At 66.3% G+C, this 57671-nt stretch carries 45 protein-coding genes and 1 pseudogene (2 of these 46 only partly in view); 17 read left to right on the forward strand and 29 right to left on the reverse strand.

Annotation, left to right across the window (positions count from 1 at the left end; genetic code table 11):
* The 3 genes from AC1POX_RS14385 to AC1POX_RS14395 form a co-directional block, all read right to left on the reverse strand.
* A protein-coding gene (locus AC1POX_RS14385; RefSeq protein WP_372356305.1) for a YhdP family protein crosses the window boundary here: on the reverse strand, positions 1 to 3467 show its 5' portion. 454 nt of this gene lie to the left of the window's left edge; the window shows 3467 of its 3921 coding nt (coding positions 1-3467); it begins with the start codon at positions 3465 to 3467; its stop codon lies off the left edge, out of view.
* Between the two features lie 140 nt (positions 3468 to 3607).
* Positions 3608 to 5107, reverse strand: coding sequence for a ribonuclease G (gene rng / locus AC1POX_RS14390; RefSeq protein WP_011347997.1), 1500 nt, complete (start codon positions 5105 to 5107; stop codon positions 3608 to 3610).
* Positions 5107 to 5679: a Maf-like protein gene (locus AC1POX_RS14395; RefSeq protein WP_011347998.1), complete on the reverse strand. Its 573-nt coding sequence runs from the start codon at positions 5677 to 5679 to the stop codon at positions 5107 to 5109. Before AC1POX_RS14395 ends, rng begins: the two co-directional genes overlap by 1 nt.
* A gap of 138 nt (positions 5680 to 5817) precedes the next feature.
* Here AC1POX_RS14395 and AC1POX_RS14400 point away from each other — a divergent pair, with 138 nt between their 5' ends.
* Together AC1POX_RS14400 and AC1POX_RS14405 are read left to right on the forward strand one after the other, a co-directional pair.
* Positions 5818 to 6552, forward strand: a complete 735-nt coding sequence (locus AC1POX_RS14400) for an SIMPL domain-containing protein (protein WP_008573166.1) — start codon at positions 5818 to 5820, stop codon at positions 6550 to 6552.
* Positions 6553 to 6849: 297 nt separating this feature from the next.
* Positions 6850 to 7524 (forward strand): energy transducer TonB, encoded by a 675-nt coding sequence (locus AC1POX_RS14405; protein WP_071118012.1) that lies wholly within the window; start codon positions 6850 to 6852, stop codon positions 7522 to 7524.
* A gap of 78 nt (positions 7525 to 7602) precedes the next feature.
* Here the strand turns inward: AC1POX_RS14405 and rlmH are convergent, their stop codons facing one another.
* On the reverse strand, positions 7603 to 8073 hold the full coding sequence (gene rlmH / locus AC1POX_RS14410; protein WP_372356306.1) for a 23S rRNA (pseudouridine(1915)-N(3))-methyltransferase RlmH: 471 nt from the start codon (positions 8071 to 8073) through the stop codon (positions 7603 to 7605).
* A 121-nt stretch (positions 8074 to 8194) separates the two neighbouring features.
* On the opposite strand from rlmH, the gene AC1POX_RS14415 reads away from it, so the two are divergent.
* A complete protein-coding gene (locus AC1POX_RS14415) occupies positions 8195 to 9730 on the forward strand; it encodes a PhoX family protein (protein WP_372356307.1) in 1536 nt (511 codons plus the stop codon).
* 157 nt (positions 9731 to 9887) lie between these two features.
* Here the strand turns inward: AC1POX_RS14415 and rsfS are convergent, their stop codons facing one another.
* The 6 genes from rsfS to AC1POX_RS14445 all read right to left on the reverse strand — a co-directional run bounded on the left by rsfS (position 9888) and on the right by AC1POX_RS14445 (position 16801).
* Positions 9888 to 10301, reverse strand: a complete 414-nt coding sequence (gene rsfS / locus AC1POX_RS14420; protein ID WP_005912943.1) for a ribosome silencing factor — start codon at positions 10299 to 10301, stop codon at positions 9888 to 9890.
* Positions 10302 to 10357: 56 nt separating this feature from the next.
* Positions 10358 to 11227, reverse strand: a complete 870-nt coding sequence (gene nadD, locus AC1POX_RS14425; protein WP_338334144.1) for a nicotinate-nucleotide adenylyltransferase — start codon at positions 11225 to 11227, stop codon at positions 10358 to 10360.
* Positions 11224 to 12252, reverse strand: coding sequence for a DNA polymerase III subunit delta (holA, locus tag AC1POX_RS14430; protein ID WP_014090574.1), 1029 nt, complete (start codon positions 12250 to 12252; stop codon positions 11224 to 11226). Before holA ends, nadD begins: the two co-directional genes overlap by 4 nt.
* A gap of 22 nt (positions 12253 to 12274) precedes the next feature.
* Positions 12275 to 12919 (reverse strand): LPS-assembly lipoprotein LptE, encoded by a 645-nt coding sequence (locus AC1POX_RS14435; protein ID WP_008573172.1) that lies wholly within the window; start codon positions 12917 to 12919, stop codon positions 12275 to 12277.
* 554 nt (positions 12920 to 13473) lie between these two features.
* A complete protein-coding gene (gene leuS, locus AC1POX_RS14440) occupies positions 13474 to 16116 on the reverse strand; it encodes a leucine--tRNA ligase (RefSeq protein WP_122272569.1) in 2643 nt (880 codons plus the stop codon).
* Positions 16117 to 16183: 67 nt separating this feature from the next.
* The gene (locus AC1POX_RS14445; protein ID WP_008573173.1) at positions 16184 to 16801 is read right to left on the reverse strand and encodes a DUF998 domain-containing protein; all 618 of its coding nucleotides are present in this window, start codon (positions 16799 to 16801) and stop codon (positions 16184 to 16186) included.
* 206 nt (positions 16802 to 17007) lie between these two features.
* Here AC1POX_RS14445 and trxA point away from each other — a divergent pair, with 206 nt between their 5' ends.
* Together trxA and AC1POX_RS14455 are read left to right on the forward strand one after the other, a co-directional pair.
* A complete protein-coding gene (trxA, locus tag AC1POX_RS14450) occupies positions 17008 to 17865 on the forward strand; it encodes a thioredoxin (protein WP_014090577.1) in 858 nt (285 codons plus the stop codon).
* Positions 17866 to 18132: 267 nt separating this feature from the next.
* Positions 18133 to 18582 (forward strand): DUF4442 domain-containing protein, encoded by a 450-nt coding sequence (locus tag AC1POX_RS14455; RefSeq protein WP_122272567.1) that lies wholly within the window; start codon positions 18133 to 18135, stop codon positions 18580 to 18582.
* Between the two features lie 404 nt (positions 18583 to 18986).
* On the opposite strand, the gene xopF1 is transcribed toward AC1POX_RS14455, so the two are convergent.
* Positions 18987 to 20990 carry a type III secretion system effector XopF1 gene (gene xopF1, locus AC1POX_RS14460; protein WP_338334146.1) on the reverse strand — a complete coding sequence of 668 codons (2004 nt, stop codon included), beginning with the start codon at positions 20988 to 20990 and terminating at the stop codon, positions 18987 to 18989.
* Positions 20987 to 21433 carry an Hpa3 family type III secretion system protein gene (gene hap3, locus AC1POX_RS14465; RefSeq protein WP_372356308.1) on the reverse strand — a complete coding sequence of 149 codons (447 nt, stop codon included), beginning with the start codon at positions 21431 to 21433 and terminating at the stop codon, positions 20987 to 20989. The genes xopF1 and hap3 overlap by 4 nt, the downstream gene beginning before the upstream one ends.
* Positions 21434 to 22124: 691 nt before the next feature.
* Between hap3 and xopN the strand changes: the two genes are divergently transcribed.
* A complete protein-coding gene (gene xopN / locus AC1POX_RS14470) occupies positions 22125 to 24326 on the forward strand; it encodes a type III secretion system effector XopN (protein ID WP_008573180.1) in 2202 nt (733 codons plus the stop codon).
* A gap of 146 nt (positions 24327 to 24472) precedes the next feature.
* On the opposite strand, the gene AC1POX_RS14475 is transcribed toward xopN, so the two are convergent.
* Positions 24473 to 24676 carry a hypothetical protein gene (locus tag AC1POX_RS14475; RefSeq protein ID WP_338334148.1) on the reverse strand — a complete coding sequence of 68 codons (204 nt, stop codon included), beginning with the start codon at positions 24674 to 24676 and terminating at the stop codon, positions 24473 to 24475.
* A 93-nt stretch (positions 24677 to 24769) separates the two neighbouring features.
* Between AC1POX_RS14475 and AC1POX_RS14480 the strand changes: the two genes are divergently transcribed.
* Both AC1POX_RS14480 and AC1POX_RS14485 read left to right on the forward strand, forming a co-directional pair.
* On the forward strand, positions 24770 to 25012 hold the full coding sequence (locus AC1POX_RS14480; RefSeq protein WP_011348011.1) for a DUF378 domain-containing protein: 243 nt from the start codon (positions 24770 to 24772) through the stop codon (positions 25010 to 25012).
* Positions 25013 to 25081: 69 nt separating this feature from the next.
* The gene (locus AC1POX_RS14485; protein ID WP_008573185.1) at positions 25082 to 26053 is read left to right on the forward strand and encodes a peptidylprolyl isomerase; all 972 of its coding nucleotides are present in this window, start codon (positions 25082 to 25084) and stop codon (positions 26051 to 26053) included.
* 45 nt (positions 26054 to 26098) lie between these two features.
* Here AC1POX_RS14485 and AC1POX_RS14490 read toward each other — a convergent pair whose 3' ends face one another.
* On the reverse strand, positions 26099 to 26986 hold the full coding sequence (locus AC1POX_RS14490; protein ID WP_029819802.1) for a DMT family transporter: 888 nt from the start codon (positions 26984 to 26986) through the stop codon (positions 26099 to 26101).
* Positions 26987 to 27156: 170 nt separating this feature from the next.
* Here AC1POX_RS14490 and AC1POX_RS14495 point away from each other — a divergent pair, with 170 nt between their 5' ends.
* The 3 genes from AC1POX_RS14495 to AC1POX_RS14505 all read left to right on the forward strand — a co-directional run bounded on the left by AC1POX_RS14495 (position 27157) and on the right by AC1POX_RS14505 (position 28839).
* Positions 27157 to 28149, forward strand: a complete 993-nt coding sequence (locus AC1POX_RS14495) for a LysR substrate-binding domain-containing protein (RefSeq protein WP_011348013.1) — start codon at positions 27157 to 27159, stop codon at positions 28147 to 28149.
* Between the two features lie 56 nt (positions 28150 to 28205).
* A complete protein-coding gene (locus AC1POX_RS14500) occupies positions 28206 to 28469 on the forward strand; it encodes a DUF2867 domain-containing protein (protein WP_057681463.1) in 264 nt (87 codons plus the stop codon).
* A gap of 76 nt (positions 28470 to 28545) precedes the next feature.
* The gene (locus AC1POX_RS14505) at positions 28546 to 28839 is read left to right on the forward strand and encodes a hypothetical protein (protein WP_005912915.1); all 294 of its coding nucleotides are present in this window, start codon (positions 28546 to 28548) and stop codon (positions 28837 to 28839) included.
* A gap of 196 nt (positions 28840 to 29035) precedes the next feature.
* On the opposite strand, the gene AC1POX_RS14510 is transcribed toward AC1POX_RS14505, so the two are convergent.
* Together AC1POX_RS14510 and AC1POX_RS14515 are read right to left on the reverse strand one after the other, a co-directional pair.
* Complete coding sequence (locus tag AC1POX_RS14510; RefSeq protein ID WP_372356309.1) at positions 29036 to 29839, reverse strand: DUF4349 domain-containing protein; 804 nt, start codon at positions 29837 to 29839, stop codon at positions 29036 to 29038.
* Complete coding sequence (locus AC1POX_RS14515) at positions 29836 to 30234, reverse strand: GFA family protein (protein WP_372356310.1); 399 nt, start codon at positions 30232 to 30234, stop codon at positions 29836 to 29838. Before AC1POX_RS14515 ends, AC1POX_RS14510 begins: the two co-directional genes overlap by 4 nt.
* A gap of 340 nt (positions 30235 to 30574) precedes the next feature.
* On the opposite strand from AC1POX_RS14515, the gene AC1POX_RS14520 reads away from it, so the two are divergent.
* The gene (locus AC1POX_RS14520) at positions 30575 to 32380 is read left to right on the forward strand and encodes a DUF885 domain-containing protein (protein ID WP_218496191.1); all 1806 of its coding nucleotides are present in this window, start codon (positions 30575 to 30577) and stop codon (positions 32378 to 32380) included.
* 273 nt (positions 32381 to 32653) lie between these two features.
* Here AC1POX_RS14520 and AC1POX_RS14525 read toward each other — a convergent pair whose 3' ends face one another.
* From AC1POX_RS14525 to AC1POX_RS14550, 6 genes are all read right to left on the reverse strand, one after another.
* The gene (locus AC1POX_RS14525; RefSeq protein WP_029819808.1) at positions 32654 to 34486 is read right to left on the reverse strand and encodes an ABC transporter ATP-binding protein; all 1833 of its coding nucleotides are present in this window, start codon (positions 34484 to 34486) and stop codon (positions 32654 to 32656) included.
* Positions 34487 to 34656: 170 nt separating this feature from the next.
* On the reverse strand, positions 34657 to 35256 hold the full coding sequence (locus tag AC1POX_RS14530) for a plasmid pRiA4b ORF-3 family protein (protein ID WP_057681418.1): 600 nt from the start codon (positions 35254 to 35256) through the stop codon (positions 34657 to 34659).
* A 203-nt stretch (positions 35257 to 35459) separates the two neighbouring features.
* On the reverse strand, positions 35460 to 38519 hold the full coding sequence (locus AC1POX_RS14535; RefSeq protein WP_029819809.1) for an efflux RND transporter permease subunit: 3060 nt from the start codon (positions 38517 to 38519) through the stop codon (positions 35460 to 35462).
* Complete coding sequence (locus AC1POX_RS14540) at positions 38516 to 39622, reverse strand: efflux RND transporter periplasmic adaptor subunit (RefSeq protein WP_046931890.1); 1107 nt, start codon at positions 39620 to 39622, stop codon at positions 38516 to 38518. Before AC1POX_RS14540 ends, AC1POX_RS14535 begins: the two co-directional genes overlap by 4 nt.
* A 22-nt stretch (positions 39623 to 39644) precedes the next feature.
* The gene (locus tag AC1POX_RS14545) at positions 39645 to 40481 is read right to left on the reverse strand and encodes a MipA/OmpV family protein (protein WP_372356311.1); all 837 of its coding nucleotides are present in this window, start codon (positions 40479 to 40481) and stop codon (positions 39645 to 39647) included.
* Positions 40482 to 40500: 19 nt separating this feature from the next.
* Positions 40501 to 41970, reverse strand: a complete 1470-nt coding sequence (locus AC1POX_RS14550) for an efflux transporter outer membrane subunit (RefSeq protein ID WP_372357181.1) — start codon at positions 41968 to 41970, stop codon at positions 40501 to 40503.
* A gap of 105 nt (positions 41971 to 42075) precedes the next feature.
* Here AC1POX_RS14550 and AC1POX_RS14555 point away from each other — a divergent pair, with 105 nt between their 5' ends.
* Together AC1POX_RS14555 and AC1POX_RS14560 are read left to right on the forward strand one after the other, a co-directional pair.
* Positions 42076 to 42765 (forward strand): response regulator, encoded by a 690-nt coding sequence (locus tag AC1POX_RS14555; protein WP_005912893.1) that lies wholly within the window; start codon positions 42076 to 42078, stop codon positions 42763 to 42765.
* Complete coding sequence (locus AC1POX_RS14560) at positions 42762 to 43955, forward strand: sensor histidine kinase (RefSeq protein WP_008573491.1); 1194 nt, start codon at positions 42762 to 42764, stop codon at positions 43953 to 43955. The genes AC1POX_RS14555 and AC1POX_RS14560 overlap by 4 nt, the downstream gene beginning before the upstream one ends.
* A 63-nt stretch (positions 43956 to 44018) precedes the next feature.
* Here the strand turns inward: AC1POX_RS14560 and AC1POX_RS14565 are convergent, their stop codons facing one another.
* From AC1POX_RS14565 to rraA, 3 genes are all read right to left on the reverse strand, one after another.
* Entirely contained in the window at positions 44019 to 45284 is a 1266-nt protein-coding gene (locus tag AC1POX_RS14565; protein ID WP_008573493.1) for a cation:proton antiporter, read from the reverse strand.
* Positions 45285 to 45429: 145 nt separating this feature from the next.
* Positions 45430 to 47025, reverse strand: a complete 1596-nt coding sequence (locus AC1POX_RS14570; RefSeq protein ID WP_481108585.1) for a serine hydrolase — start codon at positions 47023 to 47025, stop codon at positions 45430 to 45432.
* 22 nt (positions 47026 to 47047) lie between these two features.
* The gene (gene rraA, locus AC1POX_RS14575; RefSeq protein ID WP_071118636.1) at positions 47048 to 47548 is read right to left on the reverse strand and encodes a ribonuclease E activity regulator RraA; all 501 of its coding nucleotides are present in this window, start codon (positions 47546 to 47548) and stop codon (positions 47048 to 47050) included.
* A gap of 532 nt (positions 47549 to 48080) precedes the next feature.
* On the opposite strand from rraA, the pseudogene AC1POX_RS14580 reads away from it, so the two are divergent.
* Positions 48081 to 48924 (forward strand): annotated as a pseudogene (locus AC1POX_RS14580) (DUF72 domain-containing protein).
* Between the two features lie 376 nt (positions 48925 to 49300).
* Positions 49301 to 50248, forward strand: a complete 948-nt coding sequence (locus AC1POX_RS14585; RefSeq protein WP_277574001.1) for a DMT family transporter — start codon at positions 49301 to 49303, stop codon at positions 50246 to 50248.
* A gap of 164 nt (positions 50249 to 50412) precedes the next feature.
* On the opposite strand, the gene AC1POX_RS14590 is transcribed toward AC1POX_RS14585, so the two are convergent.
* The 4 genes from AC1POX_RS14590 to AC1POX_RS14605 form a co-directional block, all read right to left on the reverse strand.
* Entirely contained in the window at positions 50413 to 51540 is a 1128-nt protein-coding gene (locus AC1POX_RS14590) for a GGDEF domain-containing protein (protein ID WP_011348033.1), read from the reverse strand.
* A 206-nt stretch (positions 51541 to 51746) separates the two neighbouring features.
* A complete protein-coding gene (locus AC1POX_RS14595; protein ID WP_014090599.1) occupies positions 51747 to 52469 on the reverse strand; it encodes a pseudouridine synthase in 723 nt (240 codons plus the stop codon).
* Between the two features lie 139 nt (positions 52470 to 52608).
* The gene (locus AC1POX_RS14600) at positions 52609 to 55014 is read right to left on the reverse strand and encodes a putative bifunctional diguanylate cyclase/phosphodiesterase (protein ID WP_145589940.1); all 2406 of its coding nucleotides are present in this window, start codon (positions 55012 to 55014) and stop codon (positions 52609 to 52611) included.
* 261 nt (positions 55015 to 55275) lie between these two features.
* Positions 55276 to 57174, reverse strand: a complete 1899-nt coding sequence (locus AC1POX_RS14605; RefSeq protein WP_338339094.1) for a DEAD/DEAH box helicase — start codon at positions 57172 to 57174, stop codon at positions 55276 to 55278.
* Between the two features lie 148 nt (positions 57175 to 57322).
* Here AC1POX_RS14605 and AC1POX_RS14610 point away from each other — a divergent pair, with 148 nt between their 5' ends.
* Positions 57323 to 57671: the 5' portion of a sigma-70 family RNA polymerase sigma factor gene (locus AC1POX_RS14610; RefSeq protein ID WP_372356313.1), read on the forward strand. The gene runs 170 nt beyond the window's last position; only the first 349 of its 519 coding nucleotides appear in the window; its start codon is at positions 57323 to 57325; its stop codon lies off the right edge, out of view.

Genomic DNA, 57671 nt, shown 5'->3' on the forward strand with positions numbered 1-57671 from the left:
TGCGCCACGCTCAGCAGACCGAGCACGCGGCCGGCGCCCGGGTCCACTTCCAGCAATTGGCCATTGCGCACATCGACCTTGAGGTTGCCGTCCAGCGAGCCGAGCGCGAAACCGGTTGGTGAGCCCTGCCAGCCGGCATTGAGCTCCAGTTGCCCTTCGCCGCCGCGCAATTGGCCGCCCAGGGTGAGGTTCTGCAGCAGATTGCCCAGGTTGCGGCTGTCCACGCGCGCCGACAACCGCGTGCTGGCCGCCTCGCCCTTGCCGCGCCAGGCCCCGGTGAGGCCGATGTTCTGATCGTCCGAGCGCAGTTGCAGCTGATCCACCTGCATGCCATCGGTGAGCCGGCTGCTGCGCAGGGTGGCCGCACCGAAGGTCATCTTGCCGATCTGCAGATCGTCGATATCCAGCGCCAGCGGCGGGATCGACACCGGGTCGAATTCGGCCACGGCACGACGCGCGGGCTCCGGCAACGCGCCTGCCAATGGGTCGCCGGGCTCGGGCGCGGCCGGCTCGGCAGGCGCCTCCACCGGCTGCCAGTGCACGGTCTTCAACGTGCCCTGCACCGTTGCGCCGTCGGCATTGGGCACGGTGAGCTGGCCGGCCAGCGAGGGGCCGTCCAGCGTCACCGCCACCGTATCGCGGGTGGGGCGCAGACGCAGACGCGTCTGCGGGAACACCCCACCGATCATCAGCAACCGGTCTGCCTGCACATCCACCTGCTGCAACGGCATCGGGTCTTTGACGGGCACGGCCGGCTGGCCGGGCAACGGTGGCATGTCGGCGTCGCCGCTGCTGCCGCGCGCCAGGCTGATCCAGTCGATCGCATCCAGCGAGGCGGCGCGGCCGGTCACCACCAGCCCGTTGGCGGGTGGCCGTTCGGTGACGGTATCGGTGCCCATCACCACACGCACGCCGGTCTGCGCGCCATGGCTGCTGGCCTTGAGCGCCACCAGCTTGCCGAACCCCACATCGATGTCGCCATCGCCCAGCGGCAGCGCGACCCTGACCCGGGTGTCCAATGGCTCGCTGGCTGCCTTGTCCAACGGCGCGGGCAGATCCAGCGTGGTGCCGACCAGATTGGAGCGCAGCGTCAGCACCGCATTCGCATCGGTCTGCCCCGGCGGCGGCAGCGGCACATCCACGCCCACCTGCCAGGGCGCACTGCCATGCACGTACGGGCGCAGCCATTCCATCTGGGGTGCACGGTCGAACAGTTCCCTGGCATCCAGGGTGGCGCCCAGACGTGCTTCGAAAGCTTGCCTGGGGTCCTGCACCAACCCGCCGGCGCGCAACGATAATTCGCCGCTGCGGCCTTCGTGCTGCACGCTCAGCCGCTCGGCGGCAAAGCCGGTGTCGCGATACTCGGCCTGCCCGCTGACCTGGTCGAAGGCCAGGTCCCAACGCGCGTCGGCCAGCTTGGCGCCCTGCAGGGCCACCGTGCCCTGCAGATGGCCACCGGCACCATGCGTCCGCAAGGGGCGCAGCAGGTCGAAGGTCACGGCGGCCGGCCCGGACACGGTGAGATTGCGCAAGGTGTCGCCATAGCGCCGCTCCAGCGGACTCTTGCGCAACATGCCGAGCAGTTGCGCCGCATCGGCCTGCGTGGATGCGCGCACGTACAGTTCGGAGGTGGCAAAGCTGGGAATACCCGCTTCCAGCTGCGCGACCGGGGTACCGGCCAGATCGCCCTGCCCTTGCAGCGAGAAGCCGTTGCCGATGAAGCTCAGGTTGGCCTGGACCTGCTCCATCGCCGGCCAGTCCGGCTGGAAGCGGATCACGCCATCGCGGATCTGCCCGAACGCTTCGAAGCGCCCGTCGTTGTTGTCGAACGGCCAATCGTCCAGATCGCCGCTGACCAGGCCAGTGCCGCCGGTGACGGTGCCGCCGGCCACGGCCATGTCGAGCCAGTCGATGGCGGCCTCGCTCATCTTGGAGCGGATCCAGAACTTGCGCGCCACCGGCAGCGCCACATCGTCCAGTTGGGCCGCCAGCTGCATGCGCGGGCGGCTGCCATCGCCCTGGAACCACAGCCCGCCACGCACGTTGGCGCCGTAATCCTTGCCCTGCACGCGCAACGCCGGAGTGGCGACCTGCCAGCCCGCGCCTTCGCGCCAACCGACGATCTTGCCGGCCAGCTGGATCTCGTGCACCACGCCGAAGCCGGTCGGCCAATCGAAACGCAGCGTGGCGTCGGGCGCGGGGTCCAGCTCGACGCCCTGCGCATCGCCATCGAGGGTGCCGCGCAGGCCACTGATGCCGGGCGCATTGCCCACCGGCAGAAATCCCAACGCTTCGATCTGGCCCCGCGCGCGCAGCGCGCCGCCTGGCTCGCCGGCGACCTGCAGGTCGGCCACGCGCAGCTGCGGTTTGGACAGGCTCAGCCAACGCCGCAAAGCGGGCGACAACTGCTCGCTCAAGGCGGCAGCTGCGATCAGGCCCGAGACATCCACATGCTTGCCCACCACCGCATAGCGGCGCCCGCCGGCAATGCTCAGCCCGTCCAGGTGCTGCAGTTGCGCTGCCGGGCCCAGGCGCAGCAGCGGCGCGTCCACGCGCCAGCCGCCATCGATGGTCTGCCAGCGCGCACGCGCCTGCAGCCGTTCCCAGGTGAGCGTGCGCCGCGCGGTCTCGTCCGGCAGCGCGGCCCCGGACAGGCGGAGCTGCTGCAGGTCGACATCCACGCTCACTGCAGCGATCCGGCGTGCGCGCAATTGCGCCCAGGCCTGCAAGCGCCCACCACCGCCCTCCACGCGCATTCCGCCGAACTGCAGCAACGACGCCCATGCGGACAGGTCGGCCGGATCGGCTTGCACATAAGCGCTGCCGTCGCCGCTGTCGCGATCGAATTCCAGCACCGCCGTCAGCGGCGCGCGCTTGAGATCGATCCAGCTACGGCTGCCCACCTTCACCGTCGAGCCGCTGACGCGCAGGCGCAGGTCGATGCGCGGCAGCGTGGTGTCCAGGCCGATCGAAGGCGCGGCCACGTGCAGTCGGGCTTCGGCCAGCTGGATCTCGCCCAGCCGGCGCAGCGCATCCAACGGATCGGAGTTTCCGCCGCTGGGCATGCCCTGGACCGACCACACACCGTCGTCGCTGCGCTGCAAGGTCAGCGCCAGGCCGCGCAGGCGTATTTCGGTCAGCGAATGGCCCGGCAGCAACCCGGCGTACATCGCCAACAGCACCTCGGCCTGGCCGACGCGCACCTCGCCGTGCGGACCGATACGCAGCCCATCCAGCCGCAGCAGCGGACCGCGCCGGGTCCATTCGGTCTGCAGCCGGTCGAACGCAATCGGCTGACCGGCACGCTGGCTCAGCCACTGCGCAATCTGCTGCGGGTGTTCCTCGGCCAACGGCAGCGCCTGGCTGGCCGCGCCCACCAACAACGCGACCGCCACCAGCGCAAGCGCGCAGGCGGTGATCGCATAGCGGCGAAACAGACGAAGACGGCGGCGCAGCGGGGTGGGCATCAGGAGCGGGGATTGGGCATTGGGCATTCGGGATTGGTTACAGCGTGTCCAAGCACGGTAACGTCAACGCTCCTGCTGGCCGCACATCATGACGGGGCCGGCTTTTACAAATCCCGAATCCCGGATCCCCAATCCCGAACTCACAGCAGCACCACATCGAACTGCTCCTGCAGGTACTGGTCGTCGGACTGAAAGCGGATGCTCTTGCCGAGGAACTCTTCCAGTTCGGCCACGGCGGCGGACTCTTCCTCGGTGATGCGGGCGACCACTTTCGACGAGGCGATCACCAACAGGCGCGCGGCATCGAACTGGCGCACGGCGCGGGTGATCTCGCGGAAAATTTCGTAGGTCACCGTTTCGGCGGTCTTGATGGTGCCGCGCCCGCCGCACTGGCCGCAGGTTTCCGAGAGCTGGCGCTCCAGGCTTTCGACGGTGCGCTTGCGGGTCATCTCCACCAGGCCCAACGGCGAGAACTCGTACACGGTGGTCTTGGCATGATCGCGCGCCAGCGCTTTTTCCAGGGTGCGCAGCACCTGCCGGCGGTGCTCCGCATCGTCCATGTCGATGAAGTCGATGATGATGATGCCGCCCAGGTTGCGCAGGCGCAGTTGCCGCGCCACCGCCTGCGCGGCTTCCAGGTTGGTGCGGAAGACGGTTTCTTCGAGGTTGCGCTGACCGACGAACGAGCCGGTATTGACGTCGATGGTGGTCATCGCCTCGGTCTGGTCGATCACCAGATAGCCGCCGGATTTGAGCGGCACCTGCTTGTTCAGCGCGCGCCCGATCTCGTCTTCGACCCCGTACAGGTCGAAGATCGGGCGGTCGCCGGTGTACAGCTCCAGCCGCTCGGCCAGCACCGGCATGTACTTGGCCACGAATGCCTGCAGCTGCACGAAGGTCTCGTTGGAGTCGACCTTGACTTTTTCCACGTCGCGGCGGATCAGGTCGCGCACCGCGCGCAGCGGCAGGCTCAGGTCTTCGTAGATGATGCTGCACGGCGGCGCTTCGCGGCCGCGGCGCTCGACCACGTTCCAGACCCGCGACAGGTAGGCGATGTCCTCGGCCAGCGCCTCGGCCGGCTGGCCTTCGGCATTGGTGCGGATGATGTAGCCGAAGCCGCCATGCTGGGCCGAGACCTCGCTGACGATGGTCTTCAGGCGCAGCCGCTCGGCTTCGTCTTCGATGCGCGCCGACACCCCAACCACCTTGGACTGCGGCAGCAGCACCAGATAGCGCGAAGGGATGCTGATCTGCGTGGTCAACCGCGCACCCTTGGTGCCGATCGGATCCTTGACCACCTGCACCACGATCTCCTGGCCGTCGCGCAGCAGCTCCACGATCGGCACCGAGGCCGGCGGCGGCGGCGGGATCGGGGTTTCTTCGGTATCGACCACGCTGGCTGGTGCCGGTGCCAGACGGACCACGTCGTTGGCGTGCAGGAACGCGGCACGCTCCAGCCCCACTTCGACGAAGGCAGCCTGCATGCCCGGCATCACCCGCTGCACCTTGCCCTTGTAGATATTGCCCACCACGCCCCGGCGCCAGCCGCGCTCGATGTGCAGTTCCTGCAGCATGCCGTTCTCGATCACCGCCACACGGGTCTCGCGCGGGGTGACGTTGACCAAAATCTCTTCCGACATCAATGCGCTCCGAAGGCTGTGAGCAACTGCGAGGTGTGGTACAGCGGCAATCCCATCACGCCGGAATAGCTTCCGGACAGATGGCGGATGAAGCGTTCGGCGCGGCCCTGGATCGCATAGGCGCCAGCCTTGCCCATCGGCTCCCCGCAGGCGGCGTAAGCGGCGATCTGCGCATCATCGAGCGTGTCGAAGGTAACCTCCGACACCACCAATGCCTGGGCCGGCGCCCGCTGTGCGCAGACTAGAACCACCGCCGTGAGCACCTGGTGGGTGCGCCCGGACAACGCGCGCAGCATGGCAACGGCATCGTCCACATCGACCGGTTTGCCGAACACCCGCTCGCCCAGCACCACCTCGGTATCGGAGCCCAGCACGATGGCGTCGGGGTCGGCGGCCTGTACCAGCGCCAGCCCGGCATGCGCCTTCTCCAACGCAACGCGCTGCACGTACTGGTCGGGCGATTCATCGGCTGCGCGCAGCTCGGGCACATCCAGTTGCAGCGTCTGGAACGGCACATCCAGGCGTTGCAGGAGTTCTTGTCGGCGCGGCGAACGGGAAGCGAGATAGAGCATCCGTCCAGCATACCTGTTGCCCGCACTCGCCCGCTTGCCTGGTGAACGCACACACCGTTGCCGACGGCGCTGTCGTGCTCGACTCACAACATATTCATCGAGCTGCCAACACGCTCGCCACACAGACAAGGAGATCTCATGCGTACCCATCTCAAGCCGTTGTTGCTGGCCCTGTCCATCGCTGCCGGAACCGCCATGACTGCCCACGCCCAACCTGCGTCCAGCTACACCATTCCCAGCGACGGCACCCTGCTCAACGTCTCGGCCGAGGCCGAAGCCAAGCGTGTGCCGGACATCGCCACGCTGTCTGCCGGGGTGGTCACCCAGGCCGCCGACGGCAACGCCGCCATGCGCCAGAACGCCGAACAGATGAGCAAGGTCATGGCCGCGGTCAAAGCTGCCGGCATCGCCGACAAAGACGTACAGACCAGCGGCATCAATCTGAGCCCGCAGTACACCTACAAGGAAAACGAAGCGCCCAAGATCAACGGCTACCAGGCCAGCAACACGGTCAGCCTCAAGGTGCGCGACATCACCCGCCTGGGCAAGGTGCTCGACGCCCTGGTCGCGCAAGGCGCCAACGACATCAACGGCCCCAGCTTTTCGATCGACCAGCCCGAGCCGGTCTACGACGAAGCCCGCGTTGCCGCACTGAAGAAGGCCCAGGCGCGCGCCGAAACTTACGCCAAGTCGCTGGGGCTGAAGGTGCGCCGCATCGTCAGCATTTCCGAAGGCCGCAGCGGCGGCGCAGTCCGCCCGATGATGATGGCCGCCTCGATGCGCTCGGCAAAGGCCGAGATGGACACCCCGGTCGCCCCCGGCGAGAGCACCTTGTCGATCAACCTGGATGTGACGTTCGAGCTGGGGCGTTGACCTGACCGCAACCGCGTTCGGTTTGCTTTGCAGACTGCCCTCCTCGAGGGCAGTTTTTTTTATGGCCAAGCCAAAATTTTTGTTGCCTCCTCTTGCGATGGCAACGCCCCGTTTCCGACACGAGTCAGGCGCGCCAAATGTGTGCGGATCGATGCGATCGGGGCGAATCGACCAGCCGACCTCCAGCGCTTCGAAATCGCTTGTGCCCGCGCAGAGGTCGCGGTAAACCTACGCCACCGGATGGTGATGTGCGTCCGGCTCGCGCTGGTCCTTTCCGCAGTTCCGTTCTGGAGGTGGATGATGGTTCGCACGCAATCGCAGGTTTCTTCCCGTCCCCTTGGCATCGACCCCTCGCGCGTTCTGGCGATGAGCACGGCCGTGGCATTGCACCTGCTGGCCGGCGGGTTGTTGCTGATTCCGCTCTCGCACCGGGCCATTCCGCAGCAGACCGCGCCAAAAGAGCGCTGGCTCATGCCGGTCAGCATCCCGACGCCGCCACCGCCGCTGGTGTTTCCAGTCGAAGTAAAGTTCACGCCGAAAACGCATTCACCGACCAAGACGCTGCCGGTGCCGGTACAGACCCCGGTGATCAGTGAACCCTCCGTTGTCGACAGCGCACCGGCTGCCGTTGCCGCAACGGTCTCCGACGCTGTTGCAGACAGCGCTCCGACAACCACCCCACCCAGCGGCCCGGTCGAAGCAGGGCAATTGCAGTATCTGAGTTCGCCCGCGCCGAGCTATCCGGCGGCTGCACTGCGTGCAGGGCAGCAAGGCACGGTGGTGCTGCGCGTACTGGTTGGCACCGATGGGCGTCCGGCCGAAGTGAGCGTGCAGACCAGCAGCGGCCATCGCGTGCTCGACCTGGCCGCGCGTAGCCAGGTGCTGCGCAGCTGGCGCTTCCAGCCGGCGATGCAGAACGGCCAGGCCGTGCAGGCCTATGGTCTGGTGCCGGTGAGCTTCTCGCTGAACTAAGTGGCGACTGGATGCGGCGGCCTGCAACCGCAGCCGCCGCATCGATGTGGCTCTGCGCACCAGTTCCGTTAGGCGCTCTTATGCGCGGTGATACGGATGGTTGGCCAGCATCGCCGCGGCGCGATACAGCTGCTCGGCGACGATCAGGCGCACCAGCATGTGCGGCAGGGTGAGCGGGCCGATCGACCAGCTTTCGCTGGCGCTCTTGAACACCTCCGCCGCGTGGCCTTCCGGCCCGCCGATGAGAAACGCCAGGTCGCGGCCCTGTCCGCGCCAATGCTCCATGCGTTGGGCGAGCTGTTCGGAACTGAGCGGGCGCCCGGGGACATCAAGCGCCACCACGTAGGCATTTTTTGGCAGCGCCGCGAGCACGCGACGGCCTTCGTCGTCGGTCGCGCGCTGCGCATCGCGGCCCTTGCCGCGCAGGCCGGGCTCGATCTCGACCAGCTCCAGCGGCATCCAGTGCGAAAGACGTTTTTGATATTCGGCAAAACCTTGCGCCACCCAGCTTGGTGCGCGCTCGCCGGTAGCGATGAGTCGGCATTTCATGGCCACATGATATCCGCGTCACAGCCCGGGCAGCCCGCGGCGATTTGTCACCGCGTGTCATGGTGTGGTTACAGCTGGCAATTAGTGTCGCTCGACCACCCAGCCACGCAGGAGTCGTTCGATGCCGATTTTCGATCCCGCCCGCCGCCAGGTTCTCAAGGGCAGTGCTGCCGTCATGGCCGGCGGCGCCCTTGGCAGCTTGAGCGCGCTGCAGTCGCGCCAAGCCCAGGCCGCCACCTCGCCTTCCACGCAGCTTGCACCGGTCCCGAGCCGGTACGGCCCGCTCGCCCCGGTCGCCGACCAGAGCACCGGTTTGCCGCTGCTGCAGCTGCCACAGGGTTTCAGCTATCGCTCGTTCGGCTGGAGCGGCGACCGCATGGACGACGGCCAGCCCTGCCCCGACCGCCACGACGGCATGGCCGTGGTCGGCCTGCGCCGACCCGACTGGCGCCCCGGTAGCGACCCGCTACGCGGTCTGGAATATGTGCTGATCCGCAACCACGAACGCGGCGCAGGCAACCCGTTCCGCGCACCGGCGATGTACGACACCGGCATCGTCAGCGGCACCCAGCAGGCCGGCGGCGGCACCACCACGCTCAGCTACGGCCGGCGCGGCTGGGGCAGCCTGGAGCCCAGCCTGGGCGGCACGCTGGTCAACTGCGCCGGCGGCCCCACGCCTTGGGGCACCTGGCTGAGCTGCGAAGAGATCAAGACCAATACGGTCTCCAGCACCGGCCGCAAGCATGGGTACGTGTTCGAGGTGGACCCGGACAGCCACCGCACCACCGGCCGCCCGCTGGTGGGCCTGGGCCGTTTCAGCCATGAAGCGGTGGCGATCGATCCGCGCACCGGCATCGTCTATCTCACCGAAGACGACCGCAACAAGGCCGGCCTGTACCGCTTCATCCCCAACGACCGCCGCGGCCGCAATGGCTCGCTGGAAAACGGCGGGCGATTGCAAGCCGCGCGCGTGCGCGGGCGCCGCAATGCCGATCTCACCGTGGCCAGCATCGGCCAGCAATTCCAGCTGGAATGGGTGGATATCTCCGAGCCCGACCTGGACAGCATCGCTGCGCCGGCCGGCTTTGCCGATATCGGCGCCAACGACACCCTGAGCGGCCCGTTCGCGCAGGCCTGGGCCGATGGCGCGCTGCGCATGAGCCGCGGCGAAGGCATCTGGTACAGCTACGGCAAGATGTTCATCGTCGACACCAGCACCGGCGTGGATGCGCAGGGGCGCCGTGGGTACGGCAACGGTGCGGTGTGGGTACTGGACCTGTTTACCCAACGCCTGAGCGCGCTGTTCGTCAGCGGCAATCAGCTGGCTGCGCACAACCCGGATAACGTGACGGTGAGTGCGCGCGGCGGCGTGGTGTTGTGCGAAGACGGCGGCGAAAGCCCGGACCAATACGGCCCCGGCGCGCGTCTGCTCGGGCTGACGCGCAACGGCGCCTCGTTCTATCTGGCCAAGAACAACGTGCAGCTGACCTCGCAGCAGATTGCCGATGCCGGCAAGACGATCGCCGAAGGCGACTACCGCGACACCGAGTTCTGCGGCGCGTGCTGGGACCCGTTGGCGCGCACCTTGTTCGTCAACATCCAGACGCCGGGCATTACCCTGGCCATCACCGGGCCGTGGGAACGCGGACCGCTGTAAGCGCGTGGCGCTGCGCACCTGCGGTATGCATGTCCCGAACAGCGCGTGGCCAAGGAATGCACGACGCCGACCGATTGCGCAGCGAACGCCCCACACAACAACGGCGCCCAAGGGCGCCGTTGTTGTCTCTGCGCGCCTGCGGCGCACCTGCGCAGACTCAGCGCAGTTCGTCGGACTCGTCTTCGTCGGACGGGCGTTGATCGCCCACGGTCCACAGACGCTCCAGTGCATAGAACTCGCGCACGCGCGGCAGCATCACATGCACCACCACATCGCCCAGATCGACCAGCACCCATTCGGCTTCGCGCTCGCCTTCCACGCCCAGCGGCATCACGTCCAGACGCTTGGCGAACTTGACCACTTCGTCGGCGATCGATTTGACGTGGCGGGTCGAGGTGCCGGAGACCACCACCATGTAGTCGCAGACGCTGGACTTGCCGCGCACATCGATCTCGACCACGTCCTTGGCCTTGAGTTCTTCGACAGCCTCGCGCACGGTAGCCAACAGGGCCGGCACGGACGGCGGCGGGTTCGGAAGGGAGGTCTTGATGACTTGGGCTTGGCTGGTCAAAGCGGCAACTCGATGGAATTGGCGTGAATTATAGGCCGGTCCGGCAGCACGCGTGTTCAGGTAGCCGGGCGGACGCTGCGGTACAGGCCTTCACGCTGGATCATTGCGGCCACCGGGGGCGGCACCAGACGCTGCCATTGCGCGCCGGTGGCGATGCGTGACCGCACCGCACTGGCCGATTCGCCGCGCAGTGGCTGATGCAGCAGATACAGGCGGCCGGCCGGCGCACTGACCAGCTCGTCCGCGCGTGCGACCCAGCGGCCCTGCACCATCGCGGCCAGCTGCGGTGCGTCGGCCAACGCCAAGGGTGTGCCCGGACGGGCGGCAACCACGAAATGCGCCAGCCCGAACAACGCCTCCCACCGATGCCAATGGTGCAGCCCCACGAAGGCATCGGCGCCGAGCAACCAGGCGATCGGCGCTGCAGGGCCAAGTTCGGCACGCAGCTCGCGCAAGGTATCGACCGTATAGGACGGCGCATCGCACTGCGCAGCGCGCTGCAGTTCGCGGGTATCCAGTTGCAGGCCTGGAGAGTTGGCCAGCGCCAGTTGCAGCATCTGCGCACGCTGCGCAGCGGTGGCACCGGGTGCAGGGCGATGCGGCGGGTCGGCCGCCGGCACCAGTTGCACGCACGCGCCCAGTTCGTCGCGCGCCGCGCAGGCGATGGCCAGATGGCCCAGGTGGATCGGGTCGAAGGTACCGCCGTAGTAAAGATGGAGCTGGGAATCGGGGTTCGGGATTCGGGAATCGGAAGAGCCGGGGTCTGCAACGTGGTCGGGATGGGAGTGTTGCTGTTCCTGCGATCCGGAAGAGCCGATTGCACGGCTGGCCTGCGCAAGCTGGTCGGAATGGGCTCGCTGCCGGTCACCCTGCCCTTCCCGGCTCCCAAGTCCCGGGTCCCGGGTCCCGGCGTCCCTGGCCTTCACGCCAACAATCTCACCGCGCGGGCTTCGGCCACGGCCACCAGCAGGCGTTCCAGACCAACCCAGGCATCGCCGTCGGCGCGGCCCTTGGCCATGCGATCGACCAGCCCGGCTTCGGCGACGAAGCGTTCCCAGCGGTGCGGTTCGGGGTGACGCTGCAGCGCGCGCTTGAAGGGCGCCTGGCGCGATTCCCACAGCCCTTGCGCCTTCATTTCGGCGGCCAGGTTGCCGCCGTTGGCCTGCACCTTCGCCAGCGACGCGGTGCGCAGCAGTTCCTTGATCAGGATCGGCATCAGCGCGGCGACCGCCTCGCCTTCGCCGCGCAGGCCGGCAAGCATGCGGATCACCGCGGCCGGCTGCCCGGACAACGTGGTTTCGGCCAGCCGGAACACGTCGTAGCGCGCGGCATCGGCCACCAGCGATTCCATCGCCTCCAGATCCAGCGTCTTGCCGTCGGCCAACAGGGCGAGCTTGTCGATTTCCTGCGCGGCGGCGAGCAGGTTGCCTTCCACCCGCTCGCTCAGGCGCTGCACGGCAGCGGCATCGGCGCGCAGGCCGTGCGCGCGCAGGCGGCGCTCGATCCAGTCGGACAGTTCGTGCGGTTTGATCGCCCAGGCCACCGCGATGGTGCCGATGCGACCGACCGCCTCCGCCCACTTGCCGTGATGCGCCTTGCTCCAGTCGTTGGCGGTGATCAGCAGCACCACGTCCGGCGGCGGGTTGGCGCAGAAGCGGGTGATGACCTCGGCCCCGTCCTTGCCAGGCTTGCCGCTGGGCAGGCGCACTTCGACCAGGCGGCGCGGACTGAACAGGCTGGGCGCATTGAAGCTGGCGTCAAGCTGGTTCCAGTCGAACTCGCGGCCATCGGCATCGAATACTTCGCGTTCGCCGATGCCTTCGGCGCGCGCGCGTGCGCGCACCGCATCGGCGGCCTCAAGCACACGCAAGGTCTCGGGGCCGGCGATCAGATACACCGGCTGCAAGGGCTGGCTGGACTGGCCGGCCAGCTGCTCTGGGCGAAGTTCCATCACCGAAAACGCGGGGCGCGGCTCAGTTGCCCGACGTGGGCGCGGGCGGCAACGAGGCCGGCACGCTGGATTCGGGTGTCGTGGTCGGCTGCGCTGGCGCCGTCGGGGCCGGCGGCAATGGCGCGGTCGGCGTGCTCTCCAGACCTTCGCCGCGCTGCAGGCGTGCCCGCACCACGCTGTCGATACGACGCAGGATCGAGGCCGACATGTCCTTGCGCAGTTCGTCGGCAAGGATTTCGCGCTCGGTTGCCGTACCGGTGGCATCCACCGGTGGCGACACGTAGTCGCGCGAGAGCTCGATCACCTGCTGCGGCACCAGCACCGAGCCATTGGCGGTGGTGACGGTGAAAATGGCCGCGTAGCGCAGGCTGTATTCCTGTGCACGGCCCTGGCTGTCGATGGCGATCGGCAGATCGCCCCAACGCTCGGACAACACCTGCAACTGCGCAAAGCCGGTCTTGGCATCCTCGTCGGCCAGCGTGGCGCCGGAGGCCTTGAGACCCCGCCGCAACAGCTTGGCCAACTCGCTGTACTGCACGGCGGACTGCACCTTCACCGCCGGTGTGTCGGGCGGCAACGCCAGCGAATTGCGCAAATGGAAGCCGCAGGCGGTGAGGCTCGAGACGAGCACGAGGGACGCAGCGAAGGCAGTAGGAAATCGAATCATGGGCACAGTCTGGATGAGCGCCCCGGCGGCGGCAACAGGCGGCTAGCCTGCCCGAGACCGCGTGAACGGGGCTTGAGAGGGCGCCGCGAAAAACTGCGGCGCCCCAGGAATGAAAAAACGCGTCGCCACGCGCCAGTGAAACGCATCGTCGGCAACCACTGCCAAAACTCTACCCACGCGTCGTGCGCGCCAGTGAAATGCGGTGTCGAAAACGAAAGCAGTGCCCACGTAAGCCACGCCACGCGCCGACGCGGTGATTTGCCTGAAAACCCAGCAGCACGTCGTCACGCACCGATGGAATGGTCGCCCAAGACACCTGGCGCTTCTCGCCGATCGGCCTCGCCTTTTCGTGTTGCCGCGCGCCCATGCCATGCATCGCAAGATCCATCGCAGCACCACATCCGCACATCGCACGCCGGTGCAGTGAGCGGCAGCTGCAACGTTACCCACGCGCCTGACCGCATTGGACGTCCCCGCCACCGTGCAAGCGCGTTGCCACGCCGATCCGGCGCACTGCCCGGACCGGCGAGGGCAACCCGCCGGACCAGCACGGCTTAGCCGGCGACGATGTTCACGATCTTGCCCGGCACGATGATGATCTTGCGCACGCTCAGGCCTTCGAGGAACTTGGCGGCGTTCGGCTCGGCCTGCGCCAGCGCTTCGATCTGTTCGCGGGTCGCATCGGCAGCGACGTCGATCGTGCCGCGCAACTTGCCGTTGATCTGCACTGCCAGTGTCAACGCATCGCGCACCAGCGCGCTGGCATCGGCCTGCGGGAACGCCACGTTTTCCAGCAGCGTCTCGCCGCGGCCCAGGACCTGCCACAACGCGTGGCTGGCGTGCGGGGTGATCGGATTGAGCAGCAGCACCATCGCCTCCAGCGCTTCCTGGCGCACCGCGCGGCCCTGTTCGCTGGCGTCGTCGAACTTGGCCAGCGCGTTGGACAATTCCATCACTGCGGCAATGGCGGTGTTGAAGCTGTGGCGGCGGCCGTAGTCGTCGCTGACCTTGCCGATTGTCTCGTGGGTCTTGCGGCGGATCGCTTTCTGCTCGGCGCTCAACGCGGCGACATCCAGCGCGGCCGCCGCGCCCTCACCCACGTGCCTATGCACCTGCACCCACAGCCGGCGCATGAAGCGCGCCATGCCGTCCACGCCGGCCTCGTTCCACTCCAGCGACTGCTCCGGCGGCGCGGCGAACATCGAGAACAGCCGCACGGTGTCGGCGCCGTACTTGGCCACCATCGACTGCGGATCCACGCCGTTGTTCTTGGACTTGGACATCTTCTCGGTGCCGCCGATCTGCACCGGCTGACCGTCGGCGATCAGCACCGCGCCGGTGACGCGGCCCCGCTCGTCGCGCTGGATTTCCACGTCGGCCGGGTTGATCCAGTCCTTGCCGCCGTTGTCGGCATCGCGATAGAAGGTCTCGGCGATGACCATGCCCTGGGTGAGCAGGTTGGTCACCGGCTCGTCGCTGTCCACCAGCCGCGCGTCGCGCATGAGCTTGTGATAGAAGCGGAAGTACATCAGGTGCAGGATCGCGTGCTCGATGCCGCCCACGTACAGGTCGGCCGGCATCCAGTAATTGGCGCGGCGGTCGACCATGTCGCGTGCGTTGGGGCTGGTGTAGCGCGCCACGTACCAGCTCGATTCCATGAAGGTGTCGAAGGTATCGGTCTCGCGCTCGGCCGGGCCGCCGCAGTCCGGGCAGGTGGTCTGGCGCCAGCTCGGGTCGGTCTTGATCGGCGAACCGGTGCCGGAAAATTCCACGTTCTCCGGCAGCACCACCGGCAGTTGGTCTTCCGGCACCGGCACCGCGCCGCACTTGGCGCAATAGATCACCGGAATCGGGCAGCCCCAATAACGCTGACGGCTCACGCCCCAGTCGCGCAGGCGGTAATTGACCCGACGCTGGCCCTGGCCCTTGCGCTCGAAGCGCTCGGCCAGTGCTTCGAAGGCACCGCCGAAATCCAGGCCATCGAACTCGGCCGAATTGATCAGCTCCAGCTCGCGGCTCTTGTCGGTGTACCAATCGCGCCAGTGGGTGGCGTCCCAGGTCTGCTCTTCTTCGTTGCGCGGCTCGCGCAGCTTGACCACCTGCACGATCGGCAGGCCGTACTTGTTGGCGAACTCGAAATCGCGCTGGTCGTGGCCCGGAACGGCCATCACCGCGCCGGTGCCGTAGCCCATCAGCACGAAGTTGGCCACCCACACCGGCACCTGCTCGCCGCTGATCGGGTGGACCGCGGTCAGGCCAGTGGCCATGCCGCGTTTTTCCTGGGTTTCCAGCTCGGCTTCGGAGACGCCGCCATGCTTGAGCGTTTCCAGCAGCGCGGCCAGTTCCGGGTTGGACTTGGCGGCATGCAACGCCAGCGGATGCTCGGCGGCGATCGACACGAAGGTCACGCCCATCAGCGTGTCCGGGCGGGTGGTGAACACGCGCAGCGGGTCCAGCGGTGCGCCGTCGATGTCGCGCACGTCGAACTGGATTTCCAGCCCTTCCGAGCGGCCGATCCAGTTGCGCTGCATGGTCTTGACCGAATCCGGCCAACCATCCAGTTGATCCAGGCCGTCCAGCAGCTCCTGGGCGTAATCGGTGATGCGCAGGAACCACTGCGGGATCTCGCGCTTTTCCACCAGCGCGCCGGAGCGCCAGCCGCGGCCGTCGATGACCTGCTCGTTGGCCAGCACGGTCTGGTCGATCGGGTCCCAGTTCACCACCGCGTTGCGGCGGTAGGCCAGGCCCTTGCGCATCAACCGGGTGAACATGCGCTGCTCGTGCACGTAATAGTCCGGCGTGCAGGTGGCGAACTCGCGCGACCAGTCGATGGCGTAGCCCAGCGATTTCAGCTGCGCGCGCATGTGCTCGATGTTGGCGTAGGTCCACTTGGCCGGCGCGGTCTTGTTCTTGATGGCGGCGTTTTCGGCCGGCAACCCGAACGCATCCCAGCCCATCGGCTGCAGCACGTTATGGCCGGTCATGCGCTTGTAGCGGCTGACCACGTCGGAGATGGTGTAGTTGCGCACATGGCCCATGTGCAGCGCCCCGGACGGGTACGGCAGCATCGACAGGCAATAGAACTTGGGTTTCTCCGAGCTCTCGTCGACCTGGAAGGCGCGGGTGGCATCCCAGAACTGCTGGGCGGAGGTTTCGACCTGCTGCGGGTCGTAGACGTTCGGTTCGACGGTGGACATTGGGAGCGGATGCTCGGGCGGTGCAAAGCGGTACAGGGTACCGCAGTGCAGCAGGTGGACCAAACCGTTACCGCAGCGCGGCCGGCTTCGGCGGCCAGATCCAGCCCGCGACCGCCAGCCAGCCGACCCAGGCCAGGAACGCCAGCCGTTGCGCAATGGCCTGGCGCACCAGGCCCGGCGGGCCGAACGCCAGCACTGCCACCAGCAATCCGGCCGCCAGGCTCAACCAGGCCAGCCTGCGGGTCGTGGCATCGTTGAGCAGCGCGGCGGCAATCAACAACATGCCGGGCACGAACGCCACGGCCCACAACAACCAGGCGGTGGCATGGGCCTGGCTGGCACGGCCATCCAGATCGGTGGGATCCAGCGGCAGCATGCCCATGCCCAGGAAGGCCAGGCCGGCCAGCACGATCAACTGTCCGCCCACGCGCAGACTCCAGCTGGCCTTGGGCGGCATGCGCGCCAGCAGGCTGACCCCGGTGGCCATGCCCAGCGCGCCCACCAGCACGAAGGCGACCAGATTGAAGCCCAGCGCATGCGGCACGCCCTGCGCGCCCAACAGCGCCACCGGATGGCTGGCCTGCAGATAGCCCGGCAGCGTGACGCCGAAACCGGCCAGCGCCAGTACGAAAACCGTTGCCGCGATCAGGCCCATGTAGCGCTGCGCGCGCTCGGTGGTTGCCATTGGCTTGCTCCAACACGGGGCGCGACGCGCCGCCAGAACGCGGCATTGTCGTGCCGGTCGGGCGCGGCGTGAACCCCTGACGCTGCCACGGCCATGCGGAAGGCGCCCGAACCGGGCACGTGAGCGCCTCATTGCGGCTGGGCTTGTGTCAGCCGCGTTTGCCACCATTACCTCCCACTGTTGCCGCACTTAACTTCTGGAAGCCCATGTCCGACAAGCCGCATGTATTCGATGCCACCACTGACACCTTCGAGACCGAGGTCCTGCAGAAATCGTTGACGACACCGGTCCTGGTGGACTTCTGGGCCACCTGGTGCGGCCCCTGCAAGTCGCTGACGCCGATCCTGGAAAAGCTGGCCGGCGAGTACAACGGTGCGTTCGAGCTGGGCAAGGTCGACGTGGACAAGGAACAGCAGATCGCTGCGGCGTTCCAGATCCGCTCGGTGCCGACGGTCTTCCTGGTCAAGGGCGGGGAGATCGTCGACGGCTTCCCCGGCGCGATGCCGGAAGGCCAGGTGCGCGAATTCCTGACCCAGCACGGCGTGCTGCCGGCCGAGCCGCAGGTGGCAGAAGACGTGCCGCCGGCGCCGCTCGACCCACAGGCGCAGGCCGCGGCGCTGCGTGAAGCGGTCGCCGCCGAACCGGACAAGGACGAACTCAAGCTGGACCTGGCGCTGGCGCTGCTCAAGACTGGCGACACCGCCGAGGCCGAGCAGTTGATCGATGCCCTGCCCGCCAACCTGGCCACCGACGACCGCGCGGTGCGCGCCAAGGCGCGGCTGAGCTTTGCCAACGTTCTCAAGGACGCCCCGGACGCCGGCACCCTGCAGGCCGCCGTGGATGCCAACAGCGCCGACCTGCGCGCACGGCACCTGCTCGGCGTGCGCCATCTGCTCGACGGCAACGACGAAGCGGCGCTGGAGCAGTTCCTGGAAATGCTGCGGCAGGACCGCAGCTTCGACGACAACCTGCCGCGCCGTAGCCTGATCGATGCCTTCCGCGTGATCGAGGACGAAGATCTGGTCGGCCGCTATCGTCGCAAGATGTCGGCGCTGGTGTTTTAAGCCCCAGCGTTGACGTGCGACACCTGCGCTGAGTTGAGGCGGTCACCCGATCGCCCTGCTCACCGCAGGATGCGCGCCGGGCCTGTGCCCGGCGTGTTGCGTTCGGGGGCCTGCATGGCTTTTTGACCCGGGCCAACGACCATGACGACACCAGCTCGCGGTCGGCAGCAACGGACGGACGCCGTGCCGACCACGCGCAGCCGGCCTACTCCATACGCATGCGAATGTTATGCTGCGCACTTTCCCTCGCCAAGGAAACAGGCCCGTATGCGCGCATCGCTGTTCAAGTTAGGCATCAACCTGTGGCCGCCATTTTTGTTTGCCGGCATCCACGTCACCGTGCTCTCGGCCGACTACCGTTTTGCGCGGGTGGAGCTGCGCCAGCGCCCATGGAATCGCAACTATGTCGGCACCCATTTCGGCGGCAGCCTGTTTGCGATGACCGACCCGTTCTGGATGCTGCTGACCATGCACAACCTGGGCCGCGAATATTACGTGTGGGACAAGGCCGGTAGCATCGAATTCGTCAAGCCCGGGCGCGGCACGGTAACGGCGGATTTCGTCATCGACGACGGCGTGCTGGCGCAATTGCGCCAGGCCACTGCAAACGGCGAGAAACATCTGCGCTGGTTCGAGAACACGGTCTACAACCGCGACGGCGAAGTGGTCGCACATGTCCGCAAGCAGCTCTACGTCAAACGCAAGCCGGTACGCTGAGGATGACGGCAGTGACGCTGCCACGCCAGCCGATACGGCGATGCATGTTTCGCTCGACTCGCCGCCCACGCAACGGATGATGGCAGAGCGAAACAGCTGCACGCCCTCCTGACCAGGTGCTAATGCCGCAGCAGCAAACGCGCAGGCGCTTTGCTATGGGCGCAACGCGAGTGTGGCCACCGCAGCCGCAAGCGTGCCGCCCGTTGCTGCAGTTGTCGCGCAACGCGCATCTGTTTTGTATCAGGCCATGGGCGCATTGACTTGGAACCCGTTGCTCACTGACAAGCCTGCGTTCTGGCATGCAGGTAACGCCGGGCTGACGCAAGCGCCACGGGCCGCAGCCCTGGCTGCAACTCGTAGCGCGTGCGTTTGGTTATGGCCAGGCGCCGGCGTCTGGGCGGCGCTCAAGGCCTACCCTGTTGCCACTGCTGCAGCGCCTGCTTCTGACGCAAGGCCGCGCCAAGCGCGTGCAATTGCGCAGACAACTCTGCGATCACCGCGCGGCCTTCGCCTTCACCCGCGACGGGGAGATCGGCCAGCCGACCAAGCGCATCGTCGATGGTCGCGATCGAGACCGCTTGCGCAGCCACCTGGTTCCTTAGCTGCTGCAACGCATTGCGCAATCGGTCGACGTCAGCGCTGAGCGGCACGGGCACGCCCGTGCCTTCTTCCATGGCACGCGCCACTTCGCCCTGGGCTGGCGGGGGAAGCAAGCCAAGCGCTGTGTCCAGGGGCTGGGCGAGCGTCTGCAAGGTGCGTGAAATCGTTCTATCCTGCTCGGCCGCTACAATGGCGCGCTCGTGATCCAATCGCGTGGCCTGGGTGGTATTTGTGCCGTTCTTGGCTTTCAGCGCATTCCACACCACATCGTTGAAGAACATCTGCGCTCCTTGCTGCAACACCCATGCTGGAGAATTGTCGGCCTCTCCAGGCAAGCTGCCGCCGCCATACCCTCCTCTCAGCGGGGAAGCGATCAATCTGGTGGCACCCAACGAAGCCATGTTGGCCAGCACATTGCCGACCATATGGCGTCCCAGCACATCGCGCAGCGCCGTCGTTGCCGCGTTCGCCGTGCTGAACGCCTGTTTCGCTAATGCCATCGCTTCCTGACCTGTCTGCAACAGATAGCTGGGAAAATGCACCGCATCGGACCACGTGGCAGGAGGTCGTGTCTTGTCCGGCAATGCAAGAGCGAACAGATTCAAGCGCTGATTCCCACCGAGCAAATCGGGAACCGTCATCTGGCCAGTGCGCCCCATTGCCTTGCCGGTGTCCAGCAACGCCTTATGCAGAGCGCCTGCACCACCCACCGCCAGCCCGGCCAGGCCAACTTCGGCAACCGCCGTACGGGTGGAGGGGTCCCCTGAAGTGCGCCGCGCGGCGTTAAAGCCGCCGCTGATGGTCGGCCTGAGCAGCATGGTGTCCAGCGCCGTATCGTCCAGCATGGACTGACGCTGAGCGATTCCTGCCCGACGGTCATAGGCCTGTGCCGTGAGCTCGGCACGGGTCGGCGTACCGTTTTCTCCGGGACGCACGAAGCGCTTGTTTCCCTCAGGGGTGACTTCCAATAGGACCGGCGGCGGGTCCGGCACCAGGATCTTGGGATCGATCGCCTGGAAACGCGGCAGATTGGCAACGCGCGCGCGCCTGTCCATCGATGGAATCAACAGCGTGTCGCAGGCATGCGACCCCATTCCCGAGATCACCCCAGCCAGGGTCGCTGTACTCAAGGGTTCCGAAGCGGGCGGGCGGCTGCTCTGGTAGGCAGTGGCTGCAGAAATGCCGAGCGGCGTCCGCAACGCGCCAACGAAAAACGACCTGAGACTTTCATACGCAATGGGCAGCGACGCTTTCCTGCCGACCGCCTTCATATCCCCGGCAACTTCGTAGGCAGCGTCCGGACCGAATGCCTCAATACGCTCCTGCAAGCGGGCATCGGCCCACTGCACGTATTCCGCCTGCAATGCGAGCTGCTCGTCCGACGGCTCCGCAAACGGGCGATCCTTCAGACCTGCACGCAGTTGCGCCTTCAGGCGTTCGCAAGCGGCGACACAACGCTGCGCGTAAGCCCCCTGCGTCGCCGAAGAAGAAGCTGCCTGCTGGTTGCCTGGATGCCGCCCAGCGCGATGCTGGCGCTCCGCGCGCTCAGACGCAGCGCGGGAGGATTCACCCGCTTCCGGACGCCACTGCCTGGTCTTGGCGGGGGATAATTCACCCGACGGCAGCGTGGTGGTCTTGCCTGCACGCGCGCGCAGGCGCGGGCTCGGCTCCGCCAGCCCCTTTAGCACCGTCGAACGCGGCGTCTGCGGCTCTGGCACGAATGGTTCGCCTGCGTGCGCGGCACCGGGATTTGCGGACGATCCACTTGGGATGGACGGTGGAGCGCTGTTCTGGCGTTGGAGCTTCATACGACTGCCTCCCTCGCGCTGCCCGCCTGCGTTACCAGCGCATCCAGCACGACACGTGCGACGATCTGCCCCCGCTCGAGAGTGGCGGCCACGTCTTCGGGCGTCTGCGCGAGCAGCAACGGGCAGATGCACAGCAGGCCCAGGTTGGACATCGTCAGCCGCCACCCGTACTCGGTCAGCAGTTGCTCTTGCAGCGCAAGCAGTGTGACGACCTCGTCGCCCTCGAGTTCGCGTGCGGCCAACGGCAGGATGACTTCCGGAAATCCCGACACGCCATCGTTCCGGGGCTGCGCATGCACGCGACACAGCATGCCCGCAGGCCCGAGAACGGTCTCGCCTTCACGCAGGCGCTGCACCAGTGCATCGGTCAGGCCCAGGCGAAGACCAAGACCGGAAAAGAACGAAGCCACCATGTAATCTACATTGATCTGATCGGATGTCATTTGAGGTATCTCACAATGAAAGTGCGAGCTTCATCGCTTGGCTCTGCCTGGGCAGTGTCACTGTCAGCGCCCGGTCACCGCAAAAAAAGCGCGAATCACCGGCGCAACGCACGAAGCGCAAAAGCCTCACGCAAATAGTTCGATCCGCACTTTTGCCTGTTTGCTCAAGTCAGCGATCAAGGCTGTGGTGGCCAAAGATTTTTCGGCACCTCAGGGCATATCCGTCGCCAATGACCATCGCCTGCCGCGCCGTCCGGCGCGGCAGTCCTGACGCGCAGCACCATTGGCATGCACCCATGACGACCTGCTCGCCCTGGACGCGCATTTTGGAAGGTTGCTGACGAGACAGAGACCGGCCGACTGCAGAGCGCCAGTGCATTTGAAAAGACTGCCCTCTGTCACGCTCCACATCCATTGCATACCAGGCGCCGCTTCGGAACCTGATTTGGTTCGCGTACGGCGATAGAAAATCTGCTGGACAGACAGCGGGCATACGCGTCTGGTAGTTCAATTTTCGCGCAGTGCATTCACCACTTCGCCTCCACCAATACCGGCAGGCTCAGGATTGCACCAGGAACTTCGCTACGGGAGGGAGGTTCCACGGCATCTGCGATGCAATCCCATGCGATGCGCACCAATCGTCCGGTACGCACGCAATCTATCTGCCGTATACACGTCAGGAGATGTCCCGATGAAGTCATCCGCATCCGTCGATTCGGCCAGCCGCAGTGCGGGGTCGCACTTGCCTGAGATCCAGGAAACAGAGCTCGCCACTGCCTCCACCTCTGCGGCCGTCACACACCAATCCGCGCCGGACCCCGCACTCAGCCCACTTGGGCGTGCGCCCGTCAGGCGCAGTGGCGCAAACACGCTGGGGGCGCTCCTAGCCAGGCCCGAGCAAGACGCCCAGGCCCTCGTCCCGCAACCGGCAACCTCATCGAATGCAACGAAGGCGACGCTGGCACGGCTTCGTCAGCAGTTGGCTTCGGACGATGCACGCGCAATCGCACCGGACTTGGCGGCCGATCTGATCAGCAGGCTCAGGCCGATGAAATCGCCCGGCACCACGGGTGCGCAGGCACGCGCGGCCACGCATGCGGACCTGGTCAGCCGCATCAGCGAACACGATGTGATCGATTGGTACAAGGCGCAGGGGCTGAACGAAAACGACGTAGCCACGCTGCGGCGCACCGCACTGCTTTCCGGCATGCCCAACCCGAGCGGCAGCTTCCTCACCAATGCCATGCAGTACATCGTCTCGCCGTGGATCAACTATGCGACACGCCAACCGTGGGCCGGCGCAGGGTTCGGCCTGGCCACCATGCTGGTCGCCGCACCTGTGAATGCCGGCCAACAATCGGCGGTTGTCAGCCTGTGCGAGTCGATTCGCGAACACGGCGCACACGTCATCGTGCCGGACAAGAAGCAGATCAACGACAAGCACTGGCTCCCCGAACTGGCACACGCCCTCAAGGAAAAGATCGAAACGTTCGCCAAAGCCTGCGACGTGTTTCGCGAGATTCAGAGTGATCCGAATTCCTCAAGTAAGGAACGCGCGGCGGCAGCCGACGTCTTGCTAGCAGCAGAGAAGGAGCTGCACCAGGCCCAGCATGATTTCGTCATGACCCAGGGCGCACACGATCGCCAGTGGCAGGGCAACCGCTGGCAGGCCGTTCCACGCATCTTGCGTTCGCCGGTGGCCAGCACGCTGGGGCTGCTCAGCAAGACAGGCGCGATGCGTGCGCTGTCGCCGACGGCGCAGACGGTTGGCGCGATGTTGATGACGGCTGCGCAACATGTGGCCGCCGGCTTCGACGAGCAAGCCAAGCAGGAAGCCAACAACAAGCTCAACCTCTTGTACGCCGATGTACTGACCGACGCAGGCAAGCAGAAGCTGGCCAGCGGCGCGGCGGTCAGCGCAGAGGACATCAAGGCCGACAAGCTACGCAGCCTGATCCAGTCGCCCACCCAAGCGCTGGTCAAGCGCGTCACCGCCGGGGTCGCCGAGTTGGAGAAGCTGCTGGCGGATGCAGTGACAGCAGAGGGTACGCAGCCAGGCGCAATCACGGCAGACGACCGCGACATCGAGGCCGGCGACGCCAGCAAGGCGATGCAGGAACTGCGCTTGGTGCGCAACGACCTTGAGGCATTGCGCGAAGGCAGGCTCGACGAAATCGACCCGAACGGCACCGCATCCAAGCTGCTTATCGGCGCCGAAAAGTCCGTGCTGTCGCAGCAGCTGTTCAACGATATCGCCAAGAAGTACAACTATCTCGAGTTCACCGCGCAAACCGCACAGCGCATCGGCCAGATGTTCCATCTGATCTTCCTGGGCAGCGCCGCATCGTCGGTAATCAGCAAACTCGTTTCGGCCTCCCAGGGCGGGACCCGCAATGTTCCGCTCCCGCAAAGCCTGGCGGTCTCGGCGATCTCCGGGGGCATGGCCGCCGTTGGCGCCCTGAACCAGCACACCGCCATCACCATCAAGAACAACCGTCGCGAGGGAAGCACCGACATCGGGCTGGGGAAGCAGGTAGGCCGCGGAATCCTGGGCGCCATGCATGAAACGCTCTCCCAGCGACGTGGGACCAAGGCCAGCAAGGCCATCAACACCTTGTTGGAGGGCAATGATGTTGAAGCGCTGCTGGCAACGGCAAGAGCGTTGTCTGTGCAGGAGGCAAGCACCTCTTCCAGCCAGCCACAGGATTTGCCATCGACATCCAGGGCGGCACCACCGCGCCGGGAACATGTTTCGGCCCCGAGTAGCCCGAACCGATCGAGGCTGGAACAGACCAACAACGAGATAACGCGGTCCAAGAGCGCTCGGAACTTGGGGACGGAACTGCACGAGTTCGCCCGCATGGCCGGCAAACACTCCAAGCACCTGGTGTGAGGTGATGATCCGGCATGTTGCAGGGCGTCGCCTCCCTGCAACATGGCCGCCGCACCGGACGCTGCCTTGTCCGTTACCGACGTCGATTGACGCGGGGTGTGCTGCTTCCTCGGCAGCCGCGCCGCCAGGCGGATGCCGAAGCTGACTCATTGCCGGACGAGCGGCGGCATCAGGCCGAAGATGCACGCCGCTGCATCGTTCGCCTCGGCGGTGAACGAAGCGATATCGCTCCTATCCATGTCGGGTCGCCGCCTGTCTGCCAAGGCATTGGTCACCGGCCATCGCGCGGCTGGCGACCGCTGCCCAAGCGCGCAGACACCACCCGCATGGCTGGCGGATGTGAGCGACATGTGTGCAAAGCGGGCCGCCAGCGGGCGACGCTCACGGCCTGCTCGCTGGGGCATGCGGAGTCTGGGGTTTCCCAACCCACATGGAATGCTTTCATGAAAGCGATCAACGTCATCACTCTGGTGCTTCTCATCGTCGGTGGATTGAACTGGGGGCTGGTCGGCCTGTTCCAGTTCGATCTGGTTGCCGCACTGTTCGGCGGACAGGACGCACTGCTGTCGCGTGTGGTTTACACGCTGGTGGGGTTCTCGGCGCTGTGGCAGCTGGTACCGCTGTTCCGCAACAACCATGGCACTGCCGAGCATCACACCAGCCCGCACGTGCGCAACAATCCGTAACCTCCTGCCCGCGGCAGGTCTAGCATCTGTGCATGACGCCGGCGCACTGCGTCGGCGTCATGCCATGCGATGCATGCTTTGCGTCTGGGCGCGTGGTCGGCAAGAATCGCAGACACCTCCCTGCTGGCTGCCTTCATGCTCCTGCGCACTGTTGCTTCTGCCTGCCTGCTCGCCCTGCTGTTACCCGTAGCCGCCAACGCGGCTTACCGTAGCCCGCAACAGATTCTCGACAGCTCGCCGGCCAGCGCGTGGCGCGTGCTCGATCCGGACCGCACGCTGTACCTGGAGCTGGATGCCGGACGGGTCATCATCGAGTTGGCGCCGCAATTTGCGCCGGAGCACGTCGCCAACATTCGCACGCTGGCGCATGAGCGCTTCTGGGACGGGCTGAGCATCTATCGCTCGCAGGACAATTTCGTGGTGCAGTTCGGCGACCCCGATGGCGAGACGCCGGCCAAGGCCAAATCGCTTGGCTCGGCCAAGACGCATCTGCCGGCCGAATTCGAACGCGCATCGCAGGGCCTGGATTTCCAGCGCCTGCCCGACAGCGATGGCTGGGCGCCGCAGGTGGGCTTTGTCGACGGCTTCCCGGTCGGCCGCGACACGGCCACCGGCAAGACCTGGCTGGCGCACTGCTACGGCACCCTGGGCGCAGGCCGCAACAACGACGAAGACAGCAGCATCGGCGCCGAACTGTACGTGGTCACCGGGCAATCGCCGCGCCAGTTGGATCGCAACATCACCGTGGTCGGGCGTGTGGTCAAGGGCATGGAATTGCTCAGCGTGACGCCGCGCGGCCCCGACCCGATGGGCTTCTACGAAGACCCCGCGCAACGCGCACCGATCCGCGCGATCCGGCTGGCCAGCGAAGTGCCTGCGCCCGAACGCACGCCACTGCAATTGCTGCGTACCGACAGCCAGACCTTCCGCGATGTGGTCGAGGCGCGCCGCAACCGCAAGGACGATTTCTACAAGCGCCCGGCCGGGCACATCGACCTGTGCAATGTGCCGTTGCCGGTGCGTGTGCCGCCGGCCGGTTGAATCGGGAATCGGGAATCGGGAATCGCAAGAGCGAGTCGCGCCCCGTCAGCGGGCGCGCTGGCTGAAGGCGACGCTGCCGAGGATCAGCACCGCGGCCACCAGCATGGTCCAGGTGAGCGGTTCGCCCAGCAGCGACCATGCCAGCAGCGCGCCGAACACCGGCACCAGATAGGTCACCGTGGACGCACGCGCCGGGCCGATGCGCTGGATCAGCCGGTAGTACATCAAGAATGCCAGCCCGGTGCACACCACACCCAACGCGGTGGCGCAGGCCCACGCCACCGCCGGCACCGGCGTGGTCGGCCATTGCCACCAGGCCAAGGGCGCCAGCAAGAGCGCACTGCAACCCAGGGTGGACGCCGCCGACGCAGCAGGCGGCAAATCGCCCATATGGCGCTTCACCAGGTTGTAGCCGATGCCGTACAGCAGCGAGGCAGTTGCACCAGCCAGCGCTGCCGGCCCGACGCTCAAGCCGGCGGATTTGCCGGTGGCCAGCACCAGCACGCCGATAAACCCCACCAGCAAGGCCAGCGCGCGACGCGTGCCGATCCGTTCGCCGAAAAACAGGAAGGCGATCAGCGCGGTAAACAGCACCGTCATCGCATTGCAGATCGCCCCGACTGCCGCCGGTGCATGTTGCGCGCCCCAGGCGAACAGCAGGAACGGCAACGCCGAGTTGAGCACGCCGATTGCCGCCAGCATGGGCCAGCGCTGTAACGGGAAACGTTCGCGTGCCAGCCACAGGAATGGCAGCAGCACCAACGCACCCAGCGCCAGGCGAATTTCCACCAGCACCACGGTGCCGAACTTGGGCGCGGCCACGCGCATGAACAAAAACGAGCAGCCCCACACCACGCCCAGAAAACCAAGCTCAAGCGGCGTACGCCATTGACGTACCGCAAGCTCGGGCTGCACCGACGATTGGACGCTCATGACCGTGCTCCCGAACCGTGCCATGCGGGGATGAAACGGCAGAAGACGGCAGCAGGCAGACAAAGAGACATGGCACGATCGTCGCGAAGGAATGATGCAGCATCGGTTGCCACCAGGGGCGCGACAAGCGCGTAGTATCGGGGCGAGCCACAAATCTCACTCATGCCTCGATGAATCTGCGCCCTACCTTGTTACCTGCGCTGGGCGTGTTCGCCGCTGCCGCCCGCCACCAGAATTTCGCCCACGCCGCCGAAGAACTGCACCTCACCGCCAGCGCGGTCAGCCACCATGTGCGCAAGCTCGAAGCGCTGCTGGGTGCGACCTTGTTCCAGCGGCTACCGCGTGGCGTCAAACTCACCGCCGAAGGCCGCCAGCTGGCCGATGCGGCCACCGCCGCGCTGGCCGAGATCGCGGCGGTAGCCGGCAACCTGCATCCGCGCGAAGACGCCATTCCACTGCGCGTTACCACGTTGCGGTCGCTGTCGTACTGCTGGTTGTTGCCGCGGCTGCCGCGCTTTTGCCGCGCCTATCCGCATATCCGCATGGACCTGCAATCGGATACGGCCTTTTCGCGTTTCGAAGAAGGCGGCCCGGACCTGGGTATTCGTTATGGCCAAGGCGCCTGGCCCGGACTGACCTCGCATCACCTGATGGACGACGAACTGTTCCCGGTGGCCTCACCGTCGTTGCCGGAAGTGGCTGCCCTGCGCACGCCGGCGCAGATCGCGCAATTACCGCTACTGACCGACATGTCGCCGCAGGGGTGGCGCGACTGGTTCCGCGCAGCCCAGGTCCGCGGTACCACCGTGCCGCCGATGCACACCTTCAACGACAGCACCGACGCGATGCGCGCCGCCGTGTATGGCCTGGGCGCGGTGCTGGCGCGCAAGCACATCGCCCAGCCCTACCTGCAGCGTTACGAACTGGTACGCCTGCCCGGCCCCACGCTGAAGGCGCGTTACGCGTACTACATCGTGCACCCCAGCCACCGCGAACTCAGCCCGGCCGCGGCATTGTTCATCGACTGGCTCAAGCGCGAAGCACAGGACGAACGCACCCCGATGCCGGCACTGCCCGCCGAATTGGTGGCGTTGCCGCTGAGCGAAGGCGTGCAGGAGCCGCGTGCAAGGCGGCGTTTGCGTAGCGCATCGGCGGCGGAATGAACCAAGCGGCAGGCTGGCATTTGTCGAAAAATTTGGGCTATCCAGGGCGCTTCCCGATGCTGGCACAACGCAACAACGCCGACGACAAACATCTGCGTTTCCGCTCGTCGGTGGCGTTGCGCCGGGTCGGCACGCACGAGATCGAGCTGACCATGGCCACCCGAGTGAGCTGCCGCAACGGGTTTGGCCGAGTCTACATGGCCTGTATCCATCATGTGCATCACCACTACGTCATGCCCACGATGCTGCGCGCCGCAGTAGGCCGCGTGATGCAGTCCGATCCCGTTACCAGCCAGGCATGGCCGGCACGGCCCGCGTGATGTGAGCAGCGCGCCGTCACCTCGTTTTGTCCTGGCGATGCCTAGGCTTGATGTCCCCAATCCACAGGACACTCCCATGCCTACCCTCCGCATGCGCATCACCGGCACCGACGACGACGCGCGTGCCATTGCCAACCTGCTGCAAAGCATCGACGGCATCGAGCACGTGGAAGAAGTGGACGATCTGATGCCGCACCTGGACGACGAAGATTCCAGCTCGGCAGGCCTGTCGGACGACGAAGGTCCGGGCAGCCACGAGTTCGAAGTGGAAGCCGGCAACGAGGCCACCGCGCAGAAGGTCCGCGACGCGGTGCAAGAGCTGGCACTGCAGCTGGACGTGTTTGTGGAATACGAAGTGGACGAAGGTTGAGCCGGGCTCAGCCCTACCTGTGGCGACAGTGCTGCGTTGCTGGATCACACGCGACGCCATGACGCGTCCTGCGTCGCTTGGGCATGCCGCTGCGCGCTCAAGCCGCGTGCGACCGAGCGCTGACAGCGCACGCCGCATGCACTGATCGGTCGGATGACCCCGCAGCTGCACGGCAGTCCCGCGCAGCTGCGGTGCATCAGGACATCCGGCGCCGACGTACGCGCCAGCGCCACGCCTGCAACAACAACCAGCCGGCGATCAGTGCAACCGCAGCCACCGGCAGTAGCGCTGCCACTGCGCGGATGACGAATGCCACGCTGCTGGAAAATACCTCGCCGAACTCGGCAGCGGCTTGCGCGATCTCGCCCCTGCCCTGCTCGCCACCGGTACTGCGGAAATTGAGCGTCAGCAATTGCGTGCGCACCCGGCGCTGCTGCTGCGCGGCCTGCTGTTGGGTCTGCTGCGCCTCGGCTTCGATCTCGGCCAGCCGCTTGGACAAGGCCAGCAGATCGGTCACCGCCAGATCGCGGCGCTGCTGCAATTCCAGCAGGCGCGCATGCTCTTTTTGCAGCCGCGCCTGCGCCAGGCCGGTGTCGGCAATCTGCTGGGCCAGATCTTCGGCCCGCGTGCTACGCGCGGCGACATCGCCATGCTGGCCGGCCAACTGCACCATGGGTTCGATCCCTTCCGGTGCCAGCCGTACGCTGACGCGCCCACTGGGATCGCGCCCGCCTTCCTGCTCGACCGCCAGCACGGCGCAGTCGCCGAACTGCGCGTCCTGGCAGGCAGTGCGTATCGCGGCGATGCGCTGGCCGATCTGGTCGGCAGGCAGCTCGATGCGCACATCGTGCTCGTAGGCCAGGGCATTGCCCTGCGCGGCGGGCGGTGCCGGCGCCGCAGCCCCGCCGTCGGCCGCCATCTCCGCGTGATGCTTCGCACACCCGCACAGCGCCCATCCCAGCAGCATGGCCGTGGCATACCGCTGCATGGCACGGCTCATCGGCTGGCTCCGTCGATTGCATGCACCTGCAGCCCGGCAAGATCCAGCGCCGGCAGGCAACGCACATTGACCGCGACGCCCATTTCGCCGGTCTTGGGGTTGAGGCCCTCGCTGAAGGGCGCGATCCCGCACTGCGTGCAATAGTAGTGATCGATGTGCTGCTGATTGAAGCGGTAGCTGCCCACAGCTTCCGGCGCGGCCTGAAGCTGCAGCTGCGTGCGCGCGCCGAACCAGAGCAAACCGCCACGGCGGCGACACAGCGAACAGTTGCAGTCGTAGACCTCAGTGATGGGCGCTTCGGTCTGCAGATCGAACGCGATGCGTCCGCAATGACAGCTACCGGCATAGTGCATGTGATCCTCCTTGGAACAGGCCACCGTGCGGATGGCAAGCATGATGTTGCGTGTACGCGCCGCCTGGGTAGCGAGGCGGCGCCCGGGAACCGGAGTGTACGAGCGATCGCGCCCGCAACGTGCAGCCGTCGTGTGCCCCCGGGCGATTGCGCCGCTGCACGGCCGGCAGGATCGGGGCGCTCACCCACACGTGGTGCGCATCTGTCAGGGCACATGGAGGGCGCGCACGATCCGGAGGGTCAGGCGGCACACGCTGGTCCAAGCCTCGGCCGCGCCCGCCTGGCGGTGAGGCCGTCGATTTATTGGCTGCCCTACACCAATGGCGGATGCGCACGTGGGCGCAGATGCCTATGCTGGCGGTTTGATTCCACCAGGACCTACGATGCGTCAACGCCTGCTTGTCCTCGCCCTGCTCACCGGCCTCAGCGCCTGCCAGCAACAGCCCGAATCACCGCGCGCCGATGCAGCCGCGCCTGCCGCCAGCCAGGCACAGACCCCGGATGCGCGCTTTGCCGCATTATCCAAACAGGCCCTGGACACCTGGATGCAGCTGTCGCCGGTGACCGCCACCCAGACCGGCGACCATCGCTTCGATGCGCAAATCGACGACCTGAGCGCCGGCGGCCGTCAGCGCAGCGTGGATGCGGGCAAGAAGCTGCTGGCCACCCTGGATGCAATCGACGTGGCCAAGCTCTCGCGCGAGAACCAGGTGGATGCGGCCATCCTGCGCAATCAGCTGCAATCGGAGATCTGGAATACCGAGGTGCTGCAAAGCTGGGCCTGGGACCCGCAGGTCTACAACGGGCTGGCCGGCAGCGCGCTGTACAGCCTGATGGCGCGCGAATTCGCGCCGCTGCCCGAGCGCCTGACCGCGGCCACCCAGCGCATGGAAAAGATCCCGAGCATCTTTGCGCAGGCACGCGAGAACCTGGACCCGGCGCGCGTGCCGAAGATCCATGCCGAAACGGTGGCCAAGCAGAACAAGGGCATCCTGAGCATCGTCGACAGCTTCATCGCGCCCAACATCAGCCAGCTTGGCCCGATCGAGGCGGCGCGTGCGCAGGCGGCCATCGACAACCTGCGCAAGGCAGTGGCCGAGCAGCAGACCTGGCTGGACACCGTGCTGGTCCCCAATGCCAAGGGCGACTTCCGCATCGGTGCGGAAAAATACGATCAGAAGCTGAAATTCGCGCTGCTGTCGTCGCTGTCGCGTGCCGACATCAAGCAGCGCGCCGAATCCGAGCTCAAGCGCGTGCGCAGCGACATGTACGGGATTGCACGCACGGTGCTCAAGGACAAGCCCGGCGCCCCCAAGTTGCCCGAATCGCCCACCGACGACCAGCAGCAGGCGGCGATCGAAGCGGCGCTGGAACTGGCGTATGCCGACAAGCCGGCGCGCGACAAGGTGGTGGACGCGGCCAAGGCTGCGCTGGCCCAATCCACCGAATTCGTGCGCCAGAAGGACTTGATGACGCTACCCGATTCGCCGGTGGACATCATCCTGATGCCGGAGTTCCAGCGTGGCGTGGCGGTCGCGTATTGCGATTCGCCCGGCCCGCTCGACAAGAATCTCAAGACGTTCTACGCGGTGTCGCCGATTCCCGACGACTGGAACGACAAGCAGGTCGATTCGTTCCTGCGCGAATACAACACCCGCATGATCCAGCTGCTCAGCATCCATGAGGGCACGCCGGGTCACTACCTGGAAGGCTGGCATTCGGCCAAGTTCCCCTCCACGCTGCGCGCGGTGCTGCGCTCGGGCATGTTCGCCGAAGGCTGGGCGGTGTACACCGAGCGCATGATGCAGGAGCAGGGTTACCTGGATAACGACCCGCTGTTCCACCTGGTGCAGCTCAAGTTCTACCTGCGCACCATTGCCAATGCCATTCTCGACCAGGGTGTGCATGTGGACGGATGGGATCGCGACAAGGCGATGCACCTGATGACCCACGACACCTTCCAGCAGGAAAGCGAAGCCTCGGGCAAGTGGGTGCGTGCGCAGCTCTCCTCCGCGCAGCTCCCGACCTACTTCGTCGGCGTGCAGGAACATCTGGACACCCGCAAGGCGGTACAGGACAAGCTCGGCGAGACCTTCAACCTGAAGGCCTATCACGACAAGATGCTGTCCTACGGTGCACCGCCGGTACGCTTCGCCCGCGAGCTGATGCTGGATCAACCGATCGAGTGAGCATTTCCCTTCTCCCCGCGGGAGAAGGTGCCCCGCAGGGGCGGATGAGGGTACGGGCGACGCCTCGCGTGCCTCATAGAGGACGCATTTTCTTGGTGCGAATTCAATCGACCATGAAGCCTTGTGTCATCCAAAACTAGCAAGTGGCTTCGCCCCGGACCCTCACCCCAACCCCTCTCCCGCCGGGAGAGGGGCTTAGGTCGCCGCCAATGTCTATTGGCCAGTTTCCAACCCGCGTTACCCCAGTCCCGTGTCCTTACACGTAGCTTTCCGTCACGCATCCGCAGCAACAAACCCTCCGGTCTGCCGCGCCCAAAGCCGTGCATACAGGCCGCCATGCGCAATCAATTGCGCATGCGTGCCTGTCTCGACGATCTTGCCGGCATCCATCACCACCAGCCGGTCCATGCGCGCGATGGTCGAAAGGCGGTGCGCGATGGCGATCACCGTCTTGTTGCCCATCAGCGCGTCCAGGCTGTCCTGGATGGCGGCCTCCACTTCCGAATCCAGCGCCGAGGTCGCTTCGTCCAGAATCAGGATCGGCGCGTCCTTCAGCAATACCCGCGCAATCGCGATGCGCTGGCGCTGACCGCCGGAGAGCTTGACCCCGCGCTCGCCCACATGCGCATCGAAACCGCGGCGGCCTTCGCCATCGATCAGCGTGTCGATGAAACTGTCGGCGCGTGCCTTGCGCACGGCGTCGAGCAGTTGCGCCTGGCTGGCCTGCGGCCGCCCATACAGCAGGTTATCGCGGATCGAGCGATGCAACAGCGAGGTGTCCTGGGTGACCAGGCCGATCTGCCCGCGCAGGCTTTCCTGCGTCACGGTTGCGATGTCCTGCCCGTCGATCAGGATGCGGCCCTGCTCCAGGTCGTAAAGCCGCAGCAACACGTTGACCAGGGTGGATTTGCCGGCACCGGATGGCCCGACCAGGCCGATCTTCTCGCCGGCACGCACCTGCAGATCCAGCCCGGCGATCACCCCACCGCGCTTGCCGTAATGGAAATGGATGTGCTCGAACTGCACCTGCCCCTGCGTTACCTGCAGCGGCACCGCATCGGCTGCATCCTGCACCTGCACCGGTTGCGAGATGGTCTGCATGCCGTCCTGCACGGTGCCGATGTCCTCGAAGATGCCGTTGACCGTCCACATGATCCAGCCGGACATGTTGTGGATACGGATCACCAGACCGGTGGCCAGGGTAATCGCGCCCACGCTGATCTGGTCGCGGCTCCACAACCACAGCGCCAGCGCGCAGGTCCCCACGATCAAAAAGCCGTTGGCCACTGCGATGGCGGTGTCCATGGCGGTGGTCACCCGGGTCTGCCGGCGGTGTTTCACCGCCAGTTCGTCGATGGCATCGCGCACATACGCCTGTTCGCGGCCGGCATGGGCGAACAACTTGAGCGTGGAAATATTGGTATAGCCATCGACGATGCGGCCGGTCGCCTTGGAGCGCGCATCGGAGGCAACCCATGCGCGCGCCTTCATGCGCGGCACGAAAAACGCCATCAGCGCGACGTACACCACCAGCCAGAGCAGCAGCGGCGCCATCAGCCAGGGGTCTGCCTGCGCGAACAGCCATAGTGCACTGCCGGTGTAGACCACGATGTACCACAGCGCATCCACCATCTGCACGGCCGATTCGCGCAGCGAGGTGCCGGTCTGCATCACCCGATTGGCGATGCGCCCGGCAAAATCGTTGTTGAAGAAGCCCAGGCTCTGGCGCACCACGTAGTTGTGCATCAGCCAGCGCGAACGGTTGCTAAGACCCGGCACGATCGCCTGATTGACTAGCAGATTGTGCAGGCCGGTGAAGAACGGCCTTGCCACCAGCGTGATAACCGCCATCCAGATCAGTTCGCCCGCATGCTGCCGGAAGAAGTCCGGCCCAGGCTTGCCGGCAAGCATGTCGACGATGCGGCCGAGGAAGTCGAACATCGCCACTTCCACCAGCGCCAGCAGCAGCCCGGCGATCAAGGTGGCCAGCAGGATCGGCCACAACGGCCGCAGATAATGCAGATAAAAGCGCCACACGCTGCGTGGCGGCATCTCCCGCTCGATGGGCGGGAAGATATCGATCAGGGACTCGAACCAGCGGAACATTGCGCGGACTTCGGAAACACCGGGATCTCAGGCTAGCCGATCGGGCGTCAAGCCGCAGTGGCGCTGGTCGGCACGCGGCTTGATCAGCCCATGCACTGCGTCAACGCCGTCGCCAGGAGAACAAGAGACGAGGTTTGCAGCGCCTTCGCCCATGAAAGGCGCCACCGCTGTCACTCGCGCACGCGCGCGAGCAGGCGATTGACCTCTGCCAGATCGAAATGCCCAGGTTCCAAGCGCCCACCCAAGCTCGCCAATTCCTGCACATGCTGCGGGTGGTCCGGGTCGGCGATGATGTGCAACAGCGCCTGGTAATCGCCAATGCCGCCACTGCTATTCGGCGGACAGGCATTGGCACCGTCCACACAGCGCGCCACGCGCAGGCCGGCATCGGCCGGCAACAGCGCTTCCACTTGCAGCCGATGCTGCCAGCCAGGGCCGGCGCCGTAGAAATACTCGAAGCCTTCCAGTTCGCCCACCGCGCTTTCCAGCGTGACACGCCCGGCATGCTTGAGCCGGGGACGCTCGGGCACATCCAGCCCGGATTCGCCGTAACGCCCGCCGCCGAGGTCGAATTCGTAGGGATGGGCGCCATTCCATCCAATCACCGGCTGCAATACGCGATGCAAGGTGGCCAGGCGTACTGCGCCCGACACCAGCAAGCGCCGCCAGATCAGCGGCGCACTGCCGGTCAATGCCACATGCAGTTGATACACCGGCGCAGGTGCCTGCAGCGCTTGCTGCGCGGATTTCTTTTTTGCCTTGGTCATCATGCGATGCGTGTGCCTGCCTGTTACCAGTATGGCGTGCCAGGCAGGCGAATGCAGACGCTGTCCAGATCGGCGATTGAATCACTGCGCAACCGCCAGGCGGGCGCGGCCGGTGCCCGGGTCGGGATGTAGCACTTGTCCATCCCGCCTCTAAGCGCCCGTCCACGCCCATCCGACCGCCACGCGTCACGGCTTGGCGGCCACGCTCAAGCACTGCGGCGCAGGCGCAAACCGAACAGCAGGTCATACAGGATCGGAATCAGGCCCAGCGTCACCAGCGTGCCCAACGCCAGCCCACCGATCATGGTGATCGCCATCCCCGTCCACAGCGGGCCTGCAAACAGCATCAGCGGCACCAGGCCGACGATGCAGGTGAGCTTGGTCATGACGATCGGGCGCAGCCGCTTGACCGCGGCCGCCACCACCGCTTCGCGGCGCGGCAGGCCATCGGCAAGTTCGGCTTCGATGCGCTCCAGCAGCAACACCGCGTTGTTGACGATGATGCCGGCCAGCGCCAGCAGGCCGAAGGTCGCCATGAAGCCGAACGGATAGCCGGTCATCACCAGCGCCAGTGCCGCACCGATCAGTACGAACGGCACCGCCGACAGCACGATGAACAACTTGCGGAACGAGTTGAACTGCCACACGAACAGCAGCAGGATCGCGCCCAAGGCATGCGGCATGTAGTGCAGCAGGGCCTGATTGGCTTCGGCCGAATCTTCCAGCTCGCCGCCAATCTCCACGCGGTAGCCGGGCGGCAGCTTGAGCGCGGCAATTGGCGCGGACAGCCGCTCGACGATCTCGGTCGCGGTCAGTTGCGGGTTGCGCGCGGTCACGGTGATCGCACGGCTGAGGTTGCGCCGCTGGATCGCCGACGGCTCGCTGTCGCGCAGCACCGTGGCGACCGCCGCCAACGGTACCGGTGCGCCGCCTGCCTGCGGGTACACCAACGTATCGGCCGGGTTGCCGTTGGCGGCACGCTCGTCGGTGCTGCCGCGCACGACAACCGGCACATCGGTGCCATCGTCGCGGATCAACGTGGCATCCACGCCGCTGTAGCGCCCCTGCAATGCCTGCGCAATGTCCTCGCTGCTGACACCGGCGCGGCGGGCCTTGAGCTGGTCCACCTGCACCACATAGCGCGGAATGCGCGCCTGCCAGTCGTCCTGCACGTCCACGGTGCCCGGCACCGCCCGCAAGGCCCTGGCAATCGCAGCAGCGCTGCTGCGCAGGATCGCCTCGTCCGGACCCACCACGCGATACACCGCCATCCCGGCTTCGGTGGCGCCCAGCGAAAAGCGCTTGGGCTCGGCGCGCAGCGCGGGGAAGTGGCTGCGCACATGCGAGCGCACCCGTGCGATCACCGCATCGATGTCGGTCCCCGGCCGCACGCTGACCGTGAAGTAGGCCTGGTTGGCCGCCGGCAGCGGCGGGTTCAGGCCCAGCACGATGCGCGGCCCGCCATCGGCAACATACCCGATGCTGTCCACCACCTCGGGGTTGGCGCGGCGGTCGCCCAACCAGCGGCTGAGTTCACTCACCGTGCGCAGCGTTTGGCGTGCATCGCTGCCCGCCTGCAAGGTCACCGGCATCTGGAACTGCAGGCGGTCGGACTTGGGCAGGAAGTCGTATGGAATGGACACCAGCACGGTGACCGCCACTGCCAGCATCGCCGTCATCGCGCCGATGAACAGCACCTTGTGCTGCAGCACGCGTTCGATCACACGGCGGTAGCCGCGATAGAACCGCGATTCGGCTGCATCGCTGGTCTTGGTGACATGCACCTTGGCGAAGTACATGCACAGCAGCGGCGTCACCGTGATGCTCAGCAACCACGAACCCAGCAGCGTCACGCCAAGCACGGTGGCCAGCGAGCGCAGATATTCATTGGTGCTGGTCTGGCCGAAGAAGAACGGCGAGAACGCCAGCACGATGACCAACGACGAGGTCAGCAAGGGTGTCGCCAACGTCCGGCCCGCATCGATGCAGGCCTGGCGGCGTTCCTCGCCGGCCACCAGGCGGCGCTCGATGTCTTCGGCAATCACGATGCCGTTGTCCACCAACAAGCCCAGCGCAAGAATGATGGCGGCAATGGAGACCGTCTGCAGCTCCACGTTCAGCACACGCATGACGATCAGCGAGGCGAAGATGGTCAACGGCACGATCGCGCCGACGATCAACCCGGTACGCCAGCCCAGAAACAGCATCACCACCGCCATGACGATGACAATGGTCTCGCCCATGACGTGATGCATCTTGCCCATCTCGCGCTCGACCACATCGGCCTGGAAGCTCACCACGTGCTGGGTGAAGCCGACAGGCAGCTCGTGCGCGGTGTCGTCGAGCTTGGCGCGCAGCGCCTTGCCGAAGTCGGCGATATTGGTGCCCGGCTGCATCGAGACCGAGACCACCACCGCCGGCTGGCCCTGGTAAACGGCCGCGCTTTGCGGCGGGTCGGCCGGCATCACCTGCACCTGCGCCAGCTCGCCCAGGGTCACCTCGCGGGCACCGCCCGCAGGTGCGCCGGGCACGCTCAGCAGAACAGCGCGCAACTGCTCGGGCGTGCGGATTTCGCCGGACGTGGCCACGGTCAGCGCCAGCCCCGACACCGCGACCTGCCCACCGGAACCCACCACATTCTGCGCGCGCAACTGCGCCATCACGCTGGACGGCGTCAAGCCGCTCGCCAGCAACCGTGCGCGATCAAACGACACATACACCGATTCGTCCTGCAGGCCATATAACTTCACCTGCTCCACGCCGGGCAAGGCGTACAGCTGCTCGCGCATGCGCCGCAACGGGCCGCGCATTTCGCTCATCGAAAAGCCCGGTGCGGTCACCGCGATCGACGCCACCGACACGCGCCCGAAGTCGTCGTCGACAAAGGGACCAAGCGTGCCCGCAGGCAATTGCGCGCCGGCCTCCGCGGCCTTGGCGCGCACCCGCTGCCACAGCGCCGGCAGATCCTGCACATCGTCATAGGCGGTCAGCTGCACGATCGCGCTGCCCGGATGCACCGTGGTGACGATGCGCTTGATGCCGGCCAGCTCGCGCAAGCGCTCCTCCACCGGACGCGCCAGCAGGTTTTCCACCTGCTCGCTGGGCATGCCGGGATAGGCCACCGACACCAGCGTGTCGCGTACGGTCACCGACGGTTCTTCCTGCGATGGGAAACCGAGAAACGCCACGATGCCGCCGATCAGGATCATCGCTGCGGCAAACAACGTCAGCCGGCTCGAGCGCATCGCCATCTGGGTCAGCTTCATGGCGTGCGACCTCCGCTCAGCTGCGTCTGCGCCTGCAGTGGCGTCACCGGCTGGCCGTTCACCAAGAAGCCCACACCGGCGCTCACCACCTGCTCGCCTGCCCGCAGCCCGCGCAGAATCTGGACGCGCTCGCCGACGATCGTTCCCAGGTCGACCGCGCGTTCGATCACGGCCCGCGTGGCCGGCTGGTAAACGAACACGCTGGCCTGTTGCCGGTTGAGTCGGGGCAATACCGCCGACAACGGCACGCTCGGCGTGGACGCGGCAGCAGGCGGCAGCGTCAGCATCACGCTGTCGCCGCTGCGCAGCGAAGGCGCGGCGGCGAGCGGTTCCAGCAACGCCTGCACCGTCGTGGCATTGTCCAGGCGGCTGGAAAGACTGCGCAGACGCAGTTCGATCGGCGCGCCGCCCGCATCCACCACGCGGGCATGCACGGTTTGCCCCGGCACCAGACCGGCACCGGCAATTGCCGGCAGCGTGGCGACCAGTTGCACATGGCCCTGCCCCTCCACCTGCAGCACCGCCTGCCCCGCCGCCACATCGGCCTGCGGCTGTTGCAGGCGCGCCACCACGCTGCCATCGAAGGGCGCGCGGAGCTCGCCCAGACGCGCGCCGCGGCGCGCCATGGCCAGGTCGGCCCTGGCCACCTGCAGCTGCGCGGCGGCCGCATCTGCCGCCGCCCGCGCGGCAGTCAAGGTGGCGCTGGAACTGGCGCCGTCATCGAACATTGCCTGTTGCTGGCGCAATTGCAGTTGCCGTTCGCCCGATTGCGCCAGTGCCGCGCGCACGTTGGCATCGGCCTGCTGTTCGCGCAGGCGCAGCGGCTCATCGTCCAGCCGTGCCAGCAGTTGCCCGCGGGTCACCCGGTCGCCGACATCCACCAGCACCGCAGACAGACGGCCTGCCCCTTCGAACCCCAGCTCGGCGCGTTGTTCCTGGCGCACCAGCGCCGGCACCTGCAGTGGGTTATCGCCCCCGTTGCCGAAGCGCTCCAGCTTCACCGCGCGCGGCGTCTCGGTGGCCGGCGCCTCCGGCCCGCTGCATGCGGCCAGTCCCAGCAGCAACGTGCCGCACACCAGGCCGCGATAGAACATCGTCATCATTGGATCCCCCGGTGTATGCCGCTCAGCGGCTGTAGGTCAGTGCGAGGTTGCCGCTGACCACGCTGCGGCGTGCCACCAGCGGGCTGTCTTCGGCGTTGTCCAGGTAGCGCGTTCCGGTGACCCCCAACGTGGTGGCCCAGTGGTCGCCCAACGAGTGTGTCCAACTGCCACCTACCGCGGCGGCATACGCACCGGACCCGGCATTGAAGGCGGCAAAGCGGGTGCGCGCGGCTTGCGCATCGGTGACGCCGAAGTAAGCCTGATTGAAGCGGCGGTCGCCGCCATGCACGTCCAGGTCTAGGGTGACCGTGTCGTTAGCGCTATGCAGCAGGGTGAACTCCATCCCGGCGCGATAGCGGTTGCGGCGCGCAGCATCCTTGAGCGTGAATTCGGCCTCCGCATTGACGTTCATGTAGGGCGTCACTTGCTGCATCACCAGCGTGCGTGCGGTCACCGAGCCAGGCACATCGCCCATGCCGGCCAGCAGGCGCGAGCCCGGCCGCCAGTTGCTGTCGCTTTGCAGCCGGCCCAGGTCGTAATACAACGATTGCGATACGTAGAAGCCGGACTTGCTCTGGCATTGCAGGCCGCCGCCGCGGGAGGTGTCGAAGAACAACACGCCGCGCTGCACCACCAGCACCGGGTTGAATTGCACGCGCGCGCGCTCGGCACCGGCATACTCCGGCGTGGCAACCGCGGCCGCGCCGGCCGTGATTTCAGTACGGTCTCCCAGCAGGCGCGAACTCCCGGTCAGATCGGTTTGTGCGTGCGCAATGCACGGAATGGCGCTCATGCAGGCAAGCACGCTGGCGCGAACGGCATGGTGGCCACGCAGGCGATTGAAGGACGATAGGTTCATCGAAAGTCTCCGTCGGAAGTCAGGAAGCGGTGGGCAGGCGCACGCCATAGAAGGCTTGAAACAGCGCAATACGGCTCAGCACGCGTTGGCGTGCGGTATCCAGGTAATCGAGTTCGGTCTGAGCGATGCGGGTCCGCTCGGCCAGCAGCGCGCTGCGGTCTTCCAGACCGGCATCCACGCGTTCATGCATTCGAGCAAGACGCAGTTGCTCGCGTTCGACCTGCTCGCGCGAGCGCGGTTCGGCCTGCGACAAGGTGGCGTGGGCGTCCAGCGCGTTGGCGACCTCGCGAAATGCAGACTCGATCGCCTGCTCGTAAGCGGCGACATCGGCACGTTCGCGTACGTGCGCCAGATCCAGATTGGCGCGATTGCGGCCTCCATCGAACAACGGCAGGTTCAGTTGCGGCATGAAGCTCCACACGCCGTGGCCCGCAGAAAACAAGCCGTTCAATCCGTCGCTGGCCGTACCCACGCTGCTGCTCAAGGTGATCGACGGAAAAAACGCCGCGCGCGCCGCGCCGATGTCGGCATTGGCCGCGCGCAATTCCAGCTCGGCCTGCTGGATGTCCGGGCGTTGCAGCAACAGCGACGAATCCAGGGCGCGCCACGCACTGGCAGGCGTATCAGCGGCGATCAGACCCTGCAGGTCGCCGGGTACCGGAGTGCTGTCGTAGCCGGCCAGCAACTGCAGCGCACGCAGCGCCGCAGCGTGATTGTCGTTGCCCTGCAGGGCCGCCACATGGGCTTGGTCGGCCTGTCGCTGCTGCGCATCGCGCTCGTCGCGCGCAATCAGCCCTACCTGATATTGCCGCTCGGCGATGGCAAGCAGCGCAGCGCTGTCGGCATCCAGCGATTGCAGCTGCTGCAGCGCCTGCGCGGTGGTGCGCTCGGCGGTGTAGGCACGCAGCACCTCTGCAATCAGGGCGCCACGCGCCGCGTCGCGGCCATAGGCGCTGGCCAGGTAGCGCTGGCGTGCGGCCTCGGACATCGCCTGCAGCTTGCCGAAAAAGTCCACTTCGAAATTGCCGATTCCCGCATTGGCAATCACCAGATCCTGCTGGTACCGCGCATCCAGCGTCGGGTTGTCGAAATGTTGCCGCAGCTGCTGCGCGCCGACGGCGAGCGTCGGCAGGCGCGACGCCCGCGCAATGCCGTACTGTGCACGTGCCTGTTCTACCTGCAACGCCGCACGGCGGAAATCGCCGTTGTGCGCCAAGGCACGTTCGACCAGGGGCCGCAGGTCGCGGTCTGGCGCGAAGGCCTGCAGAAACGCGCGCTCTTGCTCGTTCAGAGTGACGGCGGCGGCCGCATCGGCGTCGGGCTGGCCGGATGCCGGCGCCGATGCCGCCTGCGGGCTGCCGAACGTGGCCGGCACGCCGATCACCGGGCGCTGGTAGGCCGGCGTCAGCGAGCAGCCAACCGACAGCACCGCACTGGCGGCAACCAGGCACACGCAGGACCAACGATGCGGAATAATTTGTGGAATCATGATGTCGGAGCACAGAGCCAATCTCGACCGACATCCTCGACCCGCAGCGTCCAGGTTGTTTTCGGGAATTATCCAGATTTGATCGAGACGACAGGGCAACACGCCATGACAGGCAAAAAGGTTCTGCTGGTGGAAGACGACAGCGATAGCGCCAGCATTCTGGAGGCCTATCTACGCCGCGACGGCTTCGATGTGGCGGTGGCCGGCGATGGCGAACGCGCCATCCAGCTCCACCGGCAATGGGCACCGGATCTGGTGCTGCTGGACGTGATGCTGCCCAAGCTCAGCGGCATCGAGGTGCTGTCGACGATCCGCCGCGCCGGCGACACGCCGGTGATCATGGTCACCGCCATTGGCGACGAGCCGGAAAAGCTCGGCGCCCTGCGCTACGGCGCCGACGATTACGTGGTCAAGCCATACAGCCCCAAGGAGGTGGTGGCGCGTGTGCATGCGGTGCTACGCCGGAGCGTGGCGGTGCGCGCGCCGGGCGAGCCATTGCAGCACGGTCGGCTGAGCGTGGATCCGGCCGCCGTGGTCGCCAGCGTGCAACACGAAAACGGCGACAGCGTGGCGCTGGATCTGACGCCGACCGAATTCAATCTGCTCGCGCTGCTGCTCAAGACCCCATTCAAGGCCTTTACGCGCAGCGAACTGCTCGACGCCTGCCTGCCCGACAGCGATGCATTGGAACGGGTGGTGGATTCGCACATCCACAACCTGCGCCGCAAACTCGAAGTGCATGGCATCACCGGTGTCCTTGTCACCGTGCGTGCAGTGGGGTATCGCTTTCAATGAAGGTGCTGCGGCGGTTTCATGCCTGGCGCAACCAGGCGCCCCTGTGGTGGTGGGTGGGACTGCGCATGAGCGCGCTGGCGGTGGTGACCATGATGGTCATCGCGTTCGGCATGTGGTGCTATTTCAATCTGCGCTACAGCCTGATCCTGAGCAACGTGCCGGCCGAGCCGCGTGCCGAGATCTCCCAGCTGATCGAGCAGCCCCGGGCCAACCAGGCGCGCCTGTGGGAGCTGTTCCAGCGCTATTACGACATCGAAAATTTCCTGCCCGGGCTGGCCAATCCGGACTGGTGGATGCTGGGCGCCATGATGACCATCTCGGTCCCGGTCATCCTGTTCTGCGGCCTGCTTGCGTCGCGGCCGCTGTCGCGGCAATTTTCGCAGGTGGCTTTCGCCGCGCACCGGGTCAGCGATGGCGATTTCGGCGCACGCGCGCAAGTGGTGCGCGGCGCGCCGGACGAGCTCACCGCCCTGGCCGACGACTTCAATACGATGAGCGGCAGGCTGCAGCAATACGAGCGCGAATTACGCGACTCCAGCGCGATGCTGGCGCATGAACTGCGCACCCCGCTCAATGCCGCGATGGGACGCGTGCAAGGCATGCTGGATGACGTCTTCCCGCGCGAACCGGAGCAACTGCGGCTGGTGCATCGCCAGCTGGAGCAGATCAATCGGCTGATCGGCGACCTGCACCTGGTGTCGCTGGCGCGTGCCGGCCAGCTGGTGCTGGAGCCGGAAAGCGTCGAGCTGCGGGAGCTCGTCGCCGAGCGCATCGAGTGGGCAGGCCCGGCGCTGCGCGAGGCGCAGATGACCATTCACTACCCCACGGCTCCGGCGCTGCGCCTGCATGCCGACCGGCACCGGCTGGGCCAGGTGCTGTCGATCCTGATCGATAACGCGTTGCGCTACGCCGCAGCCGGCAAGTTGCTGGAAATCGAGGTGCGCCGCGACGGCAACAGCGTGCAGCTCACCGTCGGCGACCGCGGTCCCGGCGTGGCGCCTGCGCAACTGCCGCACCTGCTGGACCGCTTCTGGCGCGCCGACAGCTCGCGCGCGCGGCATTCCGGCGGCAGCGGCCTGGGCCTGGCGATCGCCTCGGCCATCTGCCAGGCGCACGATGGCCAACTGGTCGTCAGCAACCGCCCCGGCGGTGGTCTGCTGGCCAGCGTGCAGTTGCCGCTGGGGCGTTGACGCAACGCCCGGCCGCGCACGCCGCCAGTGCACTGCCCGCACCTGCGGGCAGTCGCGCGCCGATCACCGCGACTGCAGGCTCGGCACCGCGTCGCTCACATTGGCGTGGCGGCGCATGATCCAGTTGAACAACGGCGTGGCCATCAGCGTGGACAGGATCGCCATCAGCACCAGCACCGAGAACAGGCCCTGTTCGATCACACCCGCCTGCAAGCCGATATTGATGATGATCAGCTCCATCAGCCCGCGTGCATTCATCAGCGAACCGATCGCCATCGCGTCGCGGTTGTTCTCGCCGGTCGCACGCGCCGCGGCCCAGCAGGCCACGCCCTTGCCGATGAACGACGCGGCCAGGATCGCCACGCCCGCCAGCATGATCTGCGGCTGCAGCAATACGCTGAGCTGGGTTTTCAAGCCCGAATAGGTGAAGAACATCGGCAGCAGCAACACCACGACGAACGGCTGCATCATCTCGCGCAGCTTCTCGGTCAGTGCGCCCCTGGGCAGGCAGACACCGAGCAGGAAACCGCCGAACACCGCGTGGATGCCGATCGCATCCATGGCCCAGGCGCTGATGCAGAACAGGATCAGCACCACCGCCAGGACACTGTTGCTCAGCGGCTGGCCGGGCACCACATGATCGGCCAGCCGCTTGAGCAGATGCCGGCCGACGAAAATCATGAAGACCGCATAGCCGATGCCGCCGCCGATGGCCAGGTAGGCACTGCCCCAACTGCCGCCGAAACTGGCCAGCACCACGGCCAAAATGCACCACGCTGCGGCATCGTCGAACGCGCCAGCGGTCAGCGCCAAGGTGCCCAAGGGGCTATTGGTCAGACCGCGTTCGTGGATGATGCGCGCCAGCATCGGGAAGGCGGTGATCGCAATGGCCGCGCCCAGGAACAGCGACGCTTCGGCCAGCTTGGCCTTTTCCGAAAACAGGCCCTGCACGTTGATCAACCATGGGCACATGGCAAATGCCAGCAGGAACGGCACCGCGATGCCCGCCATCGACACGCTCATGGCACTGCGATAGCGCGCGCGAAAGTGGTCGCCGCGGAAATCGGTTCCGACCAAGAACATGTACAGGCCCACGCCGAACTGCGCGAACACATACAGCACGTCCATGGTCTGCTTGGGGAACAGGGCCGCCTGCGCGCCCGGCGCCAGCAAGCCGAACAACGAGGGCCCCAGCATCACGCCGGCAATCATTTCGCCCACCACCTGCGGTTGCCCGAGGCGCTTGGCCAGCATGCCGACCAGCCGGCACACCAACAAAATCGCGGCAGCCTGCAAAAAGAAATACACCGACATCTGCGGAGTGGTCATGCGTGCGGCGACATCCCTGAAAAGTGCGCAGATCGTAACTGGACCTGCCGCACTTCGGTAGCGTGCGGCGGCCGATGGCGATCTGAGCCACCTGCGCGCTTGGGCCCGCCAGGCGCAGCGCGCAGGTCATCCGCGCTTGCCTGCATCATTTGCCCGCAGCGGTCTGCGTCGGCACCGGCGTCAGCACCAGGTCCTGGAAATCGAAGCTGAAATCGGTCAGCGGCGAAATCGGCTCCATGCGCATCTCGCGCACCGCGCCGTCCGGGGTCAGCGCAAAATTGACGAAGGCATCGGCATTCAAGGAGCGGTCGTCCCAGCGCACGATGAAGCTGTCGTGTTGCCAATGCTCCAGCGTGCCCACCAACTGAGCGGTCCTGGCGAACTGCAGGCGCAGCCGCTTGCCGTCCTGGACGATCACCACATCGCCATACCAGGGGTCGCGATAGGTGGCCGCGTAACTGGGCAGCGGCAACGACGGCGTGGACCGCGCCGCGCGCGCGTCCTGGTGCTTCTTCCAACTTGCGTCCGCCTCGCTGTCGGCCTTCTCCACCAGCTTGGCGTACGCGGCGGTCCAATCGGTGGGCGGCACCTGCAAGAAGGCATCCAGCACCTGGAAGGTCACGGCGTTGAACGCAGCGCCCACCTCCTGATTGGTCAACACCACCACGCCCAGCTTCTGATCCGGCAGCAGCGTCAGGCGCGACACCATGCCGGGCCAGCCGCCGGTGTGCCAGACCAGGCGATGGCCGCGGTAATCGCTCAGGCTCCAGCCCTCACCGTAGCCGGCGAAGTTCGGCCGCGCCGCGGCAAGCTCGGGCACCTGCACCTCGCCGATCGGGATCGGCGTGATCATCGACCACATTTCCTGCTGGCGCTTGGCGCTGAACAGGGGTTTGCCATCGGGCAGGATGCCGCCGGCCAGTTGCACGTTCATCCACAGCGCCATGTCGTGCACGCTGGAATAGATGCCGCCGGCACCGGAGTTGTTGGACCAGGTCAGCGGCGCCACCGTGCGCAGCTCGGTGAAGTCGTACTTGGCATGCCCGACTGCCGCGTGATCGCCGGGCTGCAGATGGTCGGCGTTGAAGCGCGTGCCGCGCATGCCCACCGGGTCGAAGATACGTTGCTGCAGAAATGCCGCGTAACTCTGCCCGGAGACCTGCTCGATCACCTTCTGAGCGACTGCGTACAGGATGTTGTCGTACGCATAGCGGTCGCGAAAACCGCCCTTCAGCGGCACCTTGGCCAGGCGCTGCACGACCTCTTCGGTGGTGTAGCTGGTGCTGGGCCAGAACAATAAATCGCCTGCACCCAGGCTCAGGCCGCTGCGGTGCGCCAGCAGATCGCGGATGCGCATTTGCCCGCTCACATACGGATCGGACATGCGGAACCACGGCAGATGGTCGATGACCTTGTCATCGAGCGAGAGCTTGCCTTCATCGGCCAGGATCGACAGCGACGCGGCAGTGAACGCCTTGGTATTGGAGGCAATCGCAAACAACGTGTCGGCCTGCACGGGCGCAGGCTTGCTGGTCTCGCGCACGCCGTAGCCGCGCTCCAGCACCACCTGGCCGTCCTTGACGATGGCCACCGCAATACCGGGCACGTCGAACTGTTTGCGCACGCGTTCCATCTGCGCATCGAACTGCTGCATGCCGGCGGGAAGTTCGGCCGCGTGCGTTGTCGTCACCAAGCTTGCCACCATCAGCACGCCCCCACTCAGCCATCGGTTCAAGGTCACTGCATCACCTTCAGGTTGTTGGTCAGATCGATCCGCCGGCGCCATCCAGCGCCAACGGTTGCGGCGCCACCAGCACGCCATTGGCATCGGCGTACAGCCAGTGGCCCGGAACGAAGGGCACGCCGGCAAAATTCACCGGCACATCCACATCGCCCAGATCGCGTCGCTCGGTGCGGCGCGGGCAAGCCGCCAGCGCCAGCACCCCCAGCGGCAACGTGGCAAGAATCTCGACATCGCGCACGCAGCCGTGGATCAGCACGCCGGCCCAGCCGTTCGCCACCGCATTGGCCGCGATCTGGTCGCCCAGCAGCGCATGCTTGAGCGAGCCCTGCCCGTCCACCACCAGCACGCGGCCGTCGCCCGGCATGGCGGCCAGCTCGCGCACCCGCGAGTTGTCTTCGAAACAGCGCACCGTGACCATGGGCCCGGCGAATGCCGTGCGCCCGCCGAAGTGGCGGAACAGCGGTTCGGCGATCGTCACGTCGGGGTAGCGGTCACACAGATCAGGCGTGGTCCAGGTCATCGGGGCGATCTCGCGCGGCAGAGCTGGCATGGTAGCCGGCTGTGGCCGCGCGCGGGCGATGGGTGACGGATGACCGATACCCGATGACCGACACCCGATAACGCGCCATGCAGGCACGCACGCTCAGCGAAGGTGCGCGCACGCGGACAACGCTGCGTTCGCCGCGTCGTGATGGTCGCTACAAGGCAGTCGCCATGCGGCGCTTGCCGCGTATGGTCTCCGTCGAGGCGCGCAACGCAGCCGGCGTGGGTTTCCGCCAGCTACGCCGTCTGCGGCTTGCGCAGCCCATCTCCAGCAGCGTGCAACGCCGGCGCGGCAGACCAGCGCAGGCGTAACCCAACGTTGGCACGACCGCCAGCCTGCCATGCAACGTTGCGTCGTGCGGGCTCAACCATTGCACTGCCCCGCGGCGCCCATTGGCAACGCATTTTCTCATCGCGCCACCTGCGCCACGGCTATGATCGGCCGGCACGCGTCGCACCCATCGACGCATCCGCAATGACGCACGACCTCGCCAGCGAGTCTCCATGCAATGACCGATCTGTTCGCTTCCGCCCCGCCCGCCCTCGAAGGTATCCACATCGGCATTGGTGGCTGGGTGTATGCGCCGTGGCGCGCAGGCATGTTCTACCCGGAAGGCCTGGTGCAGCGCCGCGAGCTGGAATACGCAAGCCGCCACGTCACCGCCATCGAAATCAACGGAACCTATTACGGCACGCAGAAGCCGGCCACTTACGCGAAGTGGCGCGATGAAGTGCCGCCCGGCTTCGTGTTCTCGGCCAAGGCGCCGCGCCGCATTACCCAGTCGCGCAAGCTGGCTGGCACCAGGGCGCAGGTGGAAGATTTCATCGGCGGCATTGTCGAGCTAGGCGATACGCTTGGGCCGCTGGTGTGGCAATTCGAACAAGGGCACCGGTTGCAGGCCGACGATCTGGACGCGTTTTTTGTCGTTGCTGCCCAAGCGTGCAGGTCCGCGTGCGCTGCGCCATGTGCTGGAGATCCGCGACCACGATGCGGTAGATGCCTCGCTGCTCGCATTGGTCCGCGGCCATGGCGTGGCCACGGTGTTCACCGATTCGGATGAGCACCCCTCGTTCGCCGATCTCTCCACGGATTTCGTCTATGCGCGTCTGATGCGCAGCCAGGCGCGCCTGCATGCAGGGTATCCGGCGCCGGCACTGGCGCGTTGGGCAGAGCGCATCCAGGCCTGGCGCCGCGGCGAAGACCCGGCCGATCTGCCGCACGTGGACGCTTCGGCAGCGCCGGCACGGCAGCCGCGCGAGGTCTTCGTGTTTTTCATCAGTGCGGCGAAGGAACGCAACCCGGCAGCGGCGATGGCGTTGTTGAAAGAAGTGTCGGCGCGTCAGGGCAGCTAGCAACACGACAGCGCCGCCGCTTCGGATCGGCAGGTTCCATGCGTACGTTCGATTCTGCGTGCGGCGTCGGCAGCCCATCTGACGACGGCTTGCCGTTTTATCAGCCGCCCTTGGTCCGCACATGAGGGCAATCCGCGATGGTTGACGCGGCCGTCTCTTGCGCACAGCGCTGAGCGCTGAGGTGCCGCGATCGATCGCGGCATGGGCTGGTGCATCGCTCCTCGGCCATCCTGCCGTGATGCAGGTCGGTCGATGGCTGGCGGGTCGCACGATTGCTGCGCGACAGCCTGGTCAGCCATCCCTCCACCCCGCCGCTGCACGCCGGCGCCGCGTCCCTTGCAGCGCAACATCACGCAGTTTTCGGCGACAATGGCGCATGCCCACGACCGACCTGCGCAAGGCGCAACTGCAAATCCACTTCTGCGTCCTGCTTTGGGGCATCACCGCGATCCTGGGCAAGCTGATCACGCTGCAGGCACTGCCGCTGGTGTGGTGGCGCATGTTGATCGTGGTGGTGGCACTGGCCTTGTGGCCACGCGTGTGGCGTGGGTTGCGTGGCTTGTCCGGGCGTGTGGTGCTGGGCTATTGCGGCATCGGCGCGCTGGTTGCCTTGCACTGGCTTACCTTCTACGGCGCGATCAAGCTGGCCAATGCATCGGTGGCGGCGACCTGTATCGCACTGGCGCCGGTTTTCACGGCGATCATCGAGCCATTGGTCACGCATCGCCCGTTCCGTCCGCGCGAGCTGCTGTTCGGGCTGGCCGTGTTGCCCGGCGTGGCGCTGGTCGTCGGCGGGGTGCCGGACGGCATGCGGGCCGGCGTGGTGGTGGGCGCGATTTCGGCGGTGTTCGTCGGGCTATTCGGCTCGCTCAACAAGCGCATGGTGGCGCATGCCGACCCGCTCACCGTCACCGCGCTGGAACTGGGCGCCGGCACGCTGACCCTGACCCTGCTTGCACCGGCGATGCCGCTGCTGCTGCCGGCGTTGCATGGCGATCTGCTGGTGGTGCCCAGCCTGCACGATGGCGTGTTGCTGCTGGCGTTATCGCTGGCCTGCACCTTGCTGCCATTTGCGCTGGCGCTGGTCGCCTTGCGGCATCTGAGCGCCTATTCGGTGCAATTGGTGACCAATCTCGAACCGGTGTACGCCATCGTGCTGGCGATCGCGCTGCTGGGCGAACAACGCGAACTGACCCTGCAGTTCTATCTCGGCGTGGCGATCATTCTCGGCGCGGTGTTCCTGCATCCGGTCCTGGAGCGTCGGCGCACGGTGGCGCACCCGGAATTGCTCGGCACTGCCGAAGCGAAAAATATCGTCGACTGATTGCACAGCGCTGCAAGATCGCGCTTGTCCACAGCGACCGCCGCGTTGAAGCACACCGGCGTTCACGCTGCATCGCGCGGCGTCCGCGCCGCCCGGCATACGGCAATCGACGTCCCATGCGCTGGCCAGGCGATCTGCATCGGCAGGCGCGCAACCACGCGCCCCTACTCCAGTGCGACCACCTGATCGCGCCCACCGCGCTTGGCCGCATACAGGGCCTGGTCGGCGCGCTTGATCACTGCCTCCACGCTTTCCTGCGGGTACAAGGTCGCCACACCGATACTCACCGTCACCGGCAGCGCGATCGTCATCGCCGCCACGCTCTGGCGCAGGTATTCGCATTGCACGCGTGCCTGCAGCAGATCCGTATTGGGGAGCAGCAATACGAATTCTTCGCCGCCATACCGGGCGATGGTGCCGGCACCGGCCATATGCGCACGCAACAATGCGGACAATTCGCGCAGCACTGCATCGCCCTGATCGTGCCCATGCACGTCGTTGACGGTCTTGAAGTGGTCCACGTCCAGCAGCGCGACCGACAGCGGCTGGCCCACCGCACGCGTCTGTTCGGTGGCCGCCGCCAACGCCACCGCGAACGCGCGCCGGTTGGGCAGGCCGGTCAACGGATCGGTGCGGGTCTGTTCGACCAGGTCGGCGTTCAACGCATCCATCTGCGCGTAATAGCCAGCCATCTGCTGTTCGTACCACTCGCGCTCGTGCAACTGCTGGCGCAACTGCCTGCCGGCCAGCCGCAACTCAAGCAGCTGCGAGGCCTGCCGCGACAATGCCTGCAAGGCCTCGCGCTGGTCTTCGCGCAGATGCGCCGGGGTCTGGTCGAACACGCACAGCGAGCCCAGCGCCAGGCCCTGGCTGGTCACCAGCGGCGCGCCGGCATAGAAGCGCACCCCGCCGCTACCGACCACCATCGGGTTATCGTGGAAGCGTGGGTCCAGCAAGGTGTCGTCCACCATCAGCACTTCGTCCGGGCGCAGGATCGCGTGCGCGCAGAACGAGATATCGCGTGGTGCTTCGCTGCGTGGCGCACCGTGCGCAGACTTGAACCACTGCCGGTCTTCGTCCACCAGCACCACCGCCGCCATCTGCGTCTCGCACAGCGTGGAGGCAATCATGGTCAGGTCGTCGAATGCACGTTCGGCTGGCGTATCCAGCACGTCGTACTGGCGCAGCGCGGCCAGCCGCTCGGCCTCGTTGCTCGGCAATTCCGGTTTGATCACTGCCGCCCCCTGGCTGTTATCTGTGAAAGTATGCCGGAGCCCGGCAAGTGCCACCATCGGGCGCACCCTACGCTGCAGCGCCGTAAGCGCCGCCCCGGCCGGCATCGGATATTTCGAAGCGCGATCCATACAGCGGGCGCAAGCACCCGGCACGGCGTTGCACGTTTGGTGCGGCAGCACGGCACTACAGCGCGGGCATGTGCCGTGTCCGAAACGCCGGCTGCGCTGACCTGACTGCGATGCAGCCGGCCCGGCACAGGCGCTTACCAGTCGGTGCGTTGCGGCAGCAGGCCGCGCAATTCCGCGTCGCTGAGGTTGCGCCACTGCCCCGGCTTGAGCGCAGCCAGCTTGATGTTGTCGATGCGCACCCGGCGCAGTTGCGTCACCCGGTAGCCGAACTCGGCAGCCATCAGGCGAATCTGCCGATTCAGGCCCTGCTCCAGCACGATGCGGAAGCCGAATTTGGCAATGCGTGCGGTGCGGCACGGCAATGTGGTTTCGTTGTGGATGCGCACCCCGCGTGCCATGCCGCGCAGGAATTCATCGGTGACCGGTTTGTTGACCGCGACCAGATATTCCTTCTGGTGGCGATTTTCCGCGCGCAGGATCTCGTTGACGATGTTGCCGTTGCTGGTCATCAGGATCAGCCCTTCGGAGTCCTTGTCGAGCCGGCCGATCGGGAAGATGCGCTGCTCGTGACCGACGAATTCGACGATATTGCCCTTGACCGAACTCTCGGTGGTGCAGGTGATGCCCACCGGTTTGTTGAGCGCGATGTAGACGTGCTTGCGACCACCGAGCTTCTTGGCCTCGCGTATGCGTAGCGGCTGGCCATCCACCAGCACGGTATCTTCCGCGCCGACCACCGCGCCGGTGCCGGCGGGTACGCCATTGACGGTGACCCTTCGTTCGCCGATCAGGCGATCGGCCTCGCGGCGTGAGCAGAAGCCGGTTTCGGCGATGTATTTGTTGAGTCGGATCGTCATCTGCCAATTATCGGCGATTTGGAGCAGGCCGTGCGCCATGCCGGCTGACCGGGCCAGCAATCGGCAGCAGGCAGTCGCCAGCCGCGTTGTACACGCAGCACCGGCCTGACGCTGCCCGACATCGCCCGGGTCAAGCGCGCTACCCGGAGACGGCCACCAGCTGCGGTGTGTGCAACAGTTCTTCCAGCGGGCATGGACGATGCAGGCTGAAACCCTGCACCTGGCCCACGCCGGCCTCACGCAGCCCGGGGATGTCGGCCTCCGATTCCACGCCTTCGGCGACCACCTCGATGCCCAGCGCCAGCCCGACCTGGGCGATCGAATGCACCGCCGCGCGATCCACTGCATCGTGCGCATAGTTGCGGACGAAGCCGCAATCGATCTTCAACACGTCCACGGTGAATTGCTTGAGATAGCCGAACGAGGCCAGGCCGCTGCCGAAATCGTCCAGCGCCACGTGACACCCCCGCGCGCGCACGCTCTGCACGAAACGCTGCGCGTGTTCCAGATCGCCGATGACCGCGGTCTCGGTGATCTCCATGCACAGCTTCGGCACCAGTGCCGGGTAGCGCTCGAACAGGGCGCAGACGACGTCGAGAAAATCCGGCTGCGCGATCGATTGTGCAGACAGATTGACGTGGCACAGGTCCAGCATCGCCACATGCATCGGATTGGCCGCCAACTGCGCGCACAGCGCTTCCAGCACATAGGTATCGACCATGCGCCCCAGGCCGTAACGCTCCACTGCCGGCAAGAATTCACCCGGGCTCAGCACCCGTCCGTCGCTGGCGCGCATGCGCACCAGCACCTCGTACTGCAGGCGCCCCGGGTCGTTCAGCACCTGGATTTTCTGCGCGTACAACAGCAAACGCTCTTCGGCGATCGCCTGTTGCACCGCACTGATCCAGCCACCATCGTGGCGGCGCTGCGCCAGTGCCAGATCGTTCTCGTTGAAGCAGCGAATGCGGTTGCGCCCTTCTTCCTTGGCCGCATGACAAGCCAGATCGGCGGCGGTCATCAAGGTAGTGAGGTCGCTGACGCCGTGGCGAATCTCCACCACGCCAAAACTGCAACTGGGCGTCAGCGGTCGCCCGCCTTGATGGCTCCACGGTTGACCGAGCACGCCGTGCATGCGTTCCAGCACGGCCTGCGCCTGCGCCAGGTCGGTATTGGCCAGCAGGATGGCGAACTCATCGCCGCCCAGACGCCCCAACCAATCGCCAGAACGCAGCTGCATGGTGATCACGTCGGCGAAGTGGCACAGGAACTTGTCGCCGACCGCATGCCCGAAGGTGTCGTTGACCAGCTTGAAATGATCCAGGTCGACAAAGCACAGCGCGTGGCACATCTGCGGCGATTGCGGCAGCTCGATCAGGCGCAGCAGCCGGCGTTCGATTTCATGCCGGTTGATCAGCCCGGTCATCGCGTCGTGGCGCGCATGGAAGGCCACTTCGTCGGCCAGCTCGTGCGCGTGCGAGACATCTTCGATCACCGCCAGCACCAGGGTCGGCTCTTCCGGCCCCGGCTCGACCAACGACGCGCTCCAGCGGCCCCACATCACCCCGCCGTCGGCACGCACGAAGCGCAATTCGCCGGACTGCAGCAGCTTGGGCCAATCGAGCATGCCGCGGCTGTCCAGCTTGATGTCTTCCGGATGCATCACCTCGGCCAGGGTGCAGGCCTGCAACTCTTCGGGCCGGTAGAGCAGCACGTTGGCCATCGACGCGTTCGCATCCAGCACGTTGCCGCGCAGATCGAACTTGACCATGCCCAGCGCCGCCTGCTGAAACGCAGTACGGAAGCGGCCTTCATGCGACAGCAGATAATCGCGAATGCGCCGCATCGCCAGTACGCAGGTGATCAACACCAGCAGCAAGGTGGCCAGGCTGCAGACCACCATCACATCGTGCAGCAGCCGCGCGCAGCGGGTCAGGTAGGCCAGGAATTCGGACGCGTCGTGACGCATGCGGCCGTCCAGCAGATGCAGTTCATCGCGCAGTGCCTGCAGCGCACGCGGGTCGGGCCGGTTGGCGGCCTGCACCGAAGCGGCGCGGTCGGCCAGATCGCTCAGTTGCAGGATGCCGGCGTCGGTGCGCTTCCACAGCGCGATGGCGTCGCCGAGATACGGAAATTGGTGCCCGTAGCGATACAGCCGCACCATTTGCGGCATGTCTTCATGGGCATTACGCCCAGCGGTCAGACCGGCGTAGACCGCGTCCCAATCGATCACCGGCTGTTCGATCGCCACGCGTGCGGCGCGGTCGCCCAGCGGCACTTCCAGCGCGCGGCAGGCGGCCTGCAGATCGGCCGTATCCCCGCTGCCCAGGTAGCGCTCCATCCAGTACACCGATTCCTGCTGGGCGTTGGACCAATGACTTTGGCCAACGATCCAGGCGGTCGCACCGGACTGGACTTCGATCACCAGCGCCGACACCACCGTCATGCAGACGGCGATGCCGATCAACAGCGCCAGAGGAAGCGTCAGCCAGCCACGCACCAGGTGCATGGTCTGCCCACCGCCCTTGCCGCGTACTGCTTGCGCCATCGCCGTCCGTCCTTCGCCGCCCCAATGCGATTCAGGCGCCCACTGGGCGCCTGAAGGCAGTAACGGCCGCAACGGCCGAGTCTGTATGGCTATGCCCGCTTGGCGTGATGCGATCGGGGTTAGCGACGCTGACTAGATCAGCCTGATCGCCGCTGCCTCGAGGCGCCGTAACGCCTTACCTGCTCGCTATGCCCTTGGATGCATAGCGATACTGGGCAACCCGACCGTCTGCAGGATCCCTGCAAGCAGGGCCGGGCAGCCTTACTCGCCGCGCGGCTTCGGCGGACCCTTGCGGTGCGGCGCGCCGGCGCGGTCCATCGGACGGCCCGGGCCATTTGGGCGACCGGACGGCTTGCCGCCACGCGGGAAGCGCGGCTTGGACGCCGCTGCGGCCGCTTCGCCGTCTTCCAGCTTGCGCATGTTGAGCTGCTGGCCAGACACCCAGACCTTCTTGAGGTGCTGCAGCAGTTCGCGCGGCATGTCGGCCGGCAGATCCAGAATCGAGTAATCGTCCTGGATGTCGATACGACCGATATAGCGGCTTTCCAGCCCGGCTTCGTTGGCGATCGCGCCGACGATGTTGGCCGGCTTCACGCCGTGGCTGTGGCCCACTTCGATGCGGTAGCTCTCCATGCCGAACTCCGGCTCGCCACGTGGGGCCGGCTCGCGGCGTGGACGCTCGCCGGCATCGTCACCGCGCGGCGGGCGTGCAGCGCGCTCGCCGTCGGCACGCGGGCCACGTTCGAACTTCGGCTCGAAGCGGGGGCGATCGCCGCGGTCGGCACGCTCATGACGTTCGCGCGGCACAGTGTCCTCGCGCGCACCGCGCACCGGCGGGGTCAGCAGGAACGGGGCATCGCCCTGCAGCAGCTTGGCCAGCGCGGCGGCGATATCGATCGCCGGCACGTTGTTTTCGGCTTCGTAGCGCTGCAGCAGGTCGCGGTACATGTCGATCTGGCCACCGGCCAGGGTCTCGGTGATGCGGCTCATGAAACGCGCGACGCGGGTGTCGTTGACCGCGTCCACGCTCGGCAGCTGCATCTCTTCGATCGGCTGACGGGTGGCGCGTTCGATGGAGCGCAGCATGCCCTTCTCGCGCGGCGTCACGAACAGGATCGCGTCGCCGTTACGCCCGGCACGGCCGGTACGACCGATGCGGTGCACGTAGCTTTCGGTGTCGTAGGGAATGTCGTAGTTCAGCACGTGGCTGATGCGCTCCACGTCCAGACCGCGTGCGGCAACGTCGGTGGCCACCAGGATGTCCAGCTTGCCGTCCTTGAGCTGGGCGATGGTCTTTTCGCGTGCGGCCTGCTGCATGTCGCCGTTGATGGCCGCGGCCGCCATGCCGCGCGCCTGCAGCTTCTGCGCCAGCTCTTCGGTGGCCGCCTTGGTGCGCGCGAAGATGATCATGCCGTCGAACGGCTCGACCTCGAGAATGCGGGTCAACGCGTCCAGCTTGTGCAGCCCGCTCACCCACCAGTAGCGCTGGCGGATGTTGGCCGAGGTGGTGGTCTTGGCCGCGATGGTGACTTCGGCCGGGTCCTTCAGATAGGTCTGCGCGATACGGCGGATGGCCGGCGGCATGGTGGCCGAGAACAAGGCCACCTGGCGCTGCTCCGGCAACTTCTTCAGCACCGCTTCGACGTCGTCGATGAAGCCCATGCGCAGCATTTCGTCGGCTTCGTCCAGCACCAGCGTCTTGAGCTGCGACAGATCCAGGGTGCCGCGGTCCAGGTGATCGATCACCCGGCCCGGGGTACCGACCACCACATGCACGCCGCGCTTGAGCGCGCTCAGCTGCTGGGCATACGGCTGGCCGCCGTAGACCGGCAGCACGCGGAAGCCGGGAATGGCTTCGGCATATTTCTGGAACGCCTCGGCGACCTGGATGGCCAGTTCGCGGGTCGGGGCCAGCACCAATGCCTGCGGCTTGACCTGGTGGAGATCGGCGTTGGACAGCACCGGCAGCGCGAACGCGGCGGTCTTGCCGGTACCGGTCTGGGCCTGGCCGAGCACATCGCGACCGGCCAGCAACGCGGGGATGGTGGCAGCCTGGATCGGCGACGGCGACTCGTAGCCGACATTGGCAACGGCCTTCATCACAGCGTCCGAGAGGCCGAGATCTGCAAACAGCAGCGGCGCGGAAGATTCTTGGGTCATGGGTAACTCCGGAGGCGCCGCACGGAGCCGGCAGGCGCAAAGCAGCATAGTGTGCCTCTTCAGCCCCCTTGCTGTCGAAATTTTCGTGACAGTCCATTCAGGTTGTGAGGAATTGCGCTGCTGCGCGAATCATCCCCCGTGTCGTCCCTTGACCTGCCCGACCGGAGCCACGCCCCTGGACACAGACCTGCACACCCGCTTCAGCGCCCTGCTGCAGCAGCATCGCGGCATCGTGCTGAAGGTGGCGGCCAGCTATTGCCGCGGACGCGACGACCGCGACGAACTGGCGCAGGAAATCGCCACGCAACTGTGGCGGGCATTTCCCGGCTACGACCCGGGTCGGCGCTTTTCCACCTGGATGTACCGCATCGCCCTGAACGTGGCGATCAGCGATCTGCGCGGCCGCCGCGCGGCCGGCGAGCCGATCGCGCCGGATGCGGTGATGGAGCGCATCGCCGATCCACAGGCGCACGACCCTGTACGCGCGCAACAGGTGG

It is taken from the genome of Xanthomonas sp. NCPPB 3442 (genome assembly GCF_056725145.1).

Bases quoted from the DNA above. Each gene is read 5' to 3' on its own strand.
- rng (WP_011347997.1), bottom strand. From the start codon at position 5,107: ATGTCGGAAGAGATTTTGGTCAACGTCACCCCGCGCGAGACCCGTGTG.
- AC1POX_RS14395 (WP_011347998.1), bottom strand. From the start codon at position 5,679: ATGCTCTATCTCGCTTCCCGTTCGCCGCGCCGACAAGAACTCCTGCAA.
- AC1POX_RS14400 (WP_008573166.1), top strand. From the start codon at position 5,818: ATGCGTACCCATCTCAAGCCGTTGTTGCTGGCCCTGTCCATCGCTGCC.
- AC1POX_RS14405 (WP_071118012.1), top strand. From the start codon at position 6,850: ATGATGGTTCGCACGCAATCGCAGGTTTCTTCCCGTCCCCTTGGCATC.
- rlmH (WP_372356306.1), bottom strand. From the start codon at position 8,073: ATGAAATGCCGACTCATCGCTACCGGCGAGCGCGCACCAAGCTGGGTG.
- AC1POX_RS14415 (WP_372356307.1), top strand. From the start codon at position 8,195: ATGCCGATTTTCGATCCCGCCCGCCGCCAGGTTCTCAAGGGCAGTGCT.
- holA (WP_014090574.1), bottom strand. From the start codon at position 12,252: ATGGAACTTCGCCCAGAGCAGCTGGCCGGCCAGTCCAGCCAGCCCTTG.
- AC1POX_RS14435 (WP_008573172.1), bottom strand. From the start codon at position 12,919: ATGATTCGATTTCCTACTGCCTTCGCTGCGTCCCTCGTGCTCGTCTCG.
- leuS (WP_122272569.1), bottom strand. From the start codon at position 16,116: ATGTCCACCGTCGAACCGAACGTCTACGACCCGCAGCAGGTCGAAACC.
- AC1POX_RS14445 (WP_008573173.1), bottom strand. From the start codon at position 16,801: ATGGCAACCACCGAGCGCGCGCAGCGCTACATGGGCCTGATCGCGGCA.
- trxA (WP_014090577.1), top strand. From the start codon at position 17,008: ATGTCCGACAAGCCGCATGTATTCGATGCCACCACTGACACCTTCGAG.
- AC1POX_RS14455 (WP_122272567.1), top strand. From the start codon at position 18,133: ATGCGCGCATCGCTGTTCAAGTTAGGCATCAACCTGTGGCCGCCATTT.
- xopF1 (WP_338334146.1), bottom strand. From the start codon at position 20,990: ATGAAGCTCCAACGCCAGAACAGCGCTCCACCGTCCATCCCAAGTGGA.
- hap3 (WP_372356308.1), bottom strand. From the start codon at position 21,433: ATGACATCCGATCAGATCAATGTAGATTACATGGTGGCTTCGTTCTTT.
- xopN (WP_008573180.1), top strand. From the start codon at position 22,125: ATGAAGTCATCCGCATCCGTCGATTCGGCCAGCCGCAGTGCGGGGTCG.
- AC1POX_RS14475 (WP_338334148.1), bottom strand. From the start codon at position 24,676: ATGTCGCTCACATCCGCCAGCCATGCGGGTGGTGTCTGCGCGCTTGGG.
- AC1POX_RS14480 (WP_011348011.1), top strand. From the start codon at position 24,770: ATGAAAGCGATCAACGTCATCACTCTGGTGCTTCTCATCGTCGGTGGA.
- AC1POX_RS14485 (WP_008573185.1), top strand. From the start codon at position 25,082: ATGCATGCTTTGCGTCTGGGCGCGTGGTCGGCAAGAATCGCAGACACC.
- AC1POX_RS14490 (WP_029819802.1), bottom strand. From the start codon at position 26,986: ATGAGCGTCCAATCGTCGGTGCAGCCCGAGCTTGCGGTACGTCAATGG.
- AC1POX_RS14495 (WP_011348013.1), top strand. From the start codon at position 27,157: ATGAATCTGCGCCCTACCTTGTTACCTGCGCTGGGCGTGTTCGCCGCT.
- AC1POX_RS14500 (WP_057681463.1), top strand. From the start codon at position 28,206: ATGCTGGCACAACGCAACAACGCCGACGACAAACATCTGCGTTTCCGC.
- AC1POX_RS14505 (WP_005912915.1), top strand. From the start codon at position 28,546: ATGCCTACCCTCCGCATGCGCATCACCGGCACCGACGACGACGCGCGT.
- AC1POX_RS14510 (WP_372356309.1), bottom strand. From the start codon at position 29,839: ATGAGCCGTGCCATGCAGCGGTATGCCACGGCCATGCTGCTGGGATGG.
- AC1POX_RS14515 (WP_372356310.1), bottom strand. From the start codon at position 30,234: ATGCTTGCCATCCGCACGGTGGCCTGTTCCAAGGAGGATCACATGCAC.
- AC1POX_RS14520 (WP_218496191.1), top strand. From the start codon at position 30,575: ATGCGTCAACGCCTGCTTGTCCTCGCCCTGCTCACCGGCCTCAGCGCC.
- AC1POX_RS14525 (WP_029819808.1), bottom strand. From the start codon at position 34,486: ATGTTCCGCTGGTTCGAGTCCCTGATCGATATCTTCCCGCCCATCGAG.
- AC1POX_RS14530 (WP_057681418.1), bottom strand. From the start codon at position 35,256: ATGATGACCAAGGCAAAAAAGAAATCCGCGCAGCAAGCGCTGCAGGCA.
- AC1POX_RS14535 (WP_029819809.1), bottom strand. From the start codon at position 38,519: ATGAAGCTGACCCAGATGGCGATGCGCTCGAGCCGGCTGACGTTGTTT.
- AC1POX_RS14540 (WP_046931890.1), bottom strand. From the start codon at position 39,622: ATGATGACGATGTTCTATCGCGGCCTGGTGTGCGGCACGTTGCTGCTG.
- AC1POX_RS14545 (WP_372356311.1), bottom strand. From the start codon at position 40,481: ATGAACCTATCGTCCTTCAATCGCCTGCGTGGCCACCATGCCGTTCGC.
- AC1POX_RS14550 (WP_372357181.1), bottom strand. From the start codon at position 41,970: ATGATTCCACAAATTATTCCGCATCGTTGGTCCTGCGTGTGCCTGGTT.
- AC1POX_RS14555 (WP_005912893.1), top strand. From the start codon at position 42,076: ATGACAGGCAAAAAGGTTCTGCTGGTGGAAGACGACAGCGATAGCGCC.
- AC1POX_RS14560 (WP_008573491.1), top strand. From the start codon at position 42,762: ATGAAGGTGCTGCGGCGGTTTCATGCCTGGCGCAACCAGGCGCCCCTG.
- AC1POX_RS14565 (WP_008573493.1), bottom strand. From the start codon at position 45,284: ATGACCACTCCGCAGATGTCGGTGTATTTCTTTTTGCAGGCTGCCGCG.
- rraA (WP_071118636.1), bottom strand. From the start codon at position 47,548: ATGACCTGGACCACGCCTGATCTGTGTGACCGCTACCCCGACGTGACG.
- AC1POX_RS14585 (WP_277574001.1), top strand. From the start codon at position 49,301: ATGCCCACGACCGACCTGCGCAAGGCGCAACTGCAAATCCACTTCTGC.
- AC1POX_RS14590 (WP_011348033.1), bottom strand. From the start codon at position 51,540: ATGGTGGCACTTGCCGGGCTCCGGCATACTTTCACAGATAACAGCCAG.
- AC1POX_RS14595 (WP_014090599.1), bottom strand. From the start codon at position 52,469: ATGACGATCCGACTCAACAAATACATCGCCGAAACCGGCTTCTGCTCA.
- AC1POX_RS14600 (WP_145589940.1), bottom strand. From the start codon at position 55,014: ATGGCGCAAGCAGTACGCGGCAAGGGCGGTGGGCAGACCATGCACCTG.
- AC1POX_RS14605 (WP_338339094.1), bottom strand. From the start codon at position 57,174: ATGACCCAAGAATCTTCCGCGCCGCTGCTGTTTGCAGATCTCGGCCTC.